Genomic DNA, 55,615 nt, shown 5'->3' on the forward strand with positions numbered 1-55,615 from the left:
TTAGCTGAAGAGGATCCAACGTTCCAGGTTAAGACAGACGAGGCTTCAGGACAAACAATCATCTCCGGTATGGGTGAGCTTCACTTGGATATCATCGTAGACCGTATGAGAAGAGAGTTCAAAGTAGAGGTTAACCAAGGTCAGCCGCAAGTAGAATACAAAGAAGCTCTTACACAAAAAGCCAGCCACAGAGAGGTTTACAAAAAGCAGTCTGGAGGTAGAGGTAAGTTCGCGGATATCGTATTCGAAATCGGTCCTGCAGACGAAGGAAAAACAGGTCTTGAATTCATCAACGAAATTAAAGGGGGTAACATTCCTAAGGAATTTGTTCCTTCAGTTGAAAAAGGATTCAGAGAAGCAATGAAGAACGGTCCTTTAGCTGGATTTGAGGTAGAATCTATGAAGATTACATTGAAAGATGGATCTTACCACCAGGTTGACTCGGATCAGTTATCTTTCGAACTGGCTGCAAAGTTAGGTTTCAAAGAATCTGGTAGAGCTGCTAAAGCGGTTATCATGGAACCAATCATGAAGCTTGAAGTAGTAACTCCTGAAGAGTACATGGGTGATATCGTAGGTGACCTTAACAGAAGAAGAGGTACTGTAAACGGTATGGACGATAGAAACAACGCTAAAGTTATCAAAGCTTTCGTTCCACTATCTGAAATGTTTGGTTATGTAACTTCTCTTAGAACGTTATCTTCAGGTAGAGCAACATCTTCTATGGAATTCGAGAAATACGAAGCTGCTCCTACAAACGTTGCTGAAGAAGTAATCGCTAAGGCTAAAGGTTAATATTAAATTAGATTAAAATGTCACAAAGAATCAGAATAAAACTTAAATCTTACGATTACAACTTGGTAGATAAATCTGCAGAGAAAATCGTAAAAACGGTAAAGGCTACTGGTGCTGTTGTAAACGGACCAATTCCATTGCCAACCAACAAGAGAATCTTCACAGTGTTGAGATCTCCACACGTAAACAAGAAAGCAAGAGAGCAGTTCCAGTTATCAGCTCACAAGAGATTGATGGATATCTACTCTTCTTCTTCTAAAACTGTGGATGCTCTAATGAAGTTAGAACTTCCTTCAGGTGTAGATGTTGAAATTAAAGTGTGATAATTGCATACTTTGCAATGATTATATAAAATCCGTTCCTTCAGGGGAGCGGATTTTTTTATGTATTTTCATATTTTGCTTTTGGAAACAAGCCGTACAATATAAATAAAACTCATGCCCTTTTAACTTATCTTTAAACGCTGCTTTTTCGGCGGAGTTTTTGATGTTTAAAAAGTATTAATACCAAGAAAAATGGCAACTTCAGATAAAAGTTTTTTCGAAAAATTTTCAGACTGGGCAACAAAATTTACAGGAAGTTCTTATGCTTTTATCGGAGCTACGTTAATCGTTATTATCTGGGCGGTTTTAGGTCCTGTTTTTAAATATTCCGAAACATGGCAGCTCGTAATCAATACCGGAACAACCATCATCACTTTCCTGATGGTATTTTTAATTCAGAAGGCACAGAATAAAGACTCAAAAGCCATTCAGATCAAATTAAATGAATTGATCGCAGCGAATGAAAAAGCCAGCAACAGGATTGTCGATATTGAAGATTTAACGGAAAAAGAACTCGATCAGCTTCATTATTACTATGAAAAACTGGCAGATTTTGCGGAGGAAGATGAAGATATCCATTCTTCACATTCTATTGATGCTGCCAAAAGAAATCAGGATTACAAGCACGATTTTTTCAGAAAAAAACATGAAGAATGGCTGCAGAAACAGAAACAAAAAAAGGAATCGATCTGATTCCTTTTTTTTATTAAACATTCTATTTCATAAAATACCCGAAATAAGAACAGCTTCCCATCAGATTTTTTGCAGTCTCCGTATCCGCATACTGTGTTTTCAGCATGGCAAAATACGTTCTGTATTTCTGATTTTTAATCTGATCTAACTGCTTTTGGAAAGCATCCGTTTTCTCGCTCCATTTTGGATCCGAGTAATCTACGTTCGAAGGATTTTTAGTTTCATACTGATAATATTTCCCCTGTTCCGCACTTGCCATCTGAAACAGAATTCTTGCTTTTTGCTCTTTATCCGTTGATGTATTCAATGCTTTTTTATAATAATTAATTGCCAGATCAAAATTATCAGGTTCAATAAAAGTAGTACTCGTAAAGTTTTTATAATAGTACTGATAAGGCGTTTCATTGTCGGTGCTCCAGAAATTATATTTTCCGCCATTCGTATTGTCAACATCCATCACAAATAACTGTCTGTAATATCCCAAAGAAGAAGTATTGTAAAGAAGATTTCCAATGAGCTGATTGGCTTTTGCTGATTTTTCGTCCTTACCGCTTCCTATCTTTTTAAGCTGAATTAAAGCTTCTGCCAGTTCAAGCTTATTCATCATAGGTTTAATGAAAGAAAACTGAGAAAAATCTTCCTTCACCATACTTTCTTCAGGTGTACTCTGATAACTTTCCCAAACATTATGTCCGAAAACAAGATCCGAAATACTTCTGAAACCATTATATTCTGAAGCTCCGTATTGATGAGGCGTTTTTTTCTGAGAATTCCCGTCCCAGTCATAATTGATTCTCGGAATTCCTGTGAAATTCTGTGCTTTTGTGTAGTATGATTTAGCCTTCTCAAAGTCTGCCTGTCTCATGGCTCTGTCACCATAAATCACTGCAAAAAAGGCATCGATATTTCCTACATCATCAATATTTTTAGCAATAATCTGTTCTTCGAATTTCGTTTTGTTCGGCTTTCTGTAAAAATCTTCCACACTTTTTACCAGACTGGAGTTGGGGTTGTACTGAAGATCAGAAAGCGTATTGTTCATAAGGAAAGATTTTCCGTCTTCACCCTGCAGGAAATAACGGTTGGCAAGAACATCTTTCAGGAAATCTTTTGTAGAAGGAACCTCACCATAATAATCATATTCTGTTTCCGTACTGTCTTTTTTAGGCTCTTCCGGTTTATCCACAAAATATTCAGCATAATCTTTCATTAAATGATCTTCGAAGTCCGCATCAATTTTAGGCTGCGAAACAATATCATTCAAAACCTTCATTCTTTTAATCTGTTCCTGATATTCCGGATTGCTGGTTTGGATGTCTTCTAAAATCTCTGTACTCGCTTTATAATCTTTTTTAAGGAATTTCAGATAAGCATCTGCAATTTGCCAGTATTCGTCCTTGGATTTCTCTTTCGTTTTGCTTGTGAATTTCTCCAGATCATCTAAGAAATCTTTGGTTTGATTATCATAGTAATAATTATTCTTGTTGAAAACCGGAATTCTGTTCGGGTTGTCCAACAGTTCATCATCGCTCTGTTCGGCTTTGGTTTCAGAAACGGTTTTGTCTTTGATTCCGAATAATTTTTTAAAAAAGCGCACTATTTTCTGCCAGAACGATATTTTTTCTTCTTTAGGAGCTTCCGCAACTTCTGTTTTAGGCTGATCGGGATTCTTGTTTGCAGAAACTTTTACCGCAGATTTTTCATTATTGTTGGTGTAATAATAAATCGGAAGATAGTTTCTTTCCAGTTCATTGATACTTCTCACCGCCATCACTTTCAGAATTTCAGAATCAGGATCTATTTCAAACATTTTTTCCATAATCGGAATCGGATTGTTGAAATCTTCATAGCCTAAAAGAAAATAAGCCATGTTTTTTTCTTCATTCGTTCCCGCTCTTTTCATGATATTATTAAAAGAAGCAGTGTCCGAAAGTTTCATAGAAACGAAGGCAGATTCTTTGCGGCTTTTACTGTTCATAAAAACCTGAAAGAAATTCCAGTTGGCATCACTTTTCAGATCCAGTCCGCGTTGTGCACCCGCCAATTGATCAAGAGCCATAAAATAGATTGCTCCTCTTAACTTTACAGATTCAACATAAGTTTTGAAAGCCTCTACCGCTGCTTCGTAATTTCTTGTATAATGGTTGAAACGCACCAACTGATATCCGTAACGCTGCTTAATTTCAGGATTTTTTGCCGCATTGTAAAGAGAGGTTAATGCAGTGATGGTTTTATTGTAATCAAGATTTGTTGCATTTTGGGAACTTTCGCTTTCACGGTAATAAAATGAATCCGGACTTTCAACGTAGTTGATTTTCATGTACGGTTCAAGATATTTTGCCTCAATCAGATAATCAATCGCTTCCTTATATTTAGAATAGAAACCAGATCCGAGTTTTGTAAGAAGCTGATTGTTCGTGCTGCCATTTTTCAGAGCATTCAGATCATTGAGGCTCATTTTATTCACCAGATAATCTGTTTCCGCGAAAGTCAGTTGATTATTAAAGAATTTTTTCCATGCATCCACATTTTCATTAGGAATCTGGGATTGTTTAAATTCGGTGTAAAATCTGGTAGAATAGCTGTGAAGAAAAGGCAGGTACGATTTATCCTTGATGATACTCTGTGTAAACAGATTGAAATATTCATAATCCGGATCAGACCATGCGCACGCTTCAGTTTTACTGTAAAAAAGCGATAAAACCGCGAGCGAAAGAAAGTACTTTTTCATTTTGTTAATGGTGTTTTTTTAAGTTATAATGGTAATGTATATTTTCAAATTATTCTTACGCTGATCCGTTTAAGAAATCTGTAAGAATTATCTTTTTAAGCATAATGCAATTTACGCAGAATTTTGATTGAGTTTACAAGCTAAAGTTCTGTCCTGTAACAAATTTACTGTCTAACTGATAATATATAATATCGAAGTTGCTTATTTTTTTCTCCAGAAAACGGATAACTTCCTGAAGCTGCTGATCCGAAATTTCTTCAATTTTAATTCTGAAACCTTTGTTCAGATAACTTCCGAAATAAAATCCGTCCTTCTGTATTTCAATTTCTGTGTCGGATATTCGCTTGAAATCGGGGTTTTTAAGATCCTTTTCAGACAAAGCATTAATCAGTTTATGTTTTCCCAAATGGTTGGTTACAATTCCCCACGAATAAATCGGCAGGGCAACCTCAATTTCTTTAAAAGGATAATCTTCCAGCTTGGAAAGATAATTTTTGAGTGTACTCACATCCAAAATAGAATTTTTATCTGAGTTTTCCAGTGGTGAAGAAGTGGAGTAGCACATTAGAAATACCTGCTCAACCGGTGGAATTCCCATGATATTTTTATCTTTTACCTGATGAAGACGAAGTGTACAGGTTACCGATTTTTTAGAAACTTCCTTTAATTTTTTCAGAAATTTAAAATAATCATCGCGGGTTCCTGCAGTCCAGTCGCAGTCAATTTGTATTTCGTTGCCCGTTTTCAATTGATAATCTGAAGCCTTTTTTGTAATTAAATCATTAATGCTTGCTGCAAGAAACTGTATTTCCTCATTGGTGATGTTGAGAAACGCACGGTTTGTAATAAAAACAGTCGGAATAATATTTTTGTCGGTGCTGAAACTCTGATCTTTTGTAATAATTCCGACAGGCTGAAATTTCCCGTCCAATTTATCAACATCAAAAAAACGCGTATATAAATAAGGATCGGTTGCTTTTTGTAAAACGTCTTTCTCTGTTTTGTCTAAAGCCAAACGGGTTTTCCAGTAATAAAAAGTGTACGGATGAGACTGTTTTTTACCACAGGAAACGACGAGAAATAAAATTAACAGAACTTGAGAGACTTTCATCATTGATATAATATTCCTGAGCATTCGCAATTCGTTTTTTCTATTTCAGAAACTGGACAGCAATCGTCTGACTTTTTTACTTTTCCGTTTTCATCGGTCAGATAAATTTTTTCTTTATCAAATTTTACGTAAAATGTTTCATTATAGGTTTTAAAATAAACTTTCATCACTTTCGGATTATATTTTCCGGCATTGATTTCTTCTTTGGTTTCTGTTCCGTCTGCCTGATTGATCTGTACAAAACCGAAATACACATCGCCGTTATCTTTTATGTTGATATAATAGCTTGGTGTTCCGGAGCCATTTGTTCCATCTTCTATATTGAAATCTCTTTTCCCGAAAAACGGAACTTTCAACTGCGCCAATGAAAGTAAGGAGAAAAGGAAGAAAAATAGGAATAAAAGTTTTTTCACAAGTAAATTTTTCTCAAAATTAAAAATATCCTATCAAAAATTACACCGTAAAATCACGGTGATTTCTTTTTGTTAAGCCATTTTATATGTTATCTTTTGAATAATAGATTTGTTTAAACGTTTTATTTAACCACAAAAGGGAAGATGAAATTTTATTTAAAGCTAGAATAGATAACAACAGCTTTAAAAATCTTCGATTTTTATTCTTTTGAGTACTTTGATTACTCTAATTATTGCGGCATAATTATCTTTTGCAGCTTTTGCGGTTAATTTTGAAATTAGTTTACACAAGTTTACATTAAAAAACATCAAATTAATAAAAAACCACCTCCAGAAGAGATGGTTTGTACATTACTAACAATTAATTTTCTAGAATACTGTTGCAGCAAGCTGAATTCTTGCGAACTTATTCGATGGGTTCCACATTGCCATCATGGAAACAGGCAGGCTGTAATGATCTGTGATTTTTACCATTTTACCTGCCTTCACGCCTACATTTACAATATCAAAACTGTTTTCTCCGTTTCCGTAAAGAAATCTTTTGTCATTTAAAGCAAATCCGGCTCCTACAAACGCGTCCAGATTTACTTTTTTATCTTTAATGACAGGATAACTCGCCTGAATATACGTTGAGTATTTATTCTTTTTATATGTTCCGTCAGATTCCAGAACCACTTCTCCTGCATTAGCTCCTCCATACAGCATAATGTCTGCTTCAATATTTAATGGAAAAGAAGCTCCAAATGTATAATTCGTTCTTAAATCAATAATATGCGCTGTTCTCCTGTTGGAATAATTAAAAATATCTTCCGAAGCCACCGCAGTGTTTATATTTCTTGAATTAAATAAATCCCACAATCCAATGTAAAATCTTCCGTTGGAAAACTGTACATAGTAATTGATTTCTTTATAATGCGTATTGTCTTTGTCGTCCGTTAAAGCAGATGCACCCCAAATCCCGACTTTCCATTTTTTATCTTTATCCAGAGCGTAGGAAAGATTTCCCATGACGACTGGTTTATCGGTAATTATTAAACCTCTCCAGAGATGGTTATTCTGAATATTTGCAGTAAAATCCAGTCTGCTTTCTTCCGCTGTTTCTGTGTTTTCCTGGGCAAAAAGATTCCCTGTACCTGATAAAATCAGGCATAAATAGATTAGTTTTTTCATAAAAAAAAGGTGTTGTTAGCTCAGTATTCCGTGAAGTAAAGCGGCAAGTCCTGCTCCGATGATTGGTCCTGCAATGGGAATCCATGCGTAACCCCAGTCACTGCTTCCTTTTACCGGAAGAAGTGCATGCATAATTCTTGGTCCGAGATCTCTTGCCGGATTAATAGCGTAGCCTGTAGTTCCTCCTAAAGAAAGACCGATTGCCCAGACCAATAAAGTGACTGGTAAAGCTCCTACACTTCCTAATCCTATTTTTGCGTTCGGATCATTATTTAAAGTCATGCTTGGATCTGCGAAATGAAAAATCACGAACACCAAAACGAAAGTTCCGATCATTTCACTGATTAAATTGGAAACAGGTTTTCTGATGGCAGGTCCTGTACTGAAACACGCAAGTTTTGCCCCTTCGTCTTCCGTAATGGCAAAATGATCTTTATTGAAAATCCAAACCAAAGATGCACCCAACATTGCCCCGATCATTTCTCCGGCAATATAGGTGGGAACCAGATCCCATGAAAATTTTCCTGCGAAAGCCAGACCTAAAGTCACTGCGGGATTCAGGTGTGCTCCGCTGACAGGTCCTGCGACGGTTACCCCCACAAAAACTGCCAGAGCCCAAGCGGTGGTAATTACAATCCAACCGGAGTTGTTTCCTTTTGTGCCTTTCAAAACAACATTGGCAACTACGCCGTTTCCTAAAAGGATCATCAGCATTGTGCCGATTATTTCTGCTGTAAATGGAGTCATAGTTTTATTTTAAAAGGTTAATCTTCGATCCAGTTTTGAGAACGCTGTACTGCTTTTGTCCAGGTTTTTACCATTTTTTCCACTTTTTCTTTTTCCAGTTGCGGGTGGAAATCTTTATCAATGATCCATTGAGACTGTATTTCATCAATATTTTTCCAGTATCCGACAGCAAGTCCGGCAAGATAAGCCGCTCCCAGAGCGGTTGTTTCCAGAGTTTTGGGTCTTGTAATCTTAAATCCGAATAAATCCGACTGAATCTGCATCAGTAAATCACTTGCAGAAGCTCCGCCGTCTACTCTTAATTCTAAACTTTCCGTTCCGGAATCAGCTTCCATTGCTTTTACAATATCATACACCTGAAAAGCAATACCTTCCAAAGTTGCTCTTGCGATATGTCCGTTCGTAGTTCCGCGGGTTACGCCAACGATATTTCCGCGGGCATACTGATCCCAGTGTGGAGCGCCTAAACCCGTTAATGCAGGAACAAAGTACACACCGCCATTATCTTCAACCGATTGTGCCAAAGTATTTACTTCCTCTGCGGAACGGATTAATTTTAAACCGTCTCTCAGCCACTGAATCGCTGCACCTCCTACAAAAACACTTCCTTCCAAAGCGTAATTCACTTCTCCATTAATTTTCCATGCAACGGTCGTAAGTAAATTGTTTTTAGATAAAACGGCTTCTGTTCCTGTATTCATTAAAAGGAAACAGCCTGTTCCATACGTATTTTTTACCATTCCCGGAGTCGTACACATCTGTCCGAATAATGCAGCCTGTTGATCTCCCGCAATCCCTGCGATCGGAATTTTTGTGGAGAATAATGTAGTAGCTGTTTCTCCATAGATTTCACTGCTTTGTTTTACTTCCGGTAAAATCGCTCTTGGAATATTGAAGAGTTCCAGTAAATCATCATCCCATTCTAAAGTATGAATATTCAAAAGCATGGTTCTGCTTGCATTCGAAACATCGGTGATGAACATCTTTCCGCGCGTAAGTTTCCAGACAAGGAAAGTGTCTACTGTTCCGAAACATAATTTTCCGGCTTCTGCTTTTTCTCTTGCGCCTTTTACATTGTCTAAAATCCACTTCAGTTTTGTTGCTGAAAAATAAGCATCCAGTACAAGACCTGTTTTTTCTTTAATTTTCTCAGCATGACCCTGTTCTTTTAATTCGTCACAATATTTGGACGTTCTTCTGTCCTGCCATACAATGGCATTATACACAGGTTCTCCGGTTTCTTTATCCCATACAACGGTGGTTTCACGCTGATTGGTAATTCCGATGGCAGCAATTTCCCGACCGGAAATTCCTGCTTTGGCAATGACTTCCGCCGCTACGGAAACCTGTGAAGACCAGATTTCATTGGGGTCATGTTCTACCCAACCCGGTGTAGGAAAGATCTGTTCAAAACTTTTCTGAGAAACAAATTCAATTTCTCCGCTGTGATTGAATAAAATGGCTCTCGACGAAGTCGTACCTTGGTCCAGAGCGAGAATCAACTTTTCACTCATGCTGTGATCGTAAATTAAGGTTAAATGGATCTTGGAGAATAAGGAGTCAGTAAATATCCTTTCGCCAATTCGATAAATTCTCTTTCCTGTTCAACTGCCCATTCCGCAGAATGCCCGTTTTCTTTTGCGATGATCTGTGCAATCTTGTGCGCGCTGTCGATTGCTGCTCTTGCATCTAAAAATAAAAGCCGTACTCTTCGTGCTAAAATATCCTCAATGGTTTGTGCCATTTCGCTTCGTATTGCCCAGACTGCTTCTGCCATAGTGAAGGGATGATCAGGATGTATTTTTTCTGACAATTCAGGATTGTTCTGCTGTAGTTTTTTTATTTCCGGAATATCGGCTCCGTAAACATATAAATGATTCGTTCTGTCCACCGTTTCGGGTTTCACATTTCCATGTATCGAAAGATGTTCTGTTTTGGAAGTGGTTATTCCGAGGTTATGAACTTTCATGGCTTCATCAATCGTGTCTTCCGCCATTTTACGGTATGTCGTCCATTTTCCTCCGATAATCGAGATGAGTCCCGTGTCTGAAGTAATGACTTTATGACTTCTGGAAACTTCTTTTGTGCTTTTGCTGCCGTCTTTCGGAGCTGCGAGAGGTCTGAGTCCTGCGAAAACAGATTTTACGTCTTCACGGGTTGGTTTTTTCGCTAAATATTGTCTTGCGGTATTCAGGACAAATTTAATTTCATCTTCTAAAGCTCTTGGCTCAAAACTTTCGTTTTCCAGTAAAGTATCGGTTGTTCCTACCAAAGCTCTGTCGTGCCACGGAACGACAAACAAAACCCTTCCGTCAGAAGTTTTAGGAATCATGATGGCATCATCGCTTTTCAGGAACGATTTATCCAGAACCAAATGGATTCCCTGACTTGGAACGACGAATTTTCCGTGTTTCGGGTTGTTCATATTTAAAATATCATTCGTGAAAACTCCGGTTGCATTGATGACTACTTTCGCTTTGATTTCGAATTGCTGTTTTGTAAACTGATCTTCTGCAACAACGCCGATGATCTTATTGGAGTCATTTTTCATCAGATTAATCACTTTAACGTAATTAACCGCTGTTCCGCCTTTTTCGATAATCGTCTGTGTTAAGTTGATCGCCAGTCTTGCATCGTCAAACTGCCCGTCCTGATAAACCACTCCGCTCGCCAAACCTTTTTGTTCGATGGTCGGAAGTTTCTCTACGGTTTTTGATTTGCTGATGTATTTCGTTCTACCCAAACTTAATTTCCCGGCTAGAAAATCGTAAACCGAAAGTCCTATTTTATAATAAATTCCTTCCCACCAAGTGTAATTTGGAATAATGAAAGACTGGTTTTTTACAACGTGGGCTGCATTTTTTGCCAGTAAACCTCTTTCTTTCAAGGCTTCTTTCACTAAGCCGATATCTCCCTGTGCTAAATATCTTACGCCGCCGTGAACCAGTTTTGTGCTTCTGCTGGAAGTTGCTTTTGCAAAATCGTGAGATTCTAACAGTAACGTTTTAAATCCTCTGCTCGTTGCGTCCAGTGCCGAACCTAATCCACTCGCTCCTCCGCCAATGATGATAAAGTCCCATTCTTTAACGGTGGATAATTTGCTGAGTTCTTCGTTTCGTTTCATAATATTTCGTTATGTTTCGTTTTCAAAGTTATAAATTAAAAACGAAATCAAAAAGAAAATAAATGAAATTTTTCGAATCAAAATAAAAATGGTATTTTTGAGAAAACGAAACGTAATGGAGAAATTGCTTCCAAGGCATAATGATATTTTAAAGGAATTAGACGAAAAAGATCATATTCTGGTTCAGGATCTTTGTGAGAAATTCAATGTTTCGTCGGTTACGATCCGAAAGGATCTGAATTACCTTGAAAGTCTGGGATTGCTTTTCAGAAATCACGGTGGTGCGAGTAAACAGGTACGGTATGCGTACGAAAAAAATGTAGATGAAAAGGAAAATATCAATGTAGAGGCTAAAAAGAATATTGCGAAAGGTGCGCTTTCTCTGATTCAGGAAAACGACTGTATTATTATGGCTTCAGGAACCACGATGCATTATCTTGCACGTATGCTGGTAAATTTTGGACCGTTGACGGTTCTCACATCTTCTTTACGTGTTGCGATCGAGCTTTGCAATAATCCGAACATTAATATTATACAATTGGGAGGGGAGGTCAGAAAAAGTTCGACTTCCATTGTAGGTTCAATCTCTGAGACGATTCTGAAACATTTTTCTTGCAATAAGTTATTTCTGGGAGTAGACGGAATTGATATGGATTTCGGGATCAGTACTTCCAATGCTGCGGAAGCTCATCTTAATCAACTGATGATTGAATGTTCGGACAAGGTGGTGATTCTTGCAGATTCTTCCAAGCTGAATAAAAAAGGTTTCGGAAAAATCGCAGATCTGGATAAGATCGACTTTCTGATTACAGATGGTGATATTTTAGAGGAGGATAAAAATAAGCTTGAAGAAATTGGCATCAGTGTTATTGTTAAATAAATACGGTGTAATTTTTTAATTCAAAATATTATTGTCTTGTTTTTTATATTATTCGCAATTAATTTTGATTATAGAATGTTTATTTATATTTTTAGGAACGCAAACGCGGTCTCCAATCATAAAATATAAATAGGATGTCTTATAAAATTACATTTTTTACTTTTTTATTCTTTTTTACGCTTGTTAATTTTTCCGCTCAGGAAAAGGTAAATATCGATGATGTTGAATCCAGATATGTATATCTTTTGAAATATCAGATTGATTCTCTGGATAAATCCAGTTCTAATGAAGAGTATTTTATTTTGGAGAGGGGAAAAGAGAAATCTCAGTTTATGGGAGTAACTTCATATAACAGAGATTCTTTAGCTGGTGGAGCAAACCGTTTTGCTTTTGGTCTTGATCCTAAAAGTTTACCTAAAACCAATTTTACTTTTCGCGTCATTAAAAACTTTGAAAAAAACAATATTTCTTATTATGATTATATTATTAAGGACAATTTTATTTACGAAGAAAAGCCTGATTTTAACTGGAAGATTACCGGTGAAACAAAAGAAATAGGAAATTTAAAATGTCAGGCTGCGTTGGTTACGTATGCGGGACGTGATTATAAAGCGTGGTTCACGAACGAAATTCCGGTTTCTGATGGTCCTTATAAATTTTATGGTCTTCCGGGACTGATTGTGGAGATTGAGGATTCTAAAAAACAATATACGTTCGAGCTTGTGAGTTATAAAACCTTTTCAGAAAAGCCTAAGATGTGGATTTCCAGAAAGAGAGTTAAAGGAAAAACGGTAAAGAAATCTGAATTTTATAAAGCATTTAAAAATTTTCATGAAAATTTTGTCTCTGAAATTGCTAAAGGAGGCTTCAGTTTCGATTCAGGAACGGAAAGACAGATAAAGGACAGGATTAAAAAGAAAAATAATCCGATTGAACTGGCTCCTTAATTATTCAGTGATTAAGTCACACCATTTCCTTCTTATGGCTATTTCTTTCGTTTTTGCAAAAAAAGTCTGTAAAGTGAATGATTTTGACATCATTTAAAAACTCGTGATCTTAAGATTTTTCTGTAAATGATTAAAAATCAAAATATTTTACTGTAAATATTTGTCAGTTATAAAAATATTCATAAATTTGCACACTCATTTTAGGGGCGTAGTATGCCTATATCAAAAGTAGAAATTGCTTCAGACTTCCGAAAAATGGGGATAAATAAAGGATAAATTTTATTATAACATAAACAATGTCAGGTATTATTGGTAAAAAAATCGGTATGACTTCTTTGTTTGACGAAGCAGGGAAAAATATTCCTTGTACAGTTATTCAGGCTGGTCCATGCTCGGTTTTACAGGTCAGAACCATTGAAAAAGACGGTTATAAGTCAGTTCAATTAGGTTTCGATGACAAGAGTGAGAAGAACGTTGGTAAAGCGTTAGCTGGTCATTTCAAAAAGGCTGGTTCTGCTCCTAAAGCTAAATTGGTAGAATTCTACAGAGAATTCGTTGATGAAGTAAAAGTAGGAGAAGAAGTAAAGGTAGACTTGTTCAACGAAGGAGAATTCGTAGACGTAACAGGTACTTCAAAAGGTAAAGGCTTCCAGGGTGTTGTTAAAAGACACGGATTTGGAGGTGTAATGCAGGCAACTCATGGTCAGCACAACAGACTTAGAGCTCCAGGTTCTATCGGTGCCGGATCTGACCCTTCAAGAGTATTCAAAGGGATGAGAATGGCTGGAAGAATGGGAGGTAAGCAGGTAACTGTACAAAACCTTCAGGTATTAAAAGTGGATCAAGAACAAAATCTTTTAGTAGTAAAAGGTGCTGTTCCGGGAGCTAAAAATTCTTATGTAATTATCAGAAAATGGAACTAGTAGTATTAAATACATCAGGAAAAGAGACCGGAAGAAAAGTAACTCTAGACGAAACAGTATTCGGAATTGAGCCAAATCAGCACGCGGTTTACTTAGAAGTTAAACAGTACCTTGCAGCACAAAGACAAGGGACTCATAAAGCAAAAGAAAGAAGCGAAATCACGGCTTCTACTAAAAAACTTAAGAAGCAAAAAGGATCTGGTTCTGCTAGATATGGTGATATTAAATCTCCAACTTTCAGAGGAGGAGGTAGAGTATTCGGTCCAAAACCAAGAGACTACAGATTCAAATTGAACAAAGCTCTTAAGAGATTAGCTAAGAAATCTGTTTTATCTCAGAAAATGAGAGACAACAGTATTAAAGTTTTAGAAGATATGAGCTTCGAAGCTCCTAAGACTAAAGATTTCATTACTTTATTAGATGCATTAACATTAAACGGTAAAAAATCTTTGTTCATTCTTCCTGAAGCTAACAAGAATGTGTATTTATCTTCAAGAAACTTACCTAAGACTAAAGTAATGAACTTCAACGAAGTGAGTTCTTACGATTTAGTAAACGCAGGTGAGATCGTATTCTTCGAAGGTGCAGTAGAAAAATTCCAGGAAAATTTAAAGAAATAAATCATGTCTATTATCATTAAACCAGTTATCTCAGAAAAGGCTAATTACCTTACAGATTTAAGAGGTTCTTATTCTTTCTTGGTAGATACTAAGGCGAATAAAATCCAGATTAAGAAAGCTGTAGAAGCGGCTTATGGTGTAAAAGTAGCAGACGTTAATACAATGATTTATGCTCCGAAGGTTTCTTCGAAATACACTAAAAAAGGTCTTCAAGTAGGAAAGACAAACAAATTGAAAAAAGCGGTAATCAAACTTGCTGAAGGTGAGGTTATCGATATTTTTGCTGTAAATTAATTATAATTATAAATAATAGTAATGTCTGTTAGAAAATTAAAACCTATCACCCCGGGACAGAGATTCAGAATTGTAAACAATTTTGAGGAAATTACTACTAACAAACCAGAGAAATCTCTAACAGTTGGTATTAAAAAGTCAGGTGGACGTAACCAAACAGGTAAAATGACCATGCGTTACACCGGAGGTGGACACAAAAAGAAATACAGAATTATTGACTTCAAAAGAAACAAAGCAAACGTTGAAGCAACTGTAAAATCTGTAGAATATGATCCAAACAGAACTGCATTTATCGCTTTATTAGAGTACGCAGACGGAGAGAAGAGATATATCATCGCTCCAAACGGTATCAAAGTAGACCAAAAAGTAGTTTCAGGTGAAAGCGTAGAACCAAATGTAGGTAACGCAATGAAATTGAAAAACATTCCATTGGGTACTGTAATTTCTTGTGTTGAAATGAAGCCTGGTCAAGGTGCTATTTTAGCAAGAAGTGCTGGTTCTTCAGCGCAATTAACTTCAAGAGACGGGAAATATGCAATCATTAAATTGCCTTCAGGAGAATCCAGAATGATCCTTACTGAATGTATGGCAATGATTGGATCTGTTTCCAACTCTGATCACCAATTAACTGTATCAGGTAAAGCTGGTAGAAGCAGATGGTTAGGTAGAAGACCAAGAACAAGAGCGGTCGTAATGAACCCTGTAGATCACCCAATGGGAGGTGGTGAAGGACGTTCTTCTGGAGGTCACCCAAGATCTAGAAACGGTAAACCGGCTAAAGGTTACAAAACTAGAAAGAAAAACAAAGTGTCTAACCGTTACATCGTATCTAAAAGAAAATAATTATGGCAAGATCACTTAAGAAAGGACCGTTCATTCATCATACTTTAGATAAGAAGGTTCAGGCAAATATAGAGTCTGGTAAGAAGACAGTTATCAAAACTTGGTCTAGAGCATCTATGATCTCTCCGGACTTCGTAGGACAAACTATTGCTGTACACAACGGGAAATCTTTTATCCCTGTTTATGTTACAGAAAACATGGTTGGTCACAAGTTAGGCGAATTTTCTCCAACAAGATCTTTCAGGGGTCATGGTGGTAACAAAAACAAAGGAAGCAGATAATCATGGGATCAAGAAAACAAGATAGCGCAATCGCAAGAAAAGAAGCTAACAAAGACGTTGTAAAAGCTTCATTAAATAACTGCCCATCTTCTCCGAGAAAAATGAGATTAGTTGCTGATATCATTAGAGGAGAGCAAGTAGATAAAGCTCTTTATATCCTTAAATATTCTAAGAAAGAAGCTTCTAACAAATTAGAAAAATTACTTCTTTCTGCAATTGCTAACTGGCAAGTGAAAAACGAAGGGGCAGACATCGAGGAAGCAAACCTTATCGTTAAAGAAATATTCGTGGATAGTGCAAGACAATTGAAGAGACTAAGACCAGCTCCGCAAGGTAGAGGGTACAGAATCAGAAAAAGATCTAACCACGTTACATTAATCTTAGGTAATAAAGAAAACTAAATCAAGGTATGGGACAGAAGACAAATCCAATTGGTAACAGATTAGGTATCATCAGAGGATGGGATTCTAACTGGTTTGGCGGAAACGATTATGGAGACAGAATCGCGGAAGACTACAAAATCAGAAGATACCTTGAAGCTAGATTATCTAAAGGTGGGATTTCAAGAATTTATATTGAAAGAACATTAAAATTAGTAACAGTTACAATTACTACTGCTAGACCGGGACTTATCATCGGTAAAGGAGGTCAGGAAGTTGATAAACTGAAAGAAGAGTTGAAAAAATTGACTAAAAAGGATATTCAGATCAACATCTTCGAAATCAAAAGACCTGAGCTGGATGCAGTATTAGTTGCAGACAGCATTGCTAAGCAGATTGAAAACAGAATCTCTTACAGAAGAGCTGTTAAAATGGCGATGGCAGGTACAATGAGAATGGGAGCAGAAGGTATCAAAGTTCAGATCTCTGGTAGATTGAACGGAGCTGAAATGGCAAGATCAGAATCTTTCAAAGAAGGAAGAATTCCATTGTCGACTTTCAGAGCAGATATCGATTACCACATCGGTGAAGCACTTACTCAGTACGGAAAACTAGGGGTAAAAGTTTGGATCATGAAAGGTGAAGTTTACGGTAAAAGAGAACTTTCTCCATTAGTGGGACAACAGAAAAAAGGAGGTCAGTCTGAAAGAGGAAACAGAGGAGGAGACAGAGACAACAGAAGACCTAGAAAAAACAACAACAATAACAATAATAATTAAAATTTTAGATTAGAAATTTTGAATTTTAAATTACCGTTACTTTTTTAAAATAAAAAAAATCTAAAATCTAAAATCTAAAATCTAAAATTTAGAAATTATGTTACAACCAAAAAGAACCAAGTTCCGTAGAGTACATAAGATGAAAATGAAGGGGAGTGCCCAGAGAGGTAGTCAACTTGCTTATGGAACTTTCGGAATCAAGGCGACAGAAGGTGCTTGGATCACTGCAAGACAAATTGAAGCTGCTCGTATCGCTGCGACAAGATATATGAAGAGAGAAGGTCAACTATGGATCAAAATCTTCCCGGATAAGCCAATTACTAAAAAACCTGCGGAAGTACGTATGGGTAAAGGTAAAGGTGCTGTGGAATATTGGGTAGCTGTAGTAAAACCAGGTAAAATTATGTTCGAAGTAGGAGGTGTTCCTTACGAAGTAGCGAAAGAAGCTCTTAGACTTGCGGCACAAAAATTACCAGTTGTTACTAAATTTGTAGTTGCTAACGATTTTGTTAAACCTCTTTAATCTTTGAATACAATGAAAAAAGCTGATATTAAAAATTTAAGCGCGGGTGATATTCAAGCTCAATTAACTGAAGCAAAAGCTCAATATTCTAAATTGAAATTGGCTCATGCAATCAGCCCAATTGAAAACCCGATCCAAATCAGAGATTTGAGAAAAACAATCGCTAGACTAAACACTGAGTTAACTAACAAACAATAATTTCATTTTAAAATGGATAGAAATTTAAGAAAAGAAAGAATCGGAGTGGTTTCCAGCAATAAAATGGAAAAAACTATTGTTGTTAGTGAAACTACGAGAGTAAAGCACCCGATGTACGGTAAATTCGTATTGAAAACGAAAAAATATACTGCACACGACGAGAACAACGAATGCACAGAAGGTGATACAGTTTTGATCCAAGAAACTAGACCTATGAGCAAGAACAAGAGATGGAGACTAGTAAGAATCATTGAAAAAGCTAAGTAATAATGTTACAAACAGAATCAAGATTAAAAGTTGCTGATAACACAGGTGCTAAAGAAGTATTGGTTATCAGAGTTCTGGGAGGAACCAGAAGAAGATATGCTTCAGTTGGTGATAAAATCGTTGTTACTATCAAAGATTCTACACCATCAGGAAACGCTAAAAAAGGTCAGGTATCTAAAGCTGTAGTAGTAAGAACTAAAAAAGCAGTAAGAAGAAAAGATGGTTCATACATCAAATTCGAAGACAATGCTTGTGTATTGCTAAACGCAGCGGGAGAAATGAGAGGAACTCGTGTTTTCGGACCAGTTGCTCGTGAGCTGAGAGACAAAGAATATATGAAAATCATTTCATTAGCTCCTGAAGTACTTTAATATTTAAAATTGTAAAAAAATGTCAAAGTTAAAAATAAAAAGAGGAGATAACGTAATCGTAACTACAGGTAAGAAAGGTCTTAAAGGTGGTACTGGTGAAGTTATTGAAGTGATCAAAAAAGAAGGAAGAGACCCAAGAGTAGTAGTTGCAGGACTTAATATCGTTAAAAAACACGTTAAGCCTTCAGCTTCAAATCCTCAAGGAGGAATCGTTGAAAGAGAAGCTTCTATTCATATCTCAAACGTAGCTTTAGTTGGAAAAGACGGAAAAGCTATCAAAGTAGGTTACAAAATCGAAGGAGATAAGAAAGTAAGAATCAACAAAAAAACGGGTGAAACTTTATAATTTTAAATAACACATGGAATATATAGCAAGACCCAAAAAAGCATATAAAGAAACGATTGTTCCTGCAATGATGGAAGAATTCGGATACAAGTCTGTAATGCAGGTACCTAGATTAGAGAAAATTGTTTTATCTCAAGGTTTAGGAGATGCTACAGCAGACAAAAAAATCATCGATTATGCTGTTGAAGAATTAACGAATATCACTGGTCAGAAGGCTGTAGGTACAATCTCTAAGAAAGATGAAGCTGCTTTCAAATTGAGAAAAGGAATGCCTGTAGGTGCTAAAGTTACTCTTAGAGCGAATAAAATGTATGAGTTCTTAGACAGATTAACTTCTTCTGCATTGCCAAGAATCAGAGATTTCTCTGGAATCAAGGCTGATGGTTTCGATGGTAGAGGGAACTACAACTTAGGGATCACTGAGCAGATCATCTTCCCTGAGATCGTAATCGACAAAGTGAAAAAAATCCAGGGGATGGACATCACTTTCGTTACTACTGCGAAAACAGATAAAGAAGCGAAAGCATTATTAACTCACTTCGGTTTACCATTTAAAAAGAACTAAGAAATGGCTAAAGAATCAATGAAAGCGCGTGAGCGCAAAAGAGAAGCACTAGTTGCTAAATACGCTGCTAAAAGACAGGCTCTTAAAGAAGCTGGTGATTACGAAGGACTTCAAAAATTGCCTAAAAATGCTTCTCCTGTAAGATTACACAACAGATGTAAACTAACAGGTAGACCAAGAGGATACATGAGAACGTTCGGTATTTCCAGAGTAACTTTCAGAGAAATGGCAAACAACGGTCTTATCCCGGGAGTTAAAAAAGCTAGTTGGTAATAATTACTAATTAAAAATCGGGACAATTAAGTTGTCTGGATACTAAAGATAAAAATATCAGACCGAGATTTCTGAGGTCTGATATTTTACTCTTCAAGTCCTTACAATACTGATTGTTCTTTAACCAATAATTTATAAAAGAAAAATGGTAACAGATCCAATTTCAGATTTCCTAACAAGAGTAAGGAACGCACAAAGCGCAGGCCACAAAGTGGTGGAAATTCCTGCATCGAAAATCAAAAAGGAGATTACTAAGATCTTATTCGATCAGGGGTATATCTTAAACTACAAGTTTGAAGATAGCGCTGTTCAGGGTACGATCAAAATCGCTTTAAAGTACGACAAACAAACCAACAAACCAGCTATCAAGTCTATCCAAAGAGCTTCTAGACCAGGTTTGAGACAGTACAAAGGTTCTACTGAACTTCCAAGAGTACTAAACGGTTTGGGTATTTCTATCATCTCTACTTCTAAAGGAGTAATGACTGACAAGAAAGCTAGAGAAGAAAAAGTAGGCGGTGAAGTAATCTGCTATGTTTATTAATTTTTAATCACAGGAAAATGTCAAGAATTGGTAAAGCAATTATAACAGTTCCAGCAGGAGTTACTATCACTGAAAAAGATGGTGTGGTAACTGTAAAAGGTCCTAAAGGAGAACTTTCTCAGGAACTTACAGCAGGAATTACTATAGAACAGAAAGATGGAGAACTGAATGTAAACAGACCATCTGATGCTAAACAACACAAAGCGCTTCACGGTTTATACAGAGCGTTAATCAACAACATGATTGTTGGTGTAAACACAGGTTTCGAAAAGAAACTGGAATTAGTAGGGGTAGGATACAGAGCTTCTCATGCAGGTCAAAAACTTGAGTTGGCTTTAGGATTCTCTCACGGTATCGTGCTTGAACTTCCAAACGAAGTAAAAGTAGATACATTGACTGAAAAAGGTAAAAACCCAATTATTACTTTAACGTCTCACGACAACCAACTTCTAGGGATGGTAGCTGCAAAGATCCGTTCTTTCAGAAAGCCTGAACCATACAAAGGTAAAGGGGTAAGATTCGTAGGAGAAATTGTTAGACGTAAAGCTGGTAAATCTGCTTAATAAATTATAAGTATTATGGCATTAAGTAAAGTAGAAAAAAGAATAAGAATCAAAAGAAGAGTAAGAGGAAAAATCTCCGGATCTTCTGAATTGCCAAGATTATCTGTATACAAAAGTAATAAGGAAATTTATGCTCAGTTAATCGACGATAACAGTGGAAAAACTTTAGCTTCTGCTTCTTCAAGAGAGAAAGGAGTTGACGCTAACGGAACTAAGACTGAAGTTTCTGCTGCTGTAGGTAAGGCTATCGCTGCCAAAGCTATCGCTGCAGGAATCGAAAATATTGTATTTGATAGAAACGGATTCGTATATCACGGGAGAATTAAAGCTCTAGCTGATGGTGCGAGAGAAGGTGGACTTAAATTCTAATCATTAAATTTCGGAAAATATGTTAGGACTAGATAATATAGAAAGAGTAAAACCGGGAGGATTAGAACTTAAAGATCGTCTCGTAGCTGTTAACAGAGTAACAAAAGTAACTAAAGGAGGTAGAGCTTTCGGATTCTCTGCTATCGTAGTTGTAGGTAACGAAGATGGAGTTATCGGTTACGGATTAGGAAAATCTAAAGAGGTTGCTTCTGCAATTGCTAAGGCAGTGGAAGACGCTAAGAAAAACCTTGTGAAAGTTCCTGTAATGAACCACACAATTCCTCACCAGACTACTGCTAGATACGGAGGTGCAGATATCTTCTTAAGACCTGCTTCTCATGGTACAGGACTTATCGCAGGAGGTGCGGTAAGAGCGGTACTTGAATCTGCTGGTATTCACGATATCCTTTCAAAATCTAAAGGATCTTCTAACCCTCACAACGTGGTGAAAGCTACTTTCAAAGCGTTATTGGATATCAGAAGACCTGAAGAAATCGCTAGAATGAGAGGAGTTTCTCTAAGTAAAGTGTTTAACGGTTAATATATAAAACAATGGCAACAATCAAAGTAAAGCAAGTAAGAAGCGCTATTGGAAGAACAAAAACCCAAAAGAGAACGCTTGAAGCATTAGGATTTAAGAAACTTCACCAAGTTGTAGAACACGAAGCTACTCCTTCTATCTTAGGAATGATAGCTGCAGTTAGTCACTTACTTGAAGTTCAAAAATAATTTTTAAAATAATTTTAAAATGAATTTAAACAACATAAAGCCAGCTGCAGGATCTACTTTCAATTCAAAAAGAATTGGTAGAGGACAAGGTAGTGGAAAAGGAGGTACTTCTACAAAAGGGCATAAAGGACAGAAAGCAAGAGCTGGTTATTCTCAGAAGATCGGTTTTGAAGGAGGTCAGATGCCTTTACAAAGAAGATTACCGAAATTCGGATTCAAAAACGTAAACAGAAAAGAGTTTAGAGGAATTAACCTGGATACAATCCAGACTTTAATTGAAAATAAATCTATCACTGGAGATATTACAAGAGAAGTAATGATTGAGAATGGTTTAATTACTAAAAACGAATTAGTGAAAATTATGGGTAGAGGAGAATTGAAATCTGCGGTTTCAATCTCTGCTGACAAATTCACTAAATCTGCTGAAGAGCTTATCGCTAAGGCAGGTGGAAAAGCAATTACCTTATAATAATCACTAATGAAAGAATTTATACAAACCCTCAAAAATATTTGGAGTCTTAAAGAACTTAGAGATAAAATTATCTTTACTTTAGGAATTATCCTTGTGTATAGATTCGCATCTTATATCTCATTACCTGCAATTAACCTTGCGGAAGTAGGAGATCTCTTAGAGCATTATAAAAATCAAGGCGGTAACAAGCAAGGAGCAGGTCTCCTTGGCTTGCTTTCGTCGTTTACGGGGGGAGCTTTTAGCCACGCTTCCGTAATGGCGTTAGGTATCATGCCTTATATTTCTGCTTCTATTATTGTTCAGTTGATGGGAATGGCTATTCCTTATCTTCAGAAGCTTCAGAAAGATGGAGAGTCTGGTAGAAATACTTTGAACCAGATCACAAGATGGTTAACAATCGGAGTTTGTCTTGTACAGGCGCCTTCTTATTTAACATCGATCACTCAGTTGTTTTTACCGTATGCTCAGTTCTCATCTGCATATTATGTAGAGCCAAATTCTATTATGTTCTGGTTGCCAAGTATTGTTATTTTGGTTGCCGGTTCAGTATTCGCAATGTGGTTAGGTGAAAAAATCACCGACAAAGGTATCGGGAACGGTATCTCTATCCTTATTATGGTGGGGATTCTTTCAAGATTACCGGAAGCATTCGTTCAGGAAATGGCAGTGCAGAACGGAAAAGGAGGAATGGGGTCTATCATGATCCTTATTGAAGTAATTTTCTGGATGTTGGTTGTTCTTTTAGCAGTAGTATTATCTGTTGCTGTAAGAAAAATCCCGATCCAGTACGTAAGCAGAGCTCAGGCAAGAGGAGGTGTAAACAGAAATCTTATGCAGGGAGCGAGACAGTGGATTCCATTGAAAGTTAATGCTGCTTATGTAATGCCGATTATCTTTGCTCAGGCATTGATGTTCGTACCGGGTTTATTAACGAAAGTAGATGAGTCCAATACTTTTCTTGCAGGTTTCAAGAATGTTTTTAGCTGGCAGTACAACGTATTGTTTGCGCTATTAATTATTATCTTCTCGTTTTTCTATACTGCAATTACAATTCCGGTGAACCAGATGGCTGATGATTTGAAGAGAAACGGAGGTTTAGTACCGAAAGTAAGACCGGGAAAAGAGACGGCTGATTATTTAGATGATATTTTATCAAAAATTACCTTGCCAGGTGCAATATTTTTGTCTATCTTTGCAATCCTTCCAGCAATTGTGCATGGAACCTTTGTTCAGACAGATGCGTTCGCCCTATTTTTCGGGGGAACATCACTATTGATTATGGTTGGAGTAATTTTAGATACCGTTCAACAGATTAATACTTATCTGCTGAACCATCACTATGATGGGTTAATGCAGTCTAAATTATCAAGAACGACTGGATATTAATTTATGGCGAAACAAAAACATATTGAACAAGACGGCGTTATTACGGAAGCACTTTCGAACGCTCAGTTCCGTGTAGAGCTTGAAAATGGGCATGTTCTCATCGCTCATATTTCTGGTAAAATGCGAATGCATTATATTAAACTTTTACCTGGTGATAAGGTGAAATTAGAAATGTCTCCCTATGATTTAACGAAAGGGAGAATTACATTTAGATATTAAAAACAATCTGCCAAATGGAGCGCGTGTTCCATTTGGCTATTGTTAAAAAATAAATACTATCAAAATGAAAGTAAGAGCATCAATTAAAAAAAGAAGCGCTGATTGCAAAATCGTACGCAGAAAAGGTGTACTATTCGTAATCAACAAAAAGAACCCAAAATTTAAACAAAGACAAGGCTAAAATTAAATTATGGCGAGAATTTCAGGTATTGATTTACCAAAAAACAAAAGAGGCGTTATCGGTTTAACTTACATCTACGGGGTGGGAAGAAGCACTGCTTCAGAAATCCTTAAAGCTGCCGGTATCAGCGAAGACAAGAAAGTCAACGAATGGAATGACGATGAATTGGCTGCAATCAGAACATACATCTCTGAAAACGTAAAAGTAGAAGGAGAATTAAGATCTGAAGTGCAATTGAACATTAAGAGATTAATGGACATAGGATGCCAACGAGGAATACGTCACAGACTTGGATTACCTTTAAGAGGCCAGAGAACGAAAAACAACTCTAGAACCCGTAAAGGAAAGAGAAAAACTGTTGCTAACAAGAAAAAAGCTAGTAAATAATCGTTAGGAATTATGGCAAAACAAACTAAAGTAGTTAAGAAAAGAAAAGTAAAAGTTGAAGCTATTGGTGAAGCTCATATTCAGGCTTCTTTCAATAACATCATCATTTCTTTAACAAATAAAAACGGAGAGGTTATCTCTTGGGCTTCTGCCGGTAAAATGGGTTTCAGAGGTTCTAAAAAGAATACTCCATTTGCTGCTCAGATGGCAGCTGAAAATTGCTCTGCTGTAGCTCACGAAGCTGGATTAAGAAGAGTAAAGGTGTTTGTGAAAGGTCCAGGGGCAGGTAGAGAATCTGCTATCAGATCCATCCACAATTCAGGAATTGAAGTTAGCGAAATCATTGATGTGACTCCTATGCCACACAATGGATGTAGACCACCAAAAAGAAGAAGAGTTTAATTTTTAGAATTTACCCATTATGGCAAGATATATTGGACCTAAAACTAAGATTGCTAGAAAGTTTGGTGCTGCAATCTACGGAGATGACAAAAACTTCGAGAAAAGAAAAAACCAACCGCCAGGACAACACGGTCCTAACAAAAGAAGAGGTGCTAAAAAATCTGAATACGCAGTTCAGTTAGCTGAAAAGCAAAAAGCTAAATATACTTACGGTATTTTAGAAAGACAGTTTGCTAACTTATTCGACAAAGCACACAGAAGTAAAGGGGTAACAGGTGAAGTTCTATTACAACTTTGCGAATCCAGATTGGATAACGTAGTATACAGATTAGGTTTTGCTAAAACAAGATCTGCTGCTAGACAGCTTGTTTCTCACAGACACATTACTGTGAACGGAGAGCTGGTAAATATTCCATCTTATTTGCTAAAAGCAGGTGATGTAATTGCGGTAAGAGAAAAGTCTAAGTCTCTTGAAGTGGTTACAAACGCATTAGCTTCTAAAGCAAATTATGAGTGGTTACAATTCAACGATGAGAAGAAAGAAGGTACTTTCGTTTCTGCTCCTGAGAGAATCCAAATTCCGGAAGACATCAAGGAACAGCTTATCGTCGAACTTTACTCTAAATAATTTTTTAATCAAATTTTTGCTCAACCCAATAATATGGCAATTTTACAATTCATAAAACCCGATAAAGTAATTTTACTTAACTCTGATGAATTTAGAGGTCAGTTTGAATTCAGACCACTAGAACCAGGTTTCGGGCTTACAATCGGTAATGCTTTGAGAAGAGTGTTGCTTTCTTCTCTGGAAGGATATGCTATTTCATCTATCAAAATAGAAGGTGTAGAGCACGAATTTTCAACTATTCCAGGAGTAATCGAAGACGTTACCGAAATTATTCTTAACCTTAAGCAAGTAAGATTAAAAGCTACGGCAGAAAACCAGTCTAATGAGCAGGTTGTTGCCAAAGTTTCGGGGCAGACGGTTATTACTGCTGGTGATTTAGGGAAGTCTGTCAACGGATTTGAGGTGCTAAACCCGGATTTGGTGATCTGCAACCTGAACAGTGATGTAACTTTCGAAATTACTTTCAATATAGAAAAAGGAAGAGGGTATGTTCCTTCTGAACAAAATAAGTCAAACAATGCACCGGTAGGTACTATTGCGATAGACTCTATTTTCACGCCAATCAAGAAAGTACAGTATAGCATTGAAAATTATCGTGTAGAGCAAAAAACAGACTACGAAAAACTTGTATTAGATATAGAAACTGACGGATCTATCAGTCCTCAGAATGCTTTAACAGAAGCTTCTAAGATATTAATTTATCACTTCATGCTGTTCTCAGATGAGAGAATCACGCTTGAAACGGAAGCCGTAAAAGCATCTATCCAATATGATGAGGAAACTCTTCATACAAGACAGCTCCTTAAGTCTAAATTAGCAGATATGGATCTTTCCGTAAGAGCCCTTAACTGTCTGAAAGCGGCTGAAGTGGAAACTCTTGGAGAATTGGTTTCTTACAGTAAGTCTGATTTGATGAAATTCAGAAATTTTGGTAAAAAATCTTTGACAGAACTAGAAGAATTAGTGCATTCAAAAGGTCTTAACTTCGGTTTCGACGTTGCAAAATATAAGTTAGACGCTGATAAATAATTAATAATGAGACACGGTAAAAAATTCAATCACTTAGGAAGAACAGCTTCTCACAGAAGTGCTATGCTTTCTAATATGGCTTGTTCTCTAATTGAGCATAAAAGAATCAACACTACTGTTGCTAAAGCTAAAGCTTTGAGAGTATATGTTGAGCCTCTATTAACAAAAGCAAAAGAAGATACTACACACAACAGAAGAATTGTTTTTTCATATCTTCAAAATAAAGAAGCAGTTGCTGAATTATTCAGAACTGTAGCTCCAAAAATCGCTGAGAGAAACGGTGGTTATACAAGAATCATCAAGACAGGATTCAGACCAGGTGATGCTGCTGATACTGCTCTTATCGAATTGGTAGACTTCAATGAGCTTTACAATCCAAATGCGGAAGAGAAAAAAGCGACAAGAAGAAGCAGAAGATCTGCAACAGCTAAGAAAGAAGCTGTAGTAGCGGAAGCTCCTGTAGTAGAAGAAAAAGCTGCTGAGCCAACGGCTGAAGCTGCAGATTCTACTGAAGAAAAAACTGAAGAATAATATTCATCAGATATAAAAAGAAAAACCGTTCAGATTGCTGAACGGTTTTTTTATGTGTTATATTTTAGTTTTTACAAGCTGTATGATGTTGTTCCCTTGATCCAGAATTAAGCTGTCCCTTTTCACGGTAGCCTTCATATCCATTTTTTCGTAAGTTGTTTCATTTCCTTTGGATTCTACTTTATTTAAAATGAAAGTTTTATTATTACTTCTTATGCTCATTGTCTTTTCTTCATAATTAAAAACCACTTTTGCGAGGCTTCCGTCAGTGGCTTTGTATACATAATCTGTTTTTATACTTTTCTTGCCGTTAATATCCGTATCGTAACTTATCGTAGAGTCTACTTTGCCGTTATCTGCCAATATAGCTCCCGAATCGGAGGCTTTTAAAACATTTTTATTCCCTTCTTCACTTTTTTTGCAGCTTATCAGCGACAGAGAAAGCGCTGAAACGGCGATGAAAAGTACATTTTTCATGATGTTAATTTTTTAAGGTATTGATTGTTAAATATTTTCGTTTGTAAAATAATTTTTACTAAATTTAGTAAAAACAAAAACTAAACCAAATAGCCATGAACTCAAACTCTGAATATTACACAAAAGGGTAATTGACTCTGTTTTGTTTTCTGTTGAAATTTGTCTTAAACAAAATTACCGACATGAGCATTTCCATAGCCATAGTAGAAGACGAAAAAAACTACAACAATGCGTTGAAGAAAGTCATCAATTATCAGGATGACATGAAAGTCGTTGCGCAGTTTTTTGATGGAAATGAAGCTTTAAAAAATCTTTCTGACCTTTCTCCGGATGTGGTGATGATGGATATTCAGCTACAGGATATGCTCGGTATTGAAATTATCGAAAAGCTTAGGAAGGGATTGCCGCAAACACAGTTTATCATGTGTACCAGTTTTGAAGATGACGAAAAAGTCTTCAATTCTTTAAAAGCCGGTGCAATGGGCTACCTTGTAAAAGGCGAGAGCATGGATAAAATACTTTCCTCAATAAGAGATGTATACAACGGCGGTGCTCCGATGAGTTTCTCGATTGCCCGAAAAGTTCTCAGCCATTTTGAAAGAAAACTCCCCGAAATAAAAGGCTATGATGAACTTACGGAAAGAGAAAAAGAAGTATTGGAACTTTTATCTCAAGGTCTTCTTTACAAAGAAATCGCCGATAAAAAATTCATCAGCATTGATACCGTAAAAAAACACGTCGGAAACATTTACAGAAAACTCCACGTCAACAACAAAGTGGAGGCAATTAATAAATTTAACCATTTTAAAAACTAAGAATTATGGAAAACCTGGAGAGAAATCTGAGTTGTGAGGAAATTAAGCTAAACTTAATTCAGGAGATATGTAATAAAAGTTGTGAAACAATTTTGAGAGAGAGGGATTTAAAAGATAATTTTTTTAAATTTTATGAAAAGAGAATTAATTATGCAAAAATGTCTTTTTTAAGTAAATCTTCAATAAGTAAACATCCTAAAAATATGTATGACATATATAAAATGTTATATGATTCTGATCCACAAAATCCGTCAGCTCTTACAAAGGTTTTTTGCATCAAGGCGAGCGAATTAAATTATAAAAATGGCTTAATAATTCATTTGGCATTTTTTGAAGGTAAATTTGAATTAATTTTTGAAGATGAGCTTGAAAAAAAATATTATACAATACTTGATATAAGTAATCTTAAAGAAATAAATGATAATGATTTTAGACAATGTATAGCAAATTATGAAGTGAATCTAGGGACATATACAGACAGAATCTTAGAAACGATTTCTTTTGGAAAGTATAAAAATAATACAAGAATTATTAATATACCATTTAATGGAAATTTTGATTTTGAACCAATAACTCCGAATACATATATAGAATTTTATCCAGCCGTAAGCGCAAATTATAATTTAAGGTTTTCATTAATGATTAGACTAATTGATATGGATAATTCTTCACAAATTCCTTCAGATTCTAATTTTCAAGATATTTATTACGACGATTTTTGTTTGAAACCTCCTGGATGTTAATATGCATGAATTTTATTTATTTATAACTTTTCTTTGTCTTGCTTTTTCTTTTAAAAATGAATTGGCAAGACAAAGATTTCTTTATTTATATTTTTTTGTAGTTTTCATGTCAGAACTTCTCATATTTACAAAAGTTTTTGACGGAAATATTTATAAATACACGAAAGTTTATTATATTTTATTTTTTATATTTTATTTTAAAGAACTTTTTAAATTAAGATATAATAGATATATTTTTTTATTTATAATCATTATTAGTGTATTTATAAGAGATATTATTGGAAGCGAAAATTTATTACCTGTTACACAAAGTTTCGTTTATGTTTTTCTAAGTTTGGGATGGATGATTCAACAAATTAAAAACCCTAACGAAATTTCAATCTATAATAAACAGGAGTTTTGGTTCTGTTCTGGACTACTATTATGGAGTAATATATTTCTCATGAGGATTATCCCATCATTATTTTTTGCTGAAAAAGACAGTGTTTTTTTTTATGGTATAAATTGTTTTTATCAAGGGGTTACAATTTTTTGTTATATATTTTTCCTCAAAGGCATTTTTTGCAATAAAAGTAGTTATTCTAAATACACTTTAAAATAAAACTAATAACTCACTTATTAAATTTAGAATGAATTATTTGGATAAAATAAAGCTTACCTACGTTATTGCAGTAATTGTGATGATGTTATTCATAGCGTTCATTATTTTTGTTGTTTTGATGTATAATCGTAAGCAACTCCTTTATTTAAAGGAAAAACAGCTAAATGCTGAACACCAAAACCAGCTCCTCCAAAAAGAACTTGAAAAACAAAAATCCATAGAAGCAGAACGGGAAAGAATTTCCCACGATATGCACGATGATCTCGGTGCAGGAATTTCAGCACTAAAACTTCAGGCTGAGTTTTTAAAACAACGGGCAGAAAATGACGATCTGAAAAATGACATTGATGAACTCCTGAAAACCTCTGAAGAAATGAATCTTTCCATGCGGGAAATGCTATGGAGCCTCAATTCAGGAAACGATACTTTGGGAAACTTCATCGATTATTCAAAGATGTATGCACAAAATTTTTTGAAAAAAACAAAGATTCTCCTGCTCACTGAAAGCGAAGACGTTGTTTTGGAAACGATAATCACCACAGAACAGAGACGAAATTTATTTCTATGTTTAAAAGAAGCCCTGAACAATGCTTACAAACACAGCCAGTCCAATCAGATTAAATTGTCATTCATCCAGAAAGACAAAGAATTCATGATGAAAATCTCCGACAACGGAATAGGAATTAACCACGAAAAATCAGAAGGAAACGGACTCCGAAATATGAAACGGAGAATGCAGGAACAAAACGGACACTGCGAAGTCACTACAGAAAACGGAACACATCTGTTTTTCAGAATCGATTTATAAGAAATTTTAAATATTAAACACAGGCAGCATCATTTTATGGTGCTGTTTTTATTTTAAATCACCCTTTTGTGTAATTGACAGAGATTTGTTTTTAAAGGAACTTTGATGAACAACTTAAAAATTAATAGCCATGAAAACTTTAAATGAAAAAAAACAAATGTAGATTACTATTCTGATACTTTGTGTATTTGTTATGGGGAGTCTGTACATATATTATTATGGAGGAAGAAGTTGTGAATCAAAAGTTTTTATTGCAAAGAAAGGGCTAATTGAAAAACAAGATTCTTTGGATTTAGCCAAAATTTCAAATTTGCTTAAAACTCAAAACACAAAAATTTTAGAGCTGAAGAAAGATTCCACAAACGCAAATCTTAAAACTTTACTGGAAGAAAATTTCAAAGTCAATTATGATGAATACAAAGCTCTTCAAAATAAAAAAAATGAGGACATTTTAAAATATATGAAGGTTGTTTTCGGAAATAATACCCCTTTATTAGTATGTGTAATTATTATTGTTTGTGGCATATTGGGTGGTTATGCAAGTAATTTTTATACCTATCTGAAAGATATTTTAGAAACAACAAAAAAATTGGTAGATAAAGCAGAAACTATTACCGAAGCAACGAATGACAGTAACCAGATTGGAGAAGAGCTGAAGAAAGTGAATGCTCAGTTAGAAGATTTGAAGAAAGACATAAACAATGAAAATAAAACGATTATAGCAAGTATTCTTTTTGGAATTATAGCATCATTTTTTTCCATTTTAATATTAAAAGCAGGAGACAGTAATATCTTAAAATTTGAAACTTATATGGATTATTTTGTTTTCACATGCTATTGCTTATTATCTGCATTATTTGCCAAAAAAATTATTGAAGCAATAATTAATACGGTTATAAAAAAATATCAAAATAATGGCTAATTAAAAAATTAGAATAACCTTAAAACTAATAATCATGAAAACAAAAAAAAATCAATCAGTAAGAATTTTAAATGCTCAAACACAGCTCCTTAATTATAAGATTATGGAAATGAATATGACAAATAATTCTTTATTAAGCTCCACAGAAAAAGACAGTAACTATGTAGTGACTAAAAATCTTCTTTTACCAAATGATAATTCTCAGGTTACTGTTTCAATCTATTTTGGTGGTGAAAATCAATTTGGTTCTGCAAAGATTAAAATTTTAAGAACTAATGAGCCTGTTAAATTTATAAAATCATCTACCGACAATATTATATTAGGGATTTGTAGTGATTTAATTGGAAATGTACTTTGTATTGCAGCAGATATAACAGATTCTAATCAAGTTCCTGAAAATAATAACACTGTTTTAACGGTTAAAATAATGCAACAAAATAGAGTTCTTTATGATGATAAGCATACTGTAGATGTTGGAAATGAGGGGGCTACAGCAAGCTTTACATATTATTTGACATTTTATTAAAATCAAAAATTATGAAAACAATAAAACTCAGTGTTCTTCTAATTTTACTCTTGTTTTCTCATTTGTGTTTTAGTCAAGATGATGATGAGATAAATTTAGATGTTTTACGTGCGCAGGCATCTCCAGGCGCAAACTTATTAGGCATAGCAAATTCAGACATTGAAAAACCTACAGATTTAAAAAGTTTGATGATTTCTCTAAGACAAGGATCAGACAATTTTTCTAATTTACCAGCGGCATTTGCTGTAGATGTAGCACCGTTTAAGTTGAATGGCAAGTATCAAAATTTAATTGATAATTCAAAATTTAATGAAACTTTTAAACAAAGCTTTATAATTTCATTTGGTTTTAAAAATTTGAAAGAAGATGAAGATGCAAATATTGAGGAGAAGTCAAAAATGGGTATTGGAACAAAATTCTCCATAGTAAGGGGGGATTTTAATAAAGAAACTGAAGATATCTTATCTGAAATATATAAATATCATTTAATTAAACAAAAAAGAATTGAGTTTATAGAAAATGATGCAGATTTATTGAGGTATTATAATGAAAAAATGATTCTATTACAAAAATTGAAAAATATTAGAGATACAAAAGGTCTAGAATATCTAGAGACAGATGCTAAGATTACCGAAATAACTATTAATGAAGGTAAACGCATTTCATATTTAGAAGAAAAACATAATATAGAGAATATACAGTTAGATAATAAAATCAGAAAAGATATTGAAAATCTTAAATTAGAACGCTATGGTTTTTTTCTGGATATATCAATGGGAACAGTTTTAGATTTTAATAATAATAAATTTAATAATTCAAAAGTTACAAAAGTAGGAGGTTGGGTTACAGGTGGATATAATTGGGAGAAACATTCTTCAACATTGATTTTTATGGGAAGATATTTATACAATCCGGATTCTCCATTAGCAAATCTAGCACTGAAAAAAGAAAATCTTCATACTTTAGATATGGGATCAAGATTAGTGTTAAAACTACTTGATGAGAAATTCCTAATGAGTGGAGAGTGTATGTATAGGAGTATTCTAAATAAATCTGACTTTGAATCTTCATGGAAATATCTTCTTAATTTTGAATACGAATTGGCAAAAAACCAACGACTTACATTTTCATTCGGTAAAAATTTTGATGGTGAATATGAAAAGAAAGGAAATTTAATTGTTGCTTTGAATCTAATAGTTGGCTTGGGTAAAATTAAATTATAGAATAAAGTAGAGATGATTTTATTTGATGATCAATATTTTATAAATAATTAAAATTAACTAAAATTTAACTCACAATAACCCCATAAATTCCCATTCATTTGCTTTAAAAAGTTAAAAATTGATTAAATTTGTCTGAACTATAAAAAAACGAACAATGAGTTACATTTCTTACATAGAAGCGAGACAAATTTTGGATTCAAGAGGAAATCCTACAGTTGAAGTAGATGTATTCACGGAAAGTGGTGCGATGGGACGCGCTGCAGTACCTTCCGGAGCTTCTACAGGAGAACATGAAGCGGTGGAATTGCGCGACGGCGGTTCAGAATATATGGGGAAAGGAGTTCTTAAAGCGGTTGAGAATGTAAGAGAAGTGATTGCGCCCGAGTTGGTAGGTCTTCCTGTATACGATCAGAATCTTATTGACCAGATTATGATCGATCTTGACGGAACCAATAATAAAGGAAATCTTGGAGCAAATGCAATTCTTGGTGTTTCTTTGGCAGCAGCTAAAGCAGCAGCAGCAGAACTAAAAATGCCTTTGTATAAATATGTTGGCGGTGTCAATGCAAACACACTTCCTGTTCCGATGATGAACGTGATTAACGGAGGTTCTCACTCCGATGCGCCGATTGCATTTCAGGAATTTATGATCATGCCGGTAAAAGCAGATTCTTTCTCTCACGCATTGAGAAAAGGAACGGAAATTTTCCACAATCTTAAATCCATTCTTCACTCAAGAGGTTTGTCTACTGCGGTAGGTGATGAAGGAGGTTTTGCACCAACTTTCAAAGGAACAGAAGATGCTTTGGATACTTTACTTCAGGCTATTGAAAAAGCAGGGTACAAGCCGGGTGACGATATTATGTTGGCTCTTGACTGTGCTGCTTCCGAATTCTACAAAGACGGAATCTACGATTACAGAAAATTCCAGACGCCGGATGCCGCTCAGTTCTCAAGCAGCGAGCAGGTTTCTTACCTTGCTGAATTGGCAGCGAAATATCCGATCATTTCAATTGAAGACGGAATGCAGGAAAATGACTGGGAAGGCTGGAAAATGTTAACCGATAAAATCGGAGGCAGAGTACAATTGGTAGGAGACGATTTATTCGTAACCAATGTTGAAAGACTATCAAGAGGAGTAAAAGAAGGAATTGCAAACTCAATCTTGGTAAAAGTAAACCAGATCGGATCCCTTTCTGAAACAATGGCAGCGGTTCAAATGGCACAGAACAACAGATTCACTTCTGTAATGTCTCACAGATCAGGAGAAACTGAAGACTCTACAATCGCAGATTTGGCAGTAGCAATGAATTGCGGACAGATTAAAACAGGATCGGCTTCAAGATCAGACAGAATGGCGAAATACAACCAGCTGTTGAGAATTGAAGAAGCTCTTGGCGAAACTGCAGTTTTCCCGGGCTTAGAAGCTTTTAAAATCAAAAGATAATTAATCGAATTTATAAATAACGGCAAGCGAAATTTTTAGTTTGCCGTATTTTGTAATAAGTAGTATATTTAGAAAAAAATAAATTAAATAATGTCAGACAACAAGGTAATATTGAATTACGACGGTAATTCATATGAATATCCAATTGTGGATAGTACTATCGGAGACAGAGGAATCGATATTTCAAAATTAAGAGACCAGACAGGTCTAATCACTCTTGATTTAGGGTATAAGAACACCGGAGCTACACTTAGTGACATCACTTACTTAGACGGAGACAAAGGAGAATTATTCTACAGAGGTTATCCGATCGAGCAGATCGCTGAGAAATCCAACTTCACAGAAGTAATGTACCTTTTATTACACGGGGAATTGCCTTCTCAGGATCAGTACAATTCTTTCGAATCAAACATTAAAAAATATAATTTCGTAGCAGAGGAGATGAAAAAGATCATGGATGCTTTCCCTCGTTCTGCTCACCCAATGGGAGTTTTATCTTCTTTAACTTCTGCGTTAACAGCGTTTAATCCAAAAGCGGTTAATGTAAACTCTAAAGAAGAAATGGATCATGCTGCAGAATTGTTAATTGCAAAATTCTCTCACCTTTGCGCATGGACGTACAGAAAAACTCAGGGATTGCCTCTTAATCACGGAGACAACAGCCTGAACTATGTAGAAAACTTCTACAAAATGGCTTTCAGAATGCCAAATCAGGAATTTGAAATCGATCCTGTCGTAGTAGGTGCTTTAGATAAATTATTAATTCTTCACGCAGATCACGAGCAAAACTGTTCTACTTCTACAGTAAGAATGGTAGGTTCTGCGCATACAGGTCTTTTCGCTTCAGTTTCTGCTGGGGTTTCTGCACTTTGGGGACCACTTCACGGTGGAGCAAACCAGGCGGTTATCGAAATGCTTGAACTGATTGAGAAAGATGGAGGAGATGTATCTAAATACATTGCGAAAGCTAAAGATAAAAACGATAACTTCCGTTTAATGGGATTCGGACACAGAGTATACAAAAACTTCGATCCTAGAGCAAAAATCATCAAGAAAGCTGCTGATGATATTCTTAATGCATTAGGAATTCAGGATAAAGCGCTTGATATTGCAATGCAGTTGGAAAGAGTAGCTCTTGAAGACGAATACTTCGTAGAAAGAAAACTATATCCAAACGTAGATTTCTATTCAGGAATTATTTACAGAGCATTAGGAATTCCTACAGAAATGTTCACCGTAATGTTCGCTTTAGGAAGATTACCGGGATGGATTTCTCAGTGGAAAGAAATGAGACTGAAAGGAGATCCGATCGGAAGACCAAGACAGGTTTATCAAGGGGCTCCAAAAAGAGACTATATCGATATGGTTAACAGATAATCAATATCTTACTATAAACAAAAATCCTGAAGCTTGCTTTGGGATTTTTTTTATTTAATATAAATGAATATACGCTTCTTTTTAAAGGGCATAAAAAATAAAACCTGCTTCAAAAGCAGGCTTTAAGTCTAATTTTCTGTTATGGACATTGACATCTGTCGCAAGTCCAGAGTGTACATTTTCCTGTTTCAAAATCATATTCGCAGCAGCGTCTTGCAGCAGATGCTCCTCCGATAATTGATTTTTGTTCTTCTCTGCCTAATTTTTGTGCTTTTAAAAGCACGGCTTTTTTTGTGTTCATGATGTTTTTGGTGTTTGATTGTTAATGTTTTATGTTTTAATTTCTACAAAAATTATATCACTAAGGTAGGAATTTTAATTAAAACTTTTTACATTTTATCAAAAAATAATTCATAACCAATTATTGTGAATAAAATTATCTGATAAAATCGCTTATTTAAGTGAATAAATGCTTTAGTCTATCAATCTGCTGAAGTAAAAAACTGTAAGAAGATTATTTCATAGATTTATATTGCGCAGATCGCCTAAAAACAGGACAAAAGTTTCCCAGATTCAGTCCTTTACTTATATTTGTAGCATTGCATAAATCTTTATGAAGCTAAATATAAAAAACGAAACGGGCAGGCTGAAATCAGTGGTTTTAGGACAACCCAATTCAATGGGAGCAGTTCCTACATTAGAGGAAAGTTATGATGCAAAATCGTATCATTCTATCGAAAATAACATCTATCCGAAAGAATCGGATATCATCCATGAAATGAACGCTTTTGAAGCGGTTTTAAAAAAATATGACGTAGAAGTTCTTCGTCCGGACATCATTGCAGATTACAATCAGGTTTTTGCAAGAGACGTCGCCTTTGTAATCGATGATAAAATGATCATTTCCAATGTTATTGCAGACCGCGCAGACGAACAGGAAGCTTATAAAACGGTTTTTGAAAAAGTGGCGTGGAGAAAAATAATTAATCTTCCGGAAACAGCACACATTGAAGGTGGAGATGTTATTGTCTGGGACGATTTTCTGTTCATCGGAACATGTTTCAGTGAAGATTACAGAAGTTATAAAACGGCAAGAACCAACGAATACGCCATCGAAATTCTGAAAGAATACTTTCCTAAAAAAAGAATCATCGATCTGGAACTGAAAAAGAACGACAGAATACCGTACGAAGGAATTTTACATCTGGATTGTACATTCAACCCCATTGGAAAAGATAAATGTATTATTTACAAAGACGGATTTGTAGACGAGAGCGATTACCGCCTGATTATTGATATTTTCGGTGAAGAAAACTGTTTCCACGTTACAGCGGAGGAAATGTTTGAAATGTTCCCGAATATTTTTTCAATCTCTCCGGAAATCGTAGTTTCCGATAAAGCATTCACCAGAATGAATAATCACCTCAGAAACGAATGGGGAATGACCGTTGAAGAAATTCCGTACCGTGAGATTTCTAAAATGGGAGGACTTTTACGTTGCTCGACAATGCCGCTTGTTAGAGAGTAGTTGAGTTTGAGAGTCTGAGTGTTTTAGAGTTAGGGAGTTTTGGGGCTGAGTTGTTGTTATTTTTTTTTATTTTAGTATAAAATACAAAGATGTCAACAATTAAATTTCACCAAGATTTAAAGGTGTTTCAAAAGTCAGTAGAATTTGCGATGATAATTTTTGAACTCACAAAATCTTTTCCTAAAGAAGAACTCTACTCTCTTACAGATCAAATAAGGCGTTCATCACGATCCGTTTCGGCAAATATCAGCGAGGCTTGGGGGAAAAGAAAGTATGAAAAATCTTTCGTCGCAAAGCTTACAGATTCGGAAGGAGAAGCAAGAGAAACCCAAACATGGCTCTTGTACGCATGGAAATGCAAATATATAAATGAAGAACAGTTTATTAGTTTAAATAAACAATACAATCAAATAATCGGGATGTTGGTAAATATGATGAGTCAGTCTGGAAAATGGTGTTCGTTTTCACAAAATAAGAATGAGTAGTAATTTTACACTAAAACACTAAAACACTCAGACTCTCAAACCCAAAACACCCTCAAACCCAAAGTATGCAGACAACAGATACAGTACTAATGATAGAGCCGATTGCATTCGGATTTAATGCAGAAACGGCAAAGAACAATTATTTTCAGGTAGAGCAGAAAGGTTTCGATACCCAGTTCAAAGCTTTGTCTGAATTTAAAGCTTTTGTTGAAAAATTAAGAAGCAAAGGAATTAACGTCATCACAGTAAAAGATACATTAGATCCACACACTCCGGATTCAATTTTCCCGAACAACTGGGTAAGTTTTCACAAAGACGGAAAAGTAGTTTTATATCCGATGTTTGCTTCCAACAGAAGAGTGGAAAGAAGGGACGATATCATCGAAATCATTAAAGAACAAGGATTTGAAGTCGCTGAAATCGACGACTGGTCTTTTCCGGAAACACAGGGACATTTTTTGGAAGGAACAGGAAGCATGATCTTCGATCACGATAACAAAATTGCTTACGGTTCGGTTTCTTTAAGACTGGATGAAAACCTGTTCAGAGAATTTTGCGAAAAGTACGGTTTTACGCCGGTTGTTTTCCATTCATTCCAAACCGTTGGAGAAGAAAGACTTCCGATTTACCACACCAACGTGATGATGTGTGTAGCAGATAAATTTGTGGTAATCTGTCTGGATTGTATAGATGATGAACTCGAAAGAAGCAAAGTCATTGAAACCATTAAAAACTCAGGAAAAGAAATCATTGAAATTTCTGAAGAGCAGATGCAGCAGTTTGCCGGAAATATGCTTCAGGTAAGTAATAAAGACGGACAGAAATTTTTGGTAATGAGTGAAACCGCTTATAAATCCTTACATCAGGATCAAGTTTCAGCAATTGAAAAGTATTGTGAGATTATCTATTCAGATTTAAATACAATTGAAGTAAACGGAGGCGGAAGCGCACGTTGTATGCTTGCAGAAGTTTTCTTACCAAAAAAATAATATATTTGCTGAAAATACATTGAATTGGAATCATTAACCAGCAAAGGTTTACATATTCTTCTGACTTTGGAAACGGAGTCAGAAGCTTTGTTAATAGACGGTGACGGTTTCTTGGCATTTACCGAAAATATGCTCGCAACAAAAGACGTGGAAATTGTAGGAATTACCAGTCATATTTTTGAAAATAAAAGCTTTACTTCCGCGGTTTGCCTTAAAGAATCCCACCTTTGTATTCATACGTGGCCGGAATTTAAACAACTCACTTTTGATGTTTTTCTCTGTAATTATCTGCAGGATAACACAGAAAAAGTTGAAAAAATTGCAGATGAAGTAATAGAATATTTTAAAGCTAAAACCATTCAGAAACACAAAATTTACAGATAAAAAATGTTTTACGTTTGTCCCGCCTGCGAATCCGGAAATAATCTGGATCTTACTTTCGATATAAAAGAATACGTCTGCAATACCTGTTCTTATCTTATTGATGTCGAAAATAATAAACATCAGAAACACATCAAAGTTCCTACAGAAAATGTTGTATTGGATATCGGGCAGAAAGGAATCATCGACAATACAGAATATACCGTCACAGGAATTATCATCCGCAAATACGGAACAAGTATCTTTTGGAGAGAATATTATTTAAAAGATACAAAGGGAGAAGATGCTTTCTTAAGTGAGAGCGATGGACACTGGACTTTTCTTCATACCATTAATGCAATGGATGTAAAGAAAAAACTGAACGGAAAAGCAATGGAACTGCATGGAAGAAATTTCCGTTGGTACGAAACTACAGAATGCGCTATTCATTCTGCAGCAGGTTTTTTTGAAGATAAACTGGATTTCGGACTGGCAACATACAAGGAATATGTGAATGCGACTCAGATGATTTCGCATGAACACTCTAAAGGTAAAAATGAATTCTTCTTCGGCAAACATATCTCAAAATACAAAGTAAAAAAAGCGTTCGGAATTTCTAACCTTCCCAATTATTCAGGAATAGGAATTGTTCAGCCGTTTTATGTAAATGTAAAACACACCATTAATATTATGGCGGTTTCAGCTTTATTAATCAGCCTGATTCAGTTATATGTCGTTGGGACGAGAACCAATAAATCGGTTTTCGAGCAGGAGATTAATTTTGCAGATGTCCGCAATAAAGAAATGGTCAGCAAAAGCTTTGATTTATCAGGCGGTTCTGCCCCGTTAAAAGTTGAGGTATATTCCAATGTGGATAATTCATGGGCAAATGTCGGCTTAGGATTGGTGAACGAGAAAACCAACGAAATTGTGTTTGCTTCAAAAGACATCGAAGAATACCACGGTTATGAAGACGGTGAAAACTGGAGCGAAGGAAGACGGGATGAAAGTTTTAATTTCTGCGGAGTTGCTCCCGGAAAATACCACTTTATTATTTCGGCAGAAAAACAGGAATCTCCAAAGGTTATGCCTCCATCATATTATGCAACCCAAGACGGAAGTTTAACCTTATCGAGAGATAATAACGGAACCATTAACGTTACCAACAACAATACGATGGAAACAACGGCTTTCGGTAGCTCAAAAATGATTAAGGAAGACACAGTAAGCAGCCTCGGACAGTTTGTTCATCAGACTTTGGGAAAAGCGGATATCGACTCCCTTCTGAATACCAATCTTGCAGCCGGAACTACTACTTCTGCAGTCAGCGAAAATAAATCTGTTAAAATTAAGGCAGAATGGCTTCCTGTTTCCTTCAGGAATTTTGTGTTTATTCTTTTGTTTATCATCGCGTTTGTTGTAGCAGTCTGGTTCGGAAGAAAATCTTTCGAAAGATCAAAATGGTTCAACAGTTCAAATTCACCTTACACCTACTCATAAACGATGGAAACTATTATTAATTACATAAAAGAACACTGGATTCTCTGTCTTATCGGAGTCTTTTTTGTCGGCTGGTTTACTTATCTCACTTTTGACGGCAACCAGTTCTGCGACTGCGAAAAAACAGAAACCTACAGAGACGGAACCACAAGAAGACACCACTCTTCCGGAGTGGGATATTACAGATACTATCACAAATAAAATCTAAAATTATGGATCAGATCAACTTTTTACCGGTCATCAATTCAGTGATTTATTCCTTTCTGGGAATTGCCATATTGCTGGTTTGTTATTTAATTATTGAAAAAATAACGCCGGAAAAAACATGGCACGAAATCGCTCACAATAAAAATACTGCGTTGGCGATTATTTTCGGAGCTTTCATTATCGGGATATCAATGATCATAAGCGCAGCAATTCATGGATAAAAAGAGGATTCCTCTTGAACTGCTGTTGATGTTTTCGGTATTTGTCATCGCAACCTGCGGACTGATCTACGAATTGGTGGCGGGAGCTTTGGCGAGCTATCTTTTGGGCGATTCCGTAAAACAGTTTTCCTTCATCATCGGAGTCTATCTTTTTTCGATGGGAGTCGGATCCTATTTTGCCAAATTCATTAAGGGAAATTTAATTGATAAATTCATAGAAATTGAAATTCTGGTCGGGATCATCGGCGGAATCAGTTCTGTGGTTTTATTTATTCTGTTTAATACGTTGGCTCATTTTGAAGCCGTTTTATACCTTTTTGTATTTTTTACAGGCTGTCTGGTTGGAGTAGAAATTCCGCTTTTAATGAATATCTTAAAAGACAGGGTTCAGTTTAAAGATTTGGTATCCAATGTTTTCGCTTTCGATTATATCGGAGCGTTGCTGGCTTCCATTTTATTTCCACTGGTCTTGATTCCGCAGCTAGGAATCGTAAAAACCCCTTTGTTTTTTGGCTTGGTTAATATTTCAATTGCCATATTTTTATGTTTCTATCTGAAAAAAGAACTTTCAAAACCAGTTTCATTAAGAGTTAAATCAATCGGAGCCTTTCTTTTGCTTGTTATTCTGTTTATTTTTTCGGACAGAATTTTATCATTTTCAGAAGAAAAATTATATGGTGAAAATGTCGTTTACACCAAAAGTTCGCCGTACCAAAGAATCGTTCTTACCAGAAACAGCCGTGAATTCAGATTATATTTGAATAATAATTTACAGTTTTCTTCAGTAGACGAATACCGTTATCACGAAGCGTTGGTTCATCCTGCGATGTCGATGGCTAAAAAGATCGATCATATTTTAATTCTCGGCGGTGGAGACGGTTTTGCAGTTCGGGAAGTTTTAAAATACAAAGAAGTAAAAGACATCACTCTGGTCGATTTGGATGGAGAAATGACAGATTTTTTCAGGAATAATGAAACCATGCGCCAATTGAATCAAAGTTCTTTATCCAATCCAAAACTGAAAGTAATCAACAAAGATGCTTATATCTGGGTAAAAGAAAACTCAAAAAAGTACGGTGTCATCATTATCGATTTTCCGGATCCTTCCAATTACAGTTTAGGAAAATTATATTCTTTACAGTTTTACAAAGAGCTGGAAAGACTGACTACATTAGACACAAAGATTGTGGTTCAGACAACTTCTCCTTACTTTGCCCCGAAATCTTTCTGGTGTATTGAGAAAACAATTAATCAGGTTTTTCCTTTTACTTCCGCTTATCACACGTATGTTCCGTCATTCGGAGAATGGGGATTTTCAATGGCTTCTTTTGAGCCGATCAACAATAAAATTTACCGTAAAATTCCGAATCTGAAATTTTATGATTATAATTTTTCACAACTCTCTTACTTTACAAAAGATATGAAAACCAAAGATATCGAAGTCAATCGATTGGATAACCAGATTTTAGTACGGTATTTTGATGAAGAATGGGGTAAAGTTCAGTAGAAAAGTGTCAATTATTTATTATATTTGTATCATAAATTGATATTTAAATTATAAAAAAATGATAGCTGAAATTGAAAAATATATAGAAATCCAGAACAACATCGATCAGATCCTGAAAGATTCACCATTTAAAATTTCTTACATTATTGAAAAAACAGGGATCAAAAAGCCGACCTTTTTTAAAAAAATGAAAGAAAAAAGATTTACTTCCGAAGAACTGCTTTCTATTGCTAAAGTAATGGAGCCTGTTTATAGAAATGAAACCCATGAAGAGATTCTTGAGTCTTTAAAAAGGGCTGAAGAAGATATTGAAAATGGCAGAACTGTTTCCTTCAGAGAATTTTTAGCAGAGAAAAGAAAAAATTTGATACAGTCTAAGAATGATAAGAGTCGAAATAACTGAAGAAGCTCAACAGGATATTGACAATATTGGAGAATTTCTTCTGCAAAATTGGAATGAAAAGGTTTTGTTGAATTTTTACGATAAGCTGGAGAATGCAATTACAATCTTAGAATCAGGAAAAGTCTTTTTTGAAAAATATGAAGATACCAAGTATAGAAAATTCCTTTTAACAAAACATAATACCATGATTTGTGATCTCAGAGCAGATGTTCTCTATATTTTAAGAATTATCAACAATTTTCAGAATCCCGATGACAATTACGAAAGCATCTCAAAATAACCATTAAATCTTGCCAACTCAGCCCACTCAATTTTCACGTAAAGATTTCCTTAAAACCCTGTTCTTAGGCAGTCTCATGATTCCTTTTTTACACTATTGCAGTAAGAAAGGCAAATCGTTATTGCTAAAAATCACCGGAACCAATCATATTTTAGGGCACAAACTCTGGGCAAAAGATTTTCCTCAACCTACGGAAGAAATTCGCACAAAATACCTTGTTGTCGGCGGAGGAATTTCAGGACTTTCGGCGTGTAGATTTTTCAGTCAGAATCAGGAAAACAATTATCTGTTGCTCGAAATGGAAAATCATTTAGGCGGAAACTCTTCCAACGGACAGAACAAATTTTCAAAATTTCCTTTGGGAGCGCATTATTTGCCATTGCCGAATAAAGAAAATACTGAAATCATCGAGTTTCTGAAAGATTGCAAAATTTATCAGGGAGACGATGAAAACGGCGATCCGATTTTAGACGAATATCAGATGACTTTTCCGCAACAGGAACGGTTGTTTTTTAAAAATTCATGGCAAAATGATATCGTTCCGCAAAACGGAATTTCCACAGAAACAAAAGCGGAATTCGACCGTTTTTTTAAAATGATGGATCACTTTCAGCACAAAAAAGATGCGGAAGGAAAATATTGGTTTGCCATTCCTGTTCACGATTCCAGCCGGGAAGATGAGGTTTTACAACTAGAGAAAATTATTTTCAAAAACTGGCTGAAACACGAAAATTTTGCATCTGAAGAATTACTGTGGCTGTTAGATTATTCCTGTCGCGACGATTATGGTTTGGGAATCGATTACGTTTCGGCTTGGGCGGGAATTCATTATTTCGCAGGAAGAAAAAACAACTGGAGCAAAAAATACAAAGATCAGGTTTTCACATGGCCGGAAGGAAATGCTCGTTTGGCAAAACATTTTTCAAAATATACAAAAGAAAAATTGTTACAGAATCATTTGGTTTTTGATGTGAAGATCAAGGATAGCGATGTTGAGGTTTTAAGTTTCGACAATATTCAAAAAAAGACAAAAAAGATCATTGCTGAAAAAGTTCTGTTTGCGACTCCTCAATTCGTCAACGAAAGAATATTCAACAATAAAAGAGCTGAACATTTTAACTATGTTCCGTGGCTTTTAACAACAATTACTTTACAAAACGATTTCGGTGGAGATGAAGAATTGGCTTGGGATAACGTAATTTACGGTTCTGATGGTTTAGGTTATATTTACGATCAGCATCAGAATGTAAACCAGATTATGGGTGAAAAAGTGATTACCTACTACAGAAGTTTTTCCACCAATGACTGTAAAAAAGCAAGAAAAAAATTATACAGTCTGAAAGAAGAACAGTTGAAAAGCCTTGTTTTGGAAGATTTAAAAAAAGCCCATCCTATGATCGAAGATTTTATCCTGGAAATGCAGTTCCATAAAATCGGTCATGCGATGATTGCGCCGGTTCCGAACCAGATTTTTGGAAATTCCGAAATGGCAAAACAGCCGGTTGACGGAAAAGTTTTCTTTGCCCATTCTGATCTTTCAGGAATTTCAATTTTCGAGGAAGCATTTTATCAGGGATGGAGAACCGCAAAACAGATGCAGCGATCTTAATAAATTGAATATAAATTTAAACCAAACCTAACAGGTTTTTAAAACCTATAAGGTTTCCCCAAAAATAAAAATGAAACAACCTTGGATCCATAACGCAAAAACAGACGGCTGGTTTATTTTATCGCCGCCTTTCATTATTTTGCTGGTCGTTTTATTATTTCAGAAACAGATTCAGGGGCTGGAAAATCATTATTCCTTTTACACATGGCTTTTCCTGATTGTTTTCGTAGATGTTGCGCATGTGTATTCAACCTTATTTAAAACGTATTTCGTTAAAGAAGAAATCAGGAAAAGAAAACTGTTGTACTATGGAATTCCTGCATTGAGCTGGATTTTGGGATTGATTTTATACCAGTTCGGAAGTCTTACCTTTTGGTCGGTGTTGGCTTTAATTGCTGTTTTTCATTTTATAAGGCAGCAATATGGGTTCATGAGAATTTATGCCAGATTTGAACCCAATAACTGGAGTAAAAAATTGGATGAAATTGCGGTGTATTCTGCCACAATTTTTCCGATGTTGTATTGGTTTAAAACACCGAGAGCTTTTACGTGGTTTGTACAAAATGAATTCAACTGGCTTCAGCATCTTCCGGATTATATATCAGTCATTAAGATTTTATATTTCGGGATTTTAATGATTTGGATCGTAAAAACGGTTTATGAAATTTTTAAAACCAGACAATTTAATATTCCGAAAATTGCGTTAATTTCAGGGACTTATCTTTCGTGGTATTTCGGAATTGTTTATTTCAACAACGATTTGGTTTTCACTTTCCTGAATGTCATTTCACACGGAATTCCTTACATTGCTTTAATTTACATCAGAGAAATTCAACAAAAAGAAGATCAAAATCTAAACCGTCTTTCTTTATTCAAGTCTACCTTCGGGATATTTTTGTTTATTCTCGTCATTCTTGCTTTTGCATTTTTCGAAGAGTTTTTATGGGAAATATTGGTTTGGAATGAACATTTTTTATTACATCTGAATGTTTCTTTAGACTGGTTTCAGTTTTTAGTTCCTTTATTAGTCGTTCCTCAGCTTACGCATTACTTATTGGATGGCTTTATTTGGAGAAAACCGAAAAAAGTTAATTAATTTTGTCCTCAAAGTTAAAACATATGAAAATGCAGAAGTGCCTCCTTTCATTCATGCTTTTGTTGGGATTTTTCAGTTTAAATGCTCAGCAGAAGACATTTTGTAACCCGATTAATATTGATTACGGGTATACTCCGTTCGAAGTTTTTTCAAAACAGGGAAAACACCGTGCAACAGCCGATCCGGTGATTGTTAATTTTAAAAACAAGCTCTTTCTTTTTTCCACCAATCAGGAAGGATACTGGTACAGCGACGATATGCTCGACTGGAAGTTTGTTCACCGAAAATTTCTGAGAGACAATAAATATACCCACGATCTGAACGCTCCTGCAGTTTGGGCAATGAAAGATACGTTATACGTTTTCGGATCTACATGGGAACAGGATTTCCCGATCTGGAAAAGTACCAATCCTACCAAAGACGACTGGAAAATTGCCGTCGATACTTTAAAAGTCGGAGCATGGGATCCCGCATTTCATTATGATGAAGACAAAAACAAGCTGTACTTGTATTGGGGATCAAGCAACGAATGGCCATTGTTGGGAACCGAAGTAAAAGTAAATACCCTTCAGTCCGAAGGTTTTGTAAAGCCGACCATCAGGTTAAAACCGGAAGATCATGGTTGGGAAAGATTCGGGGAATATAATGACAATGTTTTCTTACAGCCATTCGTAGAAGGAGCGTGGATGACGAAGCATAATGGTAAATATTATCTTCAGTACGGAGCTCCTGCAACGGAATTCAGCGGATATTCGGACGGAGTTTATGTGAGTAATAAGCCTTTGGAAGGTTTTGAATATCAACAGCATAATCCGTTTTCTTACAAACCGGGAGGTTTTGCAAGAGGAGCAGGACACGGTGCTACGTTTGAGGATAATTATAAAAATTGGTGGCATATTTCAACTATTTTTATTTCAACCAAAAACAATTTTGAAAGACGTTTGGGAATCTGGCCTGCCGGTTTTGATAAAGATGATGTAATGTATTGCAACACGGCTTACGGAGATTATCCGACGTATCTTCCGCAATATGCACAGGGAAAAGATTTCTCTAAAGGACTTTTTGCCGGATGGATGCTGCTGAATTACAATAAGTCGGTTCAGGTTTCATCCACTTTAGGTGGCTATCATTCCAATTATGCGGTGGATGAAGATATTAAAACGTACTGGAGTGCCAAAACAGGGAATTCCGGAGAGTGGTTTCAGACGGATTTAGGAGAGGTTTCTACCATCAATGCGATTCAGATCAATTATGCCGATCAGGATGTTGAGTTTATGGGAAAAACGCTGGGCAAAATGCATCAGTATAAAATCTATGGTTCGGATGACGGTAAAAAATGGAATGTTATTGTGGATAAAAGCAAAAACAACAAAGATGTTCCTCATGATTATGTAGAGCTGGAAAAACCTGCAAAAGCGAGATTTCTGAAAATGGAAAATCTGAAAATGCCCACCGGAAAATTTGCATTAAGCGGATTCAGAGTTTTTGGAAAAGGCGCAGGAGCAGTTCCCGGAAAAGTTCAGAGTTTTGTTCCGTTGAGATCTGATCCTAAGAAATACGGCGAAAGAAGAAGCATCTGGATGAAATGGCAGCAGAACTCTGATGCAGACGGATACGTGATTTATTGGGGGAAATCTCCAGAGAAATTATACGGAAGCATTATGGTGTATGGTAAAAATGAATATTTCTTCACCGGAGCCGACAGAGCGGATGCATATTATTTCCAGATCGAAGCTTTCAATGCGAATGGAGTTTCGGAAAGATCGGAGATTTTTAAGTCTGAATAAAAATATTAATAAACGCTTTGAGTTTTTCAGAGCGTTTATTTTTTGTCGATATTCTTCATAAATCCCTCAATTTTATTGACCAGAAAATCTGCATTGGAAGACTGATCCCAGCCGAGATGATCTCCGGTAAATTCATAAGATTCATGATACACTTTATTTTCTGATAGAACCGAGTCCAGCGTTTTCTTTTGAGACATTGGAACCACATGGTCATTAATTCCGTAATAAGAAAGGATAGGAGCGGAAGTTGGAGTAATCCAGTGAACCGGACTTCCAAAGTCCATTAGCGTTGTTTTGCTGTCAACGATTTTAGGATCAATCAAATGTTTCTCTACAAAAGCATAATCTTCATAATTTTTAAATCCTGAATCGTTCAGATCAGTGGGACCGACGATATTGATAACTGCTTTTACCTTTCTGTCCGGATCAAATTTATAAGCATACAACATTGCTAAATGTCCGCCCGCGCTATTACCGAGAAGAATATATTTGGGATGAATTTTTAAGGTTTTTTCTACATTGTTCATGGCACTGGTAATATCATCTGTTTGACTGGGAAGTGCAAAACGTTTAGATGATGCAAGCCTATAATCCAGATTGACAAAAATATGTTCAGGAAATTTTTTCATCAGATCATAAGTGAAATCCGTAAGCTGAGATCTCCTTCCGCCACGCCAACCGCCACCGTGAATAACGACGAAAACGTCTTTATCTTTTAAAGAAGCCTTAGGAATATAAACGTCCATTTTCTGTTCCCTGTCTTTTCTGTAAGAAATATTTTTTTCTATCGTAAAAGATTTATCACTTCCGAAATCAATGGTGTTTTGTTTACAACCTAAAAGTGTAAGAAGAAATAAACCTGTTAAAACAATTAAACGACTCTTCATCATTGAATTTTAATTAAAAATAAAAAAACTCGCCGATTTCTCAGCGAGTTTACCACAAAAAATGATTTATATGAAGAAATGATTGTTATCTGGTTCTGTTTTTAATTTCGTCTGAAGCACTTTCGATGTTTCTTACCTTTTTCACTTTCTGGTTTCCGAAATTGTAAGTAATGCTTACATTAATGCTTCTTTTGTACATGTCGTTTTTAATATAATTGTAATTTCCGGAAGCCTGTAAATCTTCAATTTCCACGACATTGGTTCTTAAAACATCATTCAGATTCACCGCAAAAGTCCAGTCGTTCCAGTTTTTCTTAATGCTCAGATCTAAACTTGCTAAGTTTTTCAGCATACCAAGTTCTATCTGCTGTTTATCCACATAGAAGAAATTTATGCCTAAGAACCATGTTTTCTTTTTGTCTAAACGGATGGTATTGTTACTGGTAATCACCATACTTGCCGACTTTCTGTTGTTTACATAAGTGTCAAAAACCTGTCCTGTTGTAGGATCTGTATCTAATGTTCCGTTGTTGATGTTATACTGTACACCCGCATTGAAGTTTAATGTAAGATATTGCTTGAATAAAGATTTCTGAATTCCCAGCATGGCAGACATTTCCTGCTTGTCTCCGAAATTGGTTCTGATGTAGGCTAACTGAACTCTTTTTTGATTGGTTTTCGGATCGATATAGCTTCTCTGCAACGGAACCTGCGTAATCTGGTCTTTTTCATAGGTATGATTCAAAATCAGGAAATAAGAATTTTTGTACATATACGTTAGCTCCTGATTGTAGGTAGAAGACGCTTTTACGAAAGGATTATTTTGAGTATAATTATCTTCCGTAATAAGATTTTTTACAGGGTTCAGTTCCCAAAAGCTTGGTCTTCTCATTCTGCTTGAAAAGGAATAGGAAATATTGTTCTTATCGTTAATAGCATAATTGAAACTTAAATAAGGTAAAAGATTATTATAATTTCTTTCGATCTGTTGATTGGTTTCTACATTGTTTTTCCAACTATCTGCGGTTCCTAAGCTATTCGTGATTTCGTATCTTGCTCCGATTTTTCCTGAAAACTTATCCGAAAACTTTTTTTCAAAAGTTACATACAGCCCATAAATATTTTCATTGTAAATAAAATGGTTAAAATCATTTTGAGAAGCTAACTGGTTGCCGGAAAGATCGTATGGATATGAATAATTTTTGGTGTCGTTGTCAGTTTTTGTTTTATTGTAATTTCCTCCGGCAGAGAACGTAAAATCGTTTTTAAATTTCTGAATATAATCTACCGTTCCAGAAAAATTGTTAATAACCTGCGGAAGATCCTGAATTATTTTGCTGCTGTTTTGGGTGAAATTTCCTGCCGCATCCTGAATCAGCGTGTTATTATTCGTGTACTGAAATCTTTTATAATTAAGATAAGCTGCATTCACGTTCAGTTTGCTTCCTAAAGAATCAAGCTTTACTTCATAGTTTAAATTTACAGAATTGTTATAGCTTCTTGCGTCCTCTTTATTTTTAGTTTTAGTATAAGCGGTTGATAGTATATTGCCGTTAGTATCATATTTTGTAATCGTGTTCATCAGATCAATCGTAGAATTGTAGCTTTTGTTTGCCCATGTATTCCATGATAAAGCCAGATTACTTTTGTCATTCAACTGATAATCAATATTCAGATAACCTCCTAAATTTTTGTTTGGATCATCAATGTTACCAACAGATTCATTCTGTACATTTTCAGATCGGTTTCTCAGAACGTATGCTTGTGGATTGATATTTTCGCCACCACTAAGATTCGCATTAATTCCAAGTTTGTCTTTTCTGTAATTGACAGAGAAACTGGCGTTGCTTGCATTGTATTTACTCTGGGTATTAGACATTCTCATGTTTCCGCTGGTTCCGTCGCTCATTTTTTTCTTCAGCACGATATTGATGATCCCATCGGAAGATTCCACCTGATATTCACTTCCCGGAACTGTAATCACTTCAATTTTCTGGATATTTTCTGCGGGTGTATTTTTCAGAAACTGAACCAGAGATTCTGCATCCATATTGCTTTTTCTGCCGTTAATGTAGATTAGCGCATTGTTCTTTCCTGCAATTTTTAATGTCTTATCATCAGTCGTAGACAAAAGGGGAGTCTGTTTCAGAATATCGAACGTTGTATTGCCTTTTGCAATGGGAGATGCAGCAACATCATATACAAAACGGTCGCTTTGTTTTTTGAAAACCTGCTTGGTTAAAGTAACTCCTTCTATGCTTTTTGTTTTTACAGTATCCTTTTTAGTTTGCTGAGCGAAAGATAATCCACTAAAGAATATAGCTGCGATAAGAATGGGCGTTTTCATGTTTTATAATTTTAGAGAGTTTTTTAATAGCTTGTATTTGTTATTATTTAACATTGCAAAGATATATAATAAATTAAGTATCTTGCAATACAAAGTACTTAAAAAGTTTTTAAATTAAATTTAACTAATTGATTTTCAGTTAATAAAATTTTATATTAATTTTTTTGCTTTTATTCCTTTGCTGTTAATAAGACAATTTTGAGCATGATTGTATTACATTTCAGGATGAAATTTCTGAAATGTTATTATGGCGAAAAAAGAAAAAAGAACCGAAAAGGTCCTTTTTTATGTTCAATTGTTATTCTCTGTCGAAACGGGCCAATTTTTTATCAATCCAGATGGTGGCAAACGGGAAGAAGGCAGCAATTAAGGCAAAAACGCTGTCTTCATCGTCCCAGATGTAAATTTTTCTTATCGCGGGTAAAAAGATCAGATAAAGAGAAAAAAAGAAACCGTGAATACTTCCGATGGTACTGATGTAAACAATAGGAAGAATTTCATCGGGATTGGTACGGATCCAGATCATAGCCGTGAAAAGAAAAAACCACGAAACGGCTTCTGCAAGACAGATATTCTTAAACCATTTAATGATTTTTTCCTGAGGGTATTTTGAGAAAAATTTTTCGATGAAGTTCATAGTATTGAATTGAGAATTCGGTTTATGAGTTGAAATTACAGTTATTAATTCTAATCTCTACGTCTGATTTCCTGAATACAAAATTACTTATAAAAACTGCTTCCATCCAAATAATCAAAAACTTCGGGAGGAAGCATCGGTCTTACATTTTTTCCGCTTTTAATCATGTTTCGGATTTCTGTTGCGGAAAGCTCAATAATAAGCGCGTTGACTAGAGAAATATTTTCGTGCTGCAGATATTCGGAATCTTTTTTTTCACCTTCAAAAACCCTCGGATAAACAATGATGTGATGATTCTTAATCAAAGTTTCAGCATTCTTCCATTTATGAAGGCTTTCCAGATTATCTTCTCCCATGATTAAACTAAAAGAATAGTCGGGATATTTCTCGTGAAGATAAGTCAGCGTATCAATTGTATAACTTGGCTGCGGAAGCGAAAACTCCACATTTGAAGCACGCATTTTCGGATAATTTTTTACGGCAAGTTGCACCATATCCAGTCGGTTATGATCTTTTAACAAAGATTTTTTTTCTTTAAAAGGATTTTGCGGACTTACCACAAACCAAAGTTCATCCATATCGGAATTTTCCAGAATGTAATTGGCTAAAATTAAATGACCAATATGAATCGGGTTAAACGAACCGAAAAATAAACCAATTTTTTTCATAAAAAACTTCTAATCCCTGAATTGTACATCTTTAATATTCAGATAATGTGTGACATTTCCTTTCCAGTGATTTTCTTCCAGTGTAAAGGCTAGATCAAAATATTTATTTCTGAAATCATCGGCAAACTGTCCTAATTTGAAGCCTACACATTCTATATTTCTTCCGGTGGACTCCTGCTTAATGTAAAATTTAAGATGATTATTATCTTTCCCCATTGTTTTAATATACCCCGAAATTTTCTGATTGGTTAAGGTAAGAATCGGTTTCATATTGTGAGGTCCGAAAGGAGCTAATTTTCTGTGGAAATTGATAAATTCTCTGTTAATTTCATCAATCTGAATTTCCGAGTCAATCGTAATGGATGGCTCTTTCTGATGTTCTTTGATTTTTTCAGAGACAACACGTTCAAACTTTTCTTTGAAAGCCGCAAATTTTTCTTTCTCCATGGAAAGTCCTGCTGCAGCGTGATGCCCTCCGAATTTTAAGAAATATTCCGAACACATATCCAGTGCTTCGTGAACATCAAAATCCGAAACGGATCTCGCCGAAGCCACCATTTCCCCATTATTTCCATCGGTGAAAACAAGGGTTGGTTTGTAATAGGTTTCAATCAGTCTTGAAGCTACAATTCCGATCACCCCTTTATTCCATTCCGGATGATAAACGATGGTAGTATATTTTGTTTCCTGCTGAGATTCAATAACCTGATTCAAAGCAGAAAGAGTAGAATTCATATCCAGTTCACGCCTTTCATCATTAAGATTCATGATGTCGCTCACAATCTGGTGGGCGTGTTTCAGGTTATCCGAAACCATAAGCTCAACGGCTGCTTTTCCGTGCGAAATTCTTCCGGCAGCGTTAATTTTAGGCGCAATTTCAAACACAATATTTGAAATTTCAAAATGAGAAAGTTTATCTTCGGGAATTAATAATCTTAATCCTAAATTTCTCGTTTTTCGAAGGGTTTTCAGTCCCATTTTAGCCAAAACCCTGTTTTCTCCGGTCATCGAAACAATATCTGCAGCAATGGAAATGGCGAGAAGATCTGTTAATTCAAATAGTTCTGCTTCAGGAAGTTTATAAATCGTATTCAGTCCCTGACAAAGTTTAAAACCTACTCCGCATCCTGAAAGTTCCTTGAAAGGATAACGGCAGTCGCTTCTTTTCGGATCCAGAACGGCAACAGCATCGGGAATTTCTTCGCCGGGTAAATGATGATCGCAGATGATAAAATCGATATCCAGACTTTTGGCATAGCTGATCATATCTAATGCTTTGATTCCGCAGTCTAAAGCGATAATCAAAGAAAAGCCGTTTTCTTTGGCAAAGTCGATTCCTTCGGTGGAAATTCCGTATCCTTCAGAATTTCTGTCGGGGATATAGTAATCTAAATATTTTTTCTGAACAATTTTGCTGAGGTACAGATACATCAGTGCAACGGCAGTTGTTCCGTCCACGTCATAATCTCCGTATACCAATATTTTTTCTCCATTCTCAATTGCAGTGGCAATCCGCTCTACAGCTTTTTGCATATCTGCCATTAAAAACGGACTGTGAATGTCGTTAAGGTTGGGTTTAAAAAATTCTCTTGCCTTTTGATAATTGTCAATTCCTCTGAGAACGAGGAGTTTAGATTCAAAAGTTCCAAAACCAAGAGACGAACTTAATCCATCCACAATTTCCTCATCGGGTTCGGGCTTGTAAATCCATTTTTGACTCATTTCACAAAAATAGGGAATTATAATTTAAAAGAAAAGTTTATTATTGAAGGGGAAGTGTTAAAAAAAACCGTTCAGCAGTTGAACGGTTTTTAAATATTTTAAGAATACATTTTCTCTCTTAATTCTTTTACTTTCTTATCAGCAAGATATTCATCGTAAGTCATTTCTCTGTCGATAATTCCGTTTGGAGTCAGCTCGATGATTCGGTTACAGACTGTGGAAAGCATTTCGTGGTCATGAGAAGCCAATAGAATATTTCCTTTGAAGTTAGACAGTGAGTTGTTCAATGTCGTGATACTTTCAAGGTCTAAGTGGTTGGTTGGTTCATCCAATAAAAGAACGTTAGCTTTCTGAAGCATCATTCTGCTGAACATACATCTCATTTTTTCACCTCCTGAAAGTACTTTACAGGATTTTAAAGCTTCATCACCGGAGAAAAGCATTCTTCCTAAAAATCCTCTTACGAATTCTTCATGACGCTCTTCATCATTTTTGGTGAATTGTCTTAGCCAATCAACCAAACTTAAATCTTCCTGAAAGAAATTTGTATTATCTAAAGGCATATGAGACTGGTTTGTAGTAACTCCCCAAGCAACAGCTCCTTTGTCTGCTTCTACGTTTCCGGCTAAAATTTCGAAAAATTCAGTGATAGCCAATGAATTTTTAGACAAAACAGCAACTTTATCACCTTTTTTAAGGTTTAAATCGATGTTTGAGAACAATAATTCTCCGTCTTTGGTTTTTTCAAGACCTTTCACATCCAAAATCTGATCTCCCGCTTCTCTTTCCATTTCGAAAATAATGGCTGGATATCTTCTTGAAGACGGTTTGATATCATCGATGTTTAGTTTATCAATCATTTTCTTTCTCGCAGTAGCCTGTTTCGCTTTCGCAACGTTTGAGCTGAATCTTGCAATGAAGTCCTGAAGTTCTTTCTTCTTTTCCTCCGCTTTTTTATTAGCCTGAGCTCTTTGTCTCGTTGCTAACTGAGAAGCCTGATACCAGAAAGAGTAGTTACCCGTGTAAAGATTTAATTTAGCATAATCCAAGTCACCGATGTGCGTACAAACCGTGTCTAAGAAGTGACGGTCGTGAGATACAACGATTACGGTGTTTTCATAATCTGCTAAGAAATCTTCCAGCCAAGAGATCGTATCGATATCAAGGTCGTTCGTAGGCTCATCCAGAATAAGTACATCCGGATTTCCGAAAAGCGCCTGAGCCAAAAGAACCTTTACTTTGTCTTTGTTCTCAAGTTCGCTCATCATTTGCCAGTGCATATCATCTTTAATACCTACGTTGGAAAGCATGGTCTGTGCATCAGATTCTGCAGTCCATCCTCCCATTTCATCGTAGATGACGCCTAATTCTCCGGCTTTAATTCCGTCTTCATCAGAGAAGTCTTC

69 protein-coding genes (2 of these 69 running past the window's edge) are annotated in these 55,615 nt (G+C 35.6%); 54 read left to right on the forward strand and 15 right to left on the reverse strand.

Going from position 1 to position 55,615, the window contains the following annotated elements:
* The 3 genes from fusA to PFY09_RS15040 all read left to right on the forward strand — a co-directional run.
* Positions 1–795: the end of an elongation factor G gene (fusA, locus tag PFY09_RS15030; RefSeq protein WP_076391836.1), read on the forward strand. It extends 1,323 nt beyond the left edge of the window; 795 of the gene's 2,118 nt are visible here — the last part of the coding sequence; its start codon lies off the left edge, out of view; its stop codon occupies positions 793–795.
* 17 nt (positions 796–812) lie between these two features.
* Entirely contained in the window at positions 813–1,118 is a 306-nt protein-coding gene (gene rpsJ, locus PFY09_RS15035) for a 30S ribosomal protein S10 (protein WP_002661363.1), read from the forward strand.
* A 192-nt stretch (positions 1,119–1,310) separates the two neighbouring features.
* Positions 1,311–1,811: a low affinity iron permease family protein gene (locus tag PFY09_RS15040; protein ID WP_271160238.1), complete on the forward strand. Its 501-nt coding sequence runs from the start codon at positions 1,311–1,313 to the stop codon at positions 1,809–1,811.
* A gap of 22 nt (positions 1,812–1,833) precedes the next feature.
* Here PFY09_RS15040 and PFY09_RS15045 read toward each other — a convergent pair whose 3' ends face one another.
* The 7 genes from PFY09_RS15045 to PFY09_RS15075 form a co-directional block, all read right to left on the reverse strand.
* Positions 1,834–4,542, reverse strand: coding sequence for a hypothetical protein (locus PFY09_RS15045; protein ID WP_271160239.1), 2,709 nt, complete (start codon positions 4,540–4,542; stop codon positions 1,834–1,836).
* A gap of 133 nt (positions 4,543–4,675) precedes the next feature.
* Positions 4,676–5,653, reverse strand: a complete 978-nt coding sequence (locus PFY09_RS15050) for a hypothetical protein (protein ID WP_271162352.1) — start codon at positions 5,651–5,653, stop codon at positions 4,676–4,678.
* The gene (locus PFY09_RS15055) at positions 5,653–6,066 is read right to left on the reverse strand and encodes a hypothetical protein (protein WP_271160240.1); all 414 of its coding nucleotides are present in this window, start codon (positions 6,064–6,066) and stop codon (positions 5,653–5,655) included. The genes PFY09_RS15050 and PFY09_RS15055 overlap by 1 nt, the downstream gene beginning before the upstream one ends.
* A 369-nt stretch (positions 6,067–6,435) precedes the next feature.
* The gene (locus PFY09_RS15060; protein WP_271160241.1) at positions 6,436–7,236 is read right to left on the reverse strand and encodes a hypothetical protein; all 801 of its coding nucleotides are present in this window, start codon (positions 7,234–7,236) and stop codon (positions 6,436–6,438) included.
* A gap of 15 nt (positions 7,237–7,251) precedes the next feature.
* A complete protein-coding gene (locus PFY09_RS15065; protein WP_271160242.1) occupies positions 7,252–7,983 on the reverse strand; it encodes an MIP/aquaporin family protein in 732 nt (243 codons plus the stop codon).
* Positions 7,984–8,000: 17 nt separating this feature from the next.
* On the reverse strand, positions 8,001–9,497 hold the full coding sequence (gene glpK, locus PFY09_RS15070; protein WP_271160243.1) for a glycerol kinase GlpK: 1,497 nt from the start codon (positions 9,495–9,497) through the stop codon (positions 8,001–8,003).
* Positions 9,498–9,517: 20 nt separating this feature from the next.
* Positions 9,518–11,107 (reverse strand): glycerol-3-phosphate dehydrogenase/oxidase, encoded by a 1,590-nt coding sequence (locus PFY09_RS15075; protein WP_271160244.1) that lies wholly within the window; start codon positions 11,105–11,107, stop codon positions 9,518–9,520.
* Between the two features lie 115 nt (positions 11,108–11,222).
* Here PFY09_RS15075 and PFY09_RS15080 point away from each other — a divergent pair, with 115 nt between their 5' ends.
* From PFY09_RS15080 to rplQ, 30 genes are all read left to right on the forward strand, one after another.
* The gene (locus PFY09_RS15080) at positions 11,223–11,987 is read left to right on the forward strand and encodes a DeoR/GlpR family DNA-binding transcription regulator (RefSeq protein WP_271160245.1); all 765 of its coding nucleotides are present in this window, start codon (positions 11,223–11,225) and stop codon (positions 11,985–11,987) included.
* Between the two features lie 134 nt (positions 11,988–12,121).
* Complete coding sequence (locus tag PFY09_RS15085) at positions 12,122–12,934, forward strand: GLPGLI family protein (RefSeq protein WP_271160246.1); 813 nt, start codon at positions 12,122–12,124, stop codon at positions 12,932–12,934.
* Positions 12,935–13,230: 296 nt separating this feature from the next.
* Positions 13,231–13,857, forward strand: a complete 627-nt coding sequence (rplC, locus tag PFY09_RS15090; protein ID WP_076391854.1) for a 50S ribosomal protein L3 — start codon at positions 13,231–13,233, stop codon at positions 13,855–13,857.
* Positions 13,848–14,477, forward strand: a complete 630-nt coding sequence (gene rplD / locus PFY09_RS15095) for a 50S ribosomal protein L4 (RefSeq protein ID WP_076391856.1) — start codon at positions 13,848–13,850, stop codon at positions 14,475–14,477. The genes rplC and rplD overlap by 10 nt, the downstream gene beginning before the upstream one ends.
* Positions 14,478–14,480: 3 nt before the next feature.
* On the forward strand, positions 14,481–14,771 hold the full coding sequence (gene rplW / locus PFY09_RS15100) for a 50S ribosomal protein L23 (protein WP_042720941.1): 291 nt from the start codon (positions 14,481–14,483) through the stop codon (positions 14,769–14,771).
* Positions 14,772–14,792: 21 nt separating this feature from the next.
* Complete coding sequence (rplB, locus tag PFY09_RS15105; RefSeq protein WP_027381305.1) at positions 14,793–15,614, forward strand: 50S ribosomal protein L2; 822 nt, start codon at positions 14,793–14,795, stop codon at positions 15,612–15,614.
* A 2-nt stretch (positions 15,615–15,616) separates the two neighbouring features.
* Entirely contained in the window at positions 15,617–15,895 is a 279-nt protein-coding gene (rpsS, locus tag PFY09_RS15110; protein ID WP_002983209.1) for a 30S ribosomal protein S19, read from the forward strand.
* Positions 15,896–15,897: 2 nt separating this feature from the next.
* Positions 15,898–16,296 carry a 50S ribosomal protein L22 gene (gene rplV, locus PFY09_RS15115; protein ID WP_050020604.1) on the forward strand — a complete coding sequence of 133 codons (399 nt, stop codon included), beginning with the start codon at positions 15,898–15,900 and terminating at the stop codon, positions 16,294–16,296.
* Positions 16,297–16,304: 8 nt separating this feature from the next.
* The gene (gene rpsC, locus PFY09_RS15120; protein ID WP_076391858.1) at positions 16,305–17,054 is read left to right on the forward strand and encodes a 30S ribosomal protein S3; all 750 of its coding nucleotides are present in this window, start codon (positions 16,305–16,307) and stop codon (positions 17,052–17,054) included.
* 97 nt (positions 17,055–17,151) lie between these two features.
* The gene (rplP, locus tag PFY09_RS15125) at positions 17,152–17,577 is read left to right on the forward strand and encodes a 50S ribosomal protein L16 (RefSeq protein WP_072883926.1); all 426 of its coding nucleotides are present in this window, start codon (positions 17,152–17,154) and stop codon (positions 17,575–17,577) included.
* Between the two features lie 12 nt (positions 17,578–17,589).
* Positions 17,590–17,775: a 50S ribosomal protein L29 gene (gene rpmC, locus PFY09_RS15130; protein WP_027381309.1), complete on the forward strand. Its 186-nt coding sequence runs from the start codon at positions 17,590–17,592 to the stop codon at positions 17,773–17,775.
* 12 nt (positions 17,776–17,787) lie between these two features.
* The gene (rpsQ, locus tag PFY09_RS15135; protein ID WP_076391860.1) at positions 17,788–18,042 is read left to right on the forward strand and encodes a 30S ribosomal protein S17; all 255 of its coding nucleotides are present in this window, start codon (positions 17,788–17,790) and stop codon (positions 18,040–18,042) included.
* A gap of 2 nt (positions 18,043–18,044) precedes the next feature.
* Entirely contained in the window at positions 18,045–18,413 is a 369-nt protein-coding gene (rplN, locus tag PFY09_RS15140) for a 50S ribosomal protein L14 (protein ID WP_007839504.1), read from the forward strand.
* Positions 18,414–18,432: 19 nt separating this feature from the next.
* Entirely contained in the window at positions 18,433–18,759 is a 327-nt protein-coding gene (gene rplX / locus PFY09_RS15145; protein ID WP_076391862.1) for a 50S ribosomal protein L24, read from the forward strand.
* A gap of 13 nt (positions 18,760–18,772) precedes the next feature.
* A complete protein-coding gene (rplE, locus tag PFY09_RS15150; RefSeq protein ID WP_072883928.1) occupies positions 18,773–19,324 on the forward strand; it encodes a 50S ribosomal protein L5 in 552 nt (183 codons plus the stop codon).
* A 3-nt stretch (positions 19,325–19,327) separates the two neighbouring features.
* Complete coding sequence (gene rpsN, locus PFY09_RS15155; RefSeq protein ID WP_029297771.1) at positions 19,328–19,597, forward strand: 30S ribosomal protein S14; 270 nt, start codon at positions 19,328–19,330, stop codon at positions 19,595–19,597.
* A 145-nt stretch (positions 19,598–19,742) separates the two neighbouring features.
* Entirely contained in the window at positions 19,743–20,141 is a 399-nt protein-coding gene (gene rpsH / locus PFY09_RS15160) for a 30S ribosomal protein S8 (RefSeq protein ID WP_029297768.1), read from the forward strand.
* A 17-nt stretch (positions 20,142–20,158) separates the two neighbouring features.
* The gene (gene rplF / locus PFY09_RS15165; RefSeq protein ID WP_087707999.1) at positions 20,159–20,704 is read left to right on the forward strand and encodes a 50S ribosomal protein L6; all 546 of its coding nucleotides are present in this window, start codon (positions 20,159–20,161) and stop codon (positions 20,702–20,704) included.
* 15 nt (positions 20,705–20,719) lie between these two features.
* Positions 20,720–21,073: a 50S ribosomal protein L18 gene (gene rplR / locus PFY09_RS15170; protein WP_076391866.1), complete on the forward strand. Its 354-nt coding sequence runs from the start codon at positions 20,720–20,722 to the stop codon at positions 21,071–21,073.
* Between the two features lie 19 nt (positions 21,074–21,092).
* A complete protein-coding gene (rpsE, locus tag PFY09_RS15175; protein WP_047401284.1) occupies positions 21,093–21,614 on the forward strand; it encodes a 30S ribosomal protein S5 in 522 nt (173 codons plus the stop codon).
* An 11-nt stretch (positions 21,615–21,625) separates the two neighbouring features.
* On the forward strand, positions 21,626–21,802 hold the full coding sequence (rpmD, locus tag PFY09_RS15180) for a 50S ribosomal protein L30 (RefSeq protein WP_007839493.1): 177 nt from the start codon (positions 21,626–21,628) through the stop codon (positions 21,800–21,802).
* Positions 21,803–21,821: 19 nt separating this feature from the next.
* The gene (rplO, locus tag PFY09_RS15185) at positions 21,822–22,271 is read left to right on the forward strand and encodes a 50S ribosomal protein L15 (RefSeq protein WP_034678030.1); all 450 of its coding nucleotides are present in this window, start codon (positions 21,822–21,824) and stop codon (positions 22,269–22,271) included.
* Between the two features lie 9 nt (positions 22,272–22,280).
* Positions 22,281–23,660: a preprotein translocase subunit SecY gene (gene secY, locus PFY09_RS15190; RefSeq protein ID WP_271160247.1), complete on the forward strand. Its 1,380-nt coding sequence runs from the start codon at positions 22,281–22,283 to the stop codon at positions 23,658–23,660.
* 3 nt (positions 23,661–23,663) lie between these two features.
* A complete protein-coding gene (gene infA / locus PFY09_RS15195; protein WP_055861802.1) occupies positions 23,664–23,879 on the forward strand; it encodes a translation initiation factor IF-1 in 216 nt (71 codons plus the stop codon).
* A gap of 64 nt (positions 23,880–23,943) precedes the next feature.
* The gene (rpmJ, locus tag PFY09_RS15200) at positions 23,944–24,060 is read left to right on the forward strand and encodes a 50S ribosomal protein L36 (protein ID WP_007839480.1); all 117 of its coding nucleotides are present in this window, start codon (positions 23,944–23,946) and stop codon (positions 24,058–24,060) included.
* 9 nt (positions 24,061–24,069) lie between these two features.
* On the forward strand, positions 24,070–24,447 hold the full coding sequence (rpsM, locus tag PFY09_RS15205) for a 30S ribosomal protein S13 (RefSeq protein ID WP_076391870.1): 378 nt from the start codon (positions 24,070–24,072) through the stop codon (positions 24,445–24,447).
* A gap of 12 nt (positions 24,448–24,459) precedes the next feature.
* The gene (rpsK, locus tag PFY09_RS15210) at positions 24,460–24,849 is read left to right on the forward strand and encodes a 30S ribosomal protein S11 (RefSeq protein ID WP_002983263.1); all 390 of its coding nucleotides are present in this window, start codon (positions 24,460–24,462) and stop codon (positions 24,847–24,849) included.
* A gap of 19 nt (positions 24,850–24,868) precedes the next feature.
* Positions 24,869–25,477, forward strand: coding sequence for a 30S ribosomal protein S4 (gene rpsD, locus PFY09_RS15215; RefSeq protein ID WP_029297746.1), 609 nt, complete (start codon positions 24,869–24,871; stop codon positions 25,475–25,477).
* A 33-nt stretch (positions 25,478–25,510) separates the two neighbouring features.
* Positions 25,511–26,506 carry a DNA-directed RNA polymerase subunit alpha gene (locus PFY09_RS15220; protein ID WP_062162712.1) on the forward strand — a complete coding sequence of 332 codons (996 nt, stop codon included), beginning with the start codon at positions 25,511–25,513 and terminating at the stop codon, positions 26,504–26,506.
* 6 nt (positions 26,507–26,512) lie between these two features.
* A complete protein-coding gene (rplQ, locus tag PFY09_RS15225) occupies positions 26,513–27,037 on the forward strand; it encodes a 50S ribosomal protein L17 (protein WP_076391872.1) in 525 nt (174 codons plus the stop codon).
* Between the two features lie 57 nt (positions 27,038–27,094).
* Here rplQ and PFY09_RS15230 read toward each other — a convergent pair whose 3' ends face one another.
* Positions 27,095–27,514: a hypothetical protein gene (locus PFY09_RS15230; protein ID WP_256038234.1), complete on the reverse strand. Its 420-nt coding sequence runs from the start codon at positions 27,512–27,514 to the stop codon at positions 27,095–27,097.
* A 182-nt stretch (positions 27,515–27,696) separates the two neighbouring features.
* Here PFY09_RS15230 and PFY09_RS15235 point away from each other — a divergent pair, with 182 nt between their 5' ends.
* The 8 genes from PFY09_RS15235 (at position 27,697) to PFY09_RS15270 (ending at position 35,976) form a co-directional block, all read left to right on the forward strand.
* A complete protein-coding gene (locus PFY09_RS15235; protein ID WP_087707992.1) occupies positions 27,697–28,329 on the forward strand; it encodes a response regulator in 633 nt (210 codons plus the stop codon).
* Between the two features lie 5 nt (positions 28,330–28,334).
* A complete protein-coding gene (locus PFY09_RS15240; RefSeq protein WP_271160248.1) occupies positions 28,335–29,072 on the forward strand; it encodes a hypothetical protein in 738 nt (245 codons plus the stop codon).
* A gap of 629 nt (positions 29,073–29,701) precedes the next feature.
* Positions 29,702–30,481, forward strand: coding sequence for a sensor histidine kinase (locus PFY09_RS15245; protein ID WP_271160249.1), 780 nt, complete (start codon positions 29,702–29,704; stop codon positions 30,479–30,481).
* 193 nt (positions 30,482–30,674) lie between these two features.
* The gene (locus PFY09_RS15250; RefSeq protein ID WP_271160250.1) at positions 30,675–31,403 is read left to right on the forward strand and encodes a YEATS-associated helix-containing protein; all 729 of its coding nucleotides are present in this window, start codon (positions 30,675–30,677) and stop codon (positions 31,401–31,403) included.
* A 34-nt stretch (positions 31,404–31,437) separates the two neighbouring features.
* Positions 31,438–31,929 carry a hypothetical protein gene (locus PFY09_RS15255; RefSeq protein WP_214588347.1) on the forward strand — a complete coding sequence of 164 codons (492 nt, stop codon included), beginning with the start codon at positions 31,438–31,440 and terminating at the stop codon, positions 31,927–31,929.
* Positions 31,930–31,940: 11 nt separating this feature from the next.
* Positions 31,941–33,152: a hypothetical protein gene (locus PFY09_RS15260; protein WP_214588348.1), complete on the forward strand. Its 1,212-nt coding sequence runs from the start codon at positions 31,941–31,943 to the stop codon at positions 33,150–33,152.
* Positions 33,153–33,306: 154 nt separating this feature from the next.
* On the forward strand, positions 33,307–34,599 hold the full coding sequence (eno, locus tag PFY09_RS15265; protein ID WP_271160251.1) for a phosphopyruvate hydratase: 1,293 nt from the start codon (positions 33,307–33,309) through the stop codon (positions 34,597–34,599).
* A 90-nt stretch (positions 34,600–34,689) separates the two neighbouring features.
* Positions 34,690–35,976 carry a citrate synthase gene (locus PFY09_RS15270; protein ID WP_076391888.1) on the forward strand — a complete coding sequence of 429 codons (1,287 nt, stop codon included), beginning with the start codon at positions 34,690–34,692 and terminating at the stop codon, positions 35,974–35,976.
* Between the two features lie 139 nt (positions 35,977–36,115).
* On the opposite strand, the gene PFY09_RS15275 is transcribed toward PFY09_RS15270, so the two are convergent.
* Positions 36,116–36,277, reverse strand: a complete 162-nt coding sequence (locus PFY09_RS15275; protein WP_235133022.1) for a hypothetical protein — start codon at positions 36,275–36,277, stop codon at positions 36,116–36,118.
* A 312-nt stretch (positions 36,278–36,589) separates the two neighbouring features.
* Here PFY09_RS15275 and PFY09_RS15280 point away from each other — a divergent pair, with 312 nt between their 5' ends.
* From PFY09_RS15280 to PFY09_RS15340, 13 genes are all read left to right on the forward strand, one after another.
* Positions 36,590–37,504: a dimethylarginine dimethylaminohydrolase family protein gene (locus tag PFY09_RS15280; RefSeq protein WP_076391890.1), complete on the forward strand. Its 915-nt coding sequence runs from the start codon at positions 36,590–36,592 to the stop codon at positions 37,502–37,504.
* Between the two features lie 89 nt (positions 37,505–37,593).
* Entirely contained in the window at positions 37,594–37,989 is a 396-nt protein-coding gene (locus tag PFY09_RS15285) for a four helix bundle protein (RefSeq protein WP_271160252.1), read from the forward strand.
* A gap of 65 nt (positions 37,990–38,054) precedes the next feature.
* Positions 38,055–38,978: a citrulline utilization hydrolase CtlX gene (gene ctlX, locus PFY09_RS15290; RefSeq protein ID WP_271160253.1), complete on the forward strand. Its 924-nt coding sequence runs from the start codon at positions 38,055–38,057 to the stop codon at positions 38,976–38,978.
* A 24-nt stretch (positions 38,979–39,002) separates the two neighbouring features.
* On the forward strand, positions 39,003–39,362 hold the full coding sequence (locus tag PFY09_RS15295; RefSeq protein WP_271160254.1) for an S-adenosylmethionine decarboxylase family protein: 360 nt from the start codon (positions 39,003–39,005) through the stop codon (positions 39,360–39,362).
* A gap of 3 nt (positions 39,363–39,365) precedes the next feature.
* Positions 39,366–40,838 carry a DUF4178 domain-containing protein gene (locus PFY09_RS15300; RefSeq protein WP_271160255.1) on the forward strand — a complete coding sequence of 491 codons (1,473 nt, stop codon included), beginning with the start codon at positions 39,366–39,368 and terminating at the stop codon, positions 40,836–40,838.
* A 3-nt stretch (positions 40,839–40,841) separates the two neighbouring features.
* Positions 40,842–41,039: a hypothetical protein gene (locus PFY09_RS15305; RefSeq protein ID WP_228423024.1), complete on the forward strand. Its 198-nt coding sequence runs from the start codon at positions 40,842–40,844 to the stop codon at positions 41,037–41,039.
* An 11-nt stretch (positions 41,040–41,050) separates the two neighbouring features.
* The gene (locus PFY09_RS15310; protein ID WP_271160256.1) at positions 41,051–41,266 is read left to right on the forward strand and encodes a DUF350 domain-containing protein; all 216 of its coding nucleotides are present in this window, start codon (positions 41,051–41,053) and stop codon (positions 41,264–41,266) included.
* Positions 41,259–42,773, forward strand: a complete 1,515-nt coding sequence (locus PFY09_RS15315; RefSeq protein ID WP_271160257.1) for a polyamine aminopropyltransferase — start codon at positions 41,259–41,261, stop codon at positions 42,771–42,773. Before PFY09_RS15310 ends, PFY09_RS15315 begins: the two co-directional genes overlap by 8 nt.
* 58 nt (positions 42,774–42,831) lie before the next feature.
* The gene (locus PFY09_RS15320; RefSeq protein ID WP_076391904.1) at positions 42,832–43,176 is read left to right on the forward strand and encodes a hypothetical protein; all 345 of its coding nucleotides are present in this window, start codon (positions 42,832–42,834) and stop codon (positions 43,174–43,176) included.
* The gene (locus tag PFY09_RS15325; RefSeq protein WP_271160258.1) at positions 43,154–43,456 is read left to right on the forward strand and encodes a type II toxin-antitoxin system RelE/ParE family toxin; all 303 of its coding nucleotides are present in this window, start codon (positions 43,154–43,156) and stop codon (positions 43,454–43,456) included. Before PFY09_RS15320 ends, PFY09_RS15325 begins: the two co-directional genes overlap by 23 nt.
* 121 nt (positions 43,457–43,577) lie before the next feature.
* Positions 43,578–45,065: an NAD(P)/FAD-dependent oxidoreductase gene (locus PFY09_RS15330; protein ID WP_271160259.1), complete on the forward strand. Its 1,488-nt coding sequence runs from the start codon at positions 43,578–43,580 to the stop codon at positions 45,063–45,065.
* Between the two features lie 70 nt (positions 45,066–45,135).
* Entirely contained in the window at positions 45,136–46,161 is a 1,026-nt protein-coding gene (locus PFY09_RS15335) for a hypothetical protein (RefSeq protein ID WP_271160260.1), read from the forward strand.
* A 29-nt stretch (positions 46,162–46,190) separates the two neighbouring features.
* On the forward strand, positions 46,191–47,948 hold the full coding sequence (locus PFY09_RS15340) for a discoidin domain-containing protein (RefSeq protein ID WP_271160261.1): 1,758 nt from the start codon (positions 46,191–46,193) through the stop codon (positions 47,946–47,948).
* 35 nt (positions 47,949–47,983) lie between these two features.
* Here PFY09_RS15340 and PFY09_RS15345 read toward each other — a convergent pair whose 3' ends face one another.
* From PFY09_RS15345 to PFY09_RS15370, 6 genes are all read right to left on the reverse strand, one after another.
* Positions 47,984–48,835 carry an alpha/beta fold hydrolase gene (locus PFY09_RS15345; protein WP_271160262.1) on the reverse strand — a complete coding sequence of 284 codons (852 nt, stop codon included), beginning with the start codon at positions 48,833–48,835 and terminating at the stop codon, positions 47,984–47,986.
* Positions 48,836–48,920: 85 nt separating this feature from the next.
* Complete coding sequence (locus PFY09_RS15350) at positions 48,921–51,182, reverse strand: TonB-dependent receptor domain-containing protein (protein ID WP_271160263.1); 2,262 nt, start codon at positions 51,180–51,182, stop codon at positions 48,921–48,923.
* A 298-nt stretch (positions 51,183–51,480) separates the two neighbouring features.
* Positions 51,481–51,819: a DUF3817 domain-containing protein gene (locus tag PFY09_RS15355; RefSeq protein WP_087707955.1), complete on the reverse strand. Its 339-nt coding sequence runs from the start codon at positions 51,817–51,819 to the stop codon at positions 51,481–51,483.
* Positions 51,820–51,902: 83 nt separating this feature from the next.
* Positions 51,903–52,487, reverse strand: coding sequence for a nicotinate (nicotinamide) nucleotide adenylyltransferase (gene nadD / locus PFY09_RS15360; RefSeq protein WP_271160264.1), 585 nt, complete (start codon positions 52,485–52,487; stop codon positions 51,903–51,905).
* Positions 52,488–52,496: 9 nt separating this feature from the next.
* A complete protein-coding gene (gene recJ, locus PFY09_RS15365) occupies positions 52,497–54,209 on the reverse strand; it encodes a single-stranded-DNA-specific exonuclease RecJ (protein ID WP_076391922.1) in 1,713 nt (570 codons plus the stop codon).
* 98 nt (positions 54,210–54,307) lie between these two features.
* Positions 54,308–55,615: the 3' portion of an ABC-F family ATP-binding cassette domain-containing protein gene (locus tag PFY09_RS15370; RefSeq protein WP_076391924.1), read on the reverse strand. Its footprint extends 315 nt past the window's final position; the window shows 1,308 of its 1,623 coding nt (coding positions 316–1,623); the start codon falls outside the window, past its right edge — the gene reads right to left on this strand; the stop codon is at positions 54,308–54,310.

This window comes from Chryseobacterium gambrini (genome assembly GCF_027920505.1).
Lineage (GTDB): Bacteria > Bacteroidota > Bacteroidia > Flavobacteriales > Weeksellaceae > Chryseobacterium > Chryseobacterium gambrini.

What these genes read in the sequence shown, in the direction of transcription:
- rpsJ (WP_002661363.1), top strand. Translation starts at nt 813, where the DNA reads ATGTCACAAAGAATCAGAATAAAACTTAAATCTTACGATTACAACTTG.
- PFY09_RS15040 (WP_271160238.1), top strand. Translation starts at nt 1,311, where the DNA reads ATGGCAACTTCAGATAAAAGTTTTTTCGAAAAATTTTCAGACTGGGCA.
- PFY09_RS15045 (WP_271160239.1), bottom strand. Translation starts at nt 4,542, where the DNA reads ATGAAAAAGTACTTTCTTTCGCTCGCGGTTTTATCGCTTTTTTACAGT.
- PFY09_RS15050 (WP_271162352.1), bottom strand. Translation starts at nt 5,653, where the DNA reads ATGAAAGTCTCTCAAGTTCTGTTAATTTTATTTCTCGTCGTTTCCTGT.
- PFY09_RS15060 (WP_271160241.1), bottom strand. Translation starts at nt 7,236, where the DNA reads ATGAAAAAACTAATCTATTTATGCCTGATTTTATCAGGTACAGGGAAT.
- PFY09_RS15065 (WP_271160242.1), bottom strand. Translation starts at nt 7,983, where the DNA reads ATGACTCCATTTACAGCAGAAATAATCGGCACAATGCTGATGATCCTT.
- glpK (WP_271160243.1), bottom strand. Translation starts at nt 9,497, where the DNA reads ATGAGTGAAAAGTTGATTCTCGCTCTGGACCAAGGTACGACTTCGTCG.
- PFY09_RS15075 (WP_271160244.1), bottom strand. Translation starts at nt 11,107, where the DNA reads ATGAAACGAAACGAAGAACTCAGCAAATTATCCACCGTTAAAGAATGG.
- PFY09_RS15080 (WP_271160245.1), top strand. Translation starts at nt 11,223, where the DNA reads ATGGAGAAATTGCTTCCAAGGCATAATGATATTTTAAAGGAATTAGAC.
- PFY09_RS15085 (WP_271160246.1), top strand. Translation starts at nt 12,122, where the DNA reads ATGTCTTATAAAATTACATTTTTTACTTTTTTATTCTTTTTTACGCTT.
- rplC (WP_076391854.1), top strand. Translation starts at nt 13,231, where the DNA reads ATGTCAGGTATTATTGGTAAAAAAATCGGTATGACTTCTTTGTTTGAC.
- rplD (WP_076391856.1), top strand. Translation starts at nt 13,848, where the DNA reads ATGGAACTAGTAGTATTAAATACATCAGGAAAAGAGACCGGAAGAAAA.
- rplW (WP_042720941.1), top strand. Translation starts at nt 14,481, where the DNA reads ATGTCTATTATCATTAAACCAGTTATCTCAGAAAAGGCTAATTACCTT.
- rplB (WP_027381305.1), top strand. Translation starts at nt 14,793, where the DNA reads ATGTCTGTTAGAAAATTAAAACCTATCACCCCGGGACAGAGATTCAGA.
- rpsS (WP_002983209.1), top strand. Translation starts at nt 15,617, where the DNA reads ATGGCAAGATCACTTAAGAAAGGACCGTTCATTCATCATACTTTAGAT.
- rplV (WP_050020604.1), top strand. Translation starts at nt 15,898, where the DNA reads ATGGGATCAAGAAAACAAGATAGCGCAATCGCAAGAAAAGAAGCTAAC.
- rpsC (WP_076391858.1), top strand. Translation starts at nt 16,305, where the DNA reads ATGGGACAGAAGACAAATCCAATTGGTAACAGATTAGGTATCATCAGA.
- rplP (WP_072883926.1), top strand. Translation starts at nt 17,152, where the DNA reads ATGTTACAACCAAAAAGAACCAAGTTCCGTAGAGTACATAAGATGAAA.
- rpmC (WP_027381309.1), top strand. Translation starts at nt 17,590, where the DNA reads ATGAAAAAAGCTGATATTAAAAATTTAAGCGCGGGTGATATTCAAGCT.
- rpsQ (WP_076391860.1), top strand. Translation starts at nt 17,788, where the DNA reads ATGGATAGAAATTTAAGAAAAGAAAGAATCGGAGTGGTTTCCAGCAAT.
- rplN (WP_007839504.1), top strand. Translation starts at nt 18,045, where the DNA reads ATGTTACAAACAGAATCAAGATTAAAAGTTGCTGATAACACAGGTGCT.
- rplX (WP_076391862.1), top strand. Translation starts at nt 18,433, where the DNA reads ATGTCAAAGTTAAAAATAAAAAGAGGAGATAACGTAATCGTAACTACA.
- rplE (WP_072883928.1), top strand. Translation starts at nt 18,773, where the DNA reads ATGGAATATATAGCAAGACCCAAAAAAGCATATAAAGAAACGATTGTT.
- rpsN (WP_029297771.1), top strand. Translation starts at nt 19,328, where the DNA reads ATGGCTAAAGAATCAATGAAAGCGCGTGAGCGCAAAAGAGAAGCACTA.
- rpsH (WP_029297768.1), top strand. Translation starts at nt 19,743, where the DNA reads ATGGTAACAGATCCAATTTCAGATTTCCTAACAAGAGTAAGGAACGCA.
- rplF (WP_087707999.1), top strand. Translation starts at nt 20,159, where the DNA reads ATGTCAAGAATTGGTAAAGCAATTATAACAGTTCCAGCAGGAGTTACT.
- rplR (WP_076391866.1), top strand. Translation starts at nt 20,720, where the DNA reads ATGGCATTAAGTAAAGTAGAAAAAAGAATAAGAATCAAAAGAAGAGTA.
- rpsE (WP_047401284.1), top strand. Translation starts at nt 21,093, where the DNA reads ATGTTAGGACTAGATAATATAGAAAGAGTAAAACCGGGAGGATTAGAA.
- rpmD (WP_007839493.1), top strand. Translation starts at nt 21,626, where the DNA reads ATGGCAACAATCAAAGTAAAGCAAGTAAGAAGCGCTATTGGAAGAACA.
- rplO (WP_034678030.1), top strand. Translation starts at nt 21,822, where the DNA reads ATGAATTTAAACAACATAAAGCCAGCTGCAGGATCTACTTTCAATTCA.
- secY (WP_271160247.1), top strand. Translation starts at nt 22,281, where the DNA reads ATGAAAGAATTTATACAAACCCTCAAAAATATTTGGAGTCTTAAAGAA.
- infA (WP_055861802.1), top strand. Translation starts at nt 23,664, where the DNA reads ATGGCGAAACAAAAACATATTGAACAAGACGGCGTTATTACGGAAGCA.
- rpmJ (WP_007839480.1), top strand. Translation starts at nt 23,944, where the DNA reads ATGAAAGTAAGAGCATCAATTAAAAAAAGAAGCGCTGATTGCAAAATC.
- rpsM (WP_076391870.1), top strand. Translation starts at nt 24,070, where the DNA reads ATGGCGAGAATTTCAGGTATTGATTTACCAAAAAACAAAAGAGGCGTT.
- rpsK (WP_002983263.1), top strand. Translation starts at nt 24,460, where the DNA reads ATGGCAAAACAAACTAAAGTAGTTAAGAAAAGAAAAGTAAAAGTTGAA.
- rpsD (WP_029297746.1), top strand. Translation starts at nt 24,869, where the DNA reads ATGGCAAGATATATTGGACCTAAAACTAAGATTGCTAGAAAGTTTGGT.
- PFY09_RS15220 (WP_062162712.1), top strand. Translation starts at nt 25,511, where the DNA reads ATGGCAATTTTACAATTCATAAAACCCGATAAAGTAATTTTACTTAAC.
- rplQ (WP_076391872.1), top strand. Translation starts at nt 26,513, where the DNA reads ATGAGACACGGTAAAAAATTCAATCACTTAGGAAGAACAGCTTCTCAC.
- PFY09_RS15230 (WP_256038234.1), bottom strand. Translation starts at nt 27,514, where the DNA reads ATGAAAAATGTACTTTTCATCGCCGTTTCAGCGCTTTCTCTGTCGCTG.
- PFY09_RS15235 (WP_087707992.1), top strand. Translation starts at nt 27,697, where the DNA reads ATGAGCATTTCCATAGCCATAGTAGAAGACGAAAAAAACTACAACAAT.
- PFY09_RS15240 (WP_271160248.1), top strand. Translation starts at nt 28,335, where the DNA reads ATGGAAAACCTGGAGAGAAATCTGAGTTGTGAGGAAATTAAGCTAAAC.
- PFY09_RS15245 (WP_271160249.1), top strand. Translation starts at nt 29,702, where the DNA reads ATGAATTATTTGGATAAAATAAAGCTTACCTACGTTATTGCAGTAATT.
- PFY09_RS15250 (WP_271160250.1), top strand. Translation starts at nt 30,675, where the DNA reads ATGGGGAGTCTGTACATATATTATTATGGAGGAAGAAGTTGTGAATCA.
- PFY09_RS15255 (WP_214588347.1), top strand. Translation starts at nt 31,438, where the DNA reads ATGAAAACAAAAAAAAATCAATCAGTAAGAATTTTAAATGCTCAAACA.
- PFY09_RS15260 (WP_214588348.1), top strand. Translation starts at nt 31,941, where the DNA reads ATGAAAACAATAAAACTCAGTGTTCTTCTAATTTTACTCTTGTTTTCT.
- eno (WP_271160251.1), top strand. Translation starts at nt 33,307, where the DNA reads ATGAGTTACATTTCTTACATAGAAGCGAGACAAATTTTGGATTCAAGA.
- PFY09_RS15270 (WP_076391888.1), top strand. Translation starts at nt 34,690, where the DNA reads ATGTCAGACAACAAGGTAATATTGAATTACGACGGTAATTCATATGAA.
- PFY09_RS15275 (WP_235133022.1), bottom strand. Translation starts at nt 36,277, where the DNA reads ATGAACACAAAAAAAGCCGTGCTTTTAAAAGCACAAAAATTAGGCAGA.
- PFY09_RS15280 (WP_076391890.1), top strand. Translation starts at nt 36,590, where the DNA reads ATGAAGCTAAATATAAAAAACGAAACGGGCAGGCTGAAATCAGTGGTT.
- PFY09_RS15285 (WP_271160252.1), top strand. Translation starts at nt 37,594, where the DNA reads ATGTCAACAATTAAATTTCACCAAGATTTAAAGGTGTTTCAAAAGTCA.
- ctlX (WP_271160253.1), top strand. Translation starts at nt 38,055, where the DNA reads ATGCAGACAACAGATACAGTACTAATGATAGAGCCGATTGCATTCGGA.
- PFY09_RS15300 (WP_271160255.1), top strand. Translation starts at nt 39,366, where the DNA reads ATGTTTTACGTTTGTCCCGCCTGCGAATCCGGAAATAATCTGGATCTT.
- PFY09_RS15305 (WP_228423024.1), top strand. Translation starts at nt 40,842, where the DNA reads ATGGAAACTATTATTAATTACATAAAAGAACACTGGATTCTCTGTCTT.
- PFY09_RS15310 (WP_271160256.1), top strand. Translation starts at nt 41,051, where the DNA reads ATGGATCAGATCAACTTTTTACCGGTCATCAATTCAGTGATTTATTCC.
- PFY09_RS15315 (WP_271160257.1), top strand. Translation starts at nt 41,259, where the DNA reads ATGGATAAAAAGAGGATTCCTCTTGAACTGCTGTTGATGTTTTCGGTA.
- PFY09_RS15320 (WP_076391904.1), top strand. Translation starts at nt 42,832, where the DNA reads ATGATAGCTGAAATTGAAAAATATATAGAAATCCAGAACAACATCGAT.
- PFY09_RS15325 (WP_271160258.1), top strand. Translation starts at nt 43,154, where the DNA reads ATGATAAGAGTCGAAATAACTGAAGAAGCTCAACAGGATATTGACAAT.
- PFY09_RS15335 (WP_271160260.1), top strand. Translation starts at nt 45,136, where the DNA reads ATGAAACAACCTTGGATCCATAACGCAAAAACAGACGGCTGGTTTATT.
- PFY09_RS15340 (WP_271160261.1), top strand. Translation starts at nt 46,191, where the DNA reads ATGCAGAAGTGCCTCCTTTCATTCATGCTTTTGTTGGGATTTTTCAGT.
- PFY09_RS15345 (WP_271160262.1), bottom strand. Translation starts at nt 48,835, where the DNA reads ATGAAGAGTCGTTTAATTGTTTTAACAGGTTTATTTCTTCTTACACTT.
- PFY09_RS15350 (WP_271160263.1), bottom strand. Translation starts at nt 51,182, where the DNA reads ATGAAAACGCCCATTCTTATCGCAGCTATATTCTTTAGTGGATTATCT.
- PFY09_RS15355 (WP_087707955.1), bottom strand. Translation starts at nt 51,819, where the DNA reads ATGAACTTCATCGAAAAATTTTTCTCAAAATACCCTCAGGAAAAAATC.
- nadD (WP_271160264.1), bottom strand. Translation starts at nt 52,487, where the DNA reads ATGAAAAAAATTGGTTTATTTTTCGGTTCGTTTAACCCGATTCATATT.
- recJ (WP_076391922.1), bottom strand. Translation starts at nt 54,209, where the DNA reads ATGAGTCAAAAATGGATTTACAAGCCCGAACCCGATGAGGAAATTGTG.